This is a genomic window from Mesorhizobium sp. CO1-1-7, from assembly GCF_020164885.1.
GTDB lineage: Bacteria > Pseudomonadota > Alphaproteobacteria > Rhizobiales > Rhizobiaceae > Mesorhizobium > Mesorhizobium australicum.
This window is the reverse complement of sequence record NZ_JAIUHA010000009.1, coordinates 57,672-114,317: the sequence shown is the minus strand read 5'-3', so window position 1 is coordinate 114,317 and position 56,646 is coordinate 57,672. Positions and strand designations below refer to the sequence as shown.

Annotated in this window: 51 protein-coding genes and 3 pseudogenes (1 of these 54 cut by a window edge); 25 read left to right on the top strand and 29 right to left on the bottom strand. The window is 60.8% G+C overall.

Going from position 1 to position 56,646, the window contains the following annotated elements:
- Positions 1 to 863: 863 nt before the first annotated feature.
- From LB516_RS20550 to LB516_RS20520, 7 genes are read right to left on the bottom strand one after another with little or no spacing between them, the layout of a single operon-like run.
- Complete coding sequence (locus LB516_RS20550) at positions 864 to 1,655, bottom strand: sugar isomerase domain-containing protein (RefSeq protein WP_224720282.1); 792 nt, start codon at positions 1,653 to 1,655, stop codon at positions 864 to 866.
- Positions 1,656 to 1,691: 36 nt separating this feature from the next.
- The gene (locus LB516_RS20545; protein ID WP_224720281.1) at positions 1,692 to 2,462 is read right to left on the bottom strand and encodes a GntR family transcriptional regulator; all 771 of its coding nucleotides are present in this window, start codon (positions 2,460 to 2,462) and stop codon (positions 1,692 to 1,694) included.
- On the bottom strand, positions 2,459 to 3,334 hold the full coding sequence (locus LB516_RS20540) for an ROK family protein (protein ID WP_224720280.1): 876 nt from the start codon (positions 3,332 to 3,334) through the stop codon (positions 2,459 to 2,461). The genes LB516_RS20545 and LB516_RS20540 overlap by 4 nt, the downstream gene beginning before the upstream one ends.
- Positions 3,331 to 4,071, bottom strand: coding sequence for a PIG-L deacetylase family protein (locus LB516_RS20535; RefSeq protein ID WP_224720279.1), 741 nt, complete (start codon positions 4,069 to 4,071; stop codon positions 3,331 to 3,333). Before LB516_RS20535 ends, LB516_RS20540 begins: the two co-directional genes overlap by 4 nt.
- Entirely contained in the window at positions 4,068 to 4,925 is an 858-nt protein-coding gene (locus LB516_RS20530; RefSeq protein ID WP_224720278.1) for a carbohydrate ABC transporter permease, read from the bottom strand. The genes LB516_RS20535 and LB516_RS20530 overlap by 4 nt, the downstream gene beginning before the upstream one ends.
- Complete coding sequence (locus LB516_RS20525) at positions 4,922 to 5,854, bottom strand: carbohydrate ABC transporter permease (RefSeq protein WP_224720277.1); 933 nt, start codon at positions 5,852 to 5,854, stop codon at positions 4,922 to 4,924. The genes LB516_RS20530 and LB516_RS20525 overlap by 4 nt, the downstream gene beginning before the upstream one ends.
- Before the next feature lie 50 nt (positions 5,855 to 5,904).
- On the bottom strand, positions 5,905 to 7,176 hold the full coding sequence (locus tag LB516_RS20520; protein WP_224720276.1) for an extracellular solute-binding protein: 1,272 nt from the start codon (positions 7,174 to 7,176) through the stop codon (positions 5,905 to 5,907).
- Positions 7,177 to 7,310: 134 nt separating this feature from the next.
- Between LB516_RS20520 and LB516_RS20515 the strand changes: the two genes are divergently transcribed.
- Genes LB516_RS20515 through LB516_RS20500 form a run of 4 tightly spaced genes read left to right on the top strand, consistent with a single transcriptional unit; the run spans position 7,311 to position 10,556 of the window.
- Entirely contained in the window at positions 7,311 to 7,454 is a 144-nt protein-coding gene (locus tag LB516_RS20515; protein WP_224720275.1) for a hypothetical protein, read from the top strand.
- A 47-nt stretch (positions 7,455 to 7,501) separates the two neighbouring features.
- A complete protein-coding gene (locus LB516_RS20510; RefSeq protein WP_224720274.1) occupies positions 7,502 to 8,794 on the top strand; it encodes an ABC transporter substrate-binding protein in 1,293 nt (430 codons plus the stop codon).
- Positions 8,794 to 9,684 carry a carbohydrate ABC transporter permease gene (locus tag LB516_RS20505; protein WP_224720273.1) on the top strand — a complete coding sequence of 297 codons (891 nt, stop codon included), beginning with the start codon at positions 8,794 to 8,796 and terminating at the stop codon, positions 9,682 to 9,684. The genes LB516_RS20510 and LB516_RS20505 overlap by 1 nt, the downstream gene beginning before the upstream one ends.
- Positions 9,681 to 10,556, top strand: a complete 876-nt coding sequence (locus tag LB516_RS20500) for a carbohydrate ABC transporter permease (protein WP_224720272.1) — start codon at positions 9,681 to 9,683, stop codon at positions 10,554 to 10,556. The genes LB516_RS20505 and LB516_RS20500 overlap by 4 nt, the downstream gene beginning before the upstream one ends.
- A 368-nt stretch (positions 10,557 to 10,924) precedes the next feature.
- On the opposite strand, the pseudogene LB516_RS20495 reads toward LB516_RS20500, so the two are convergent.
- A pseudogene (locus LB516_RS20495) lies at positions 10,925 to 11,848 on the bottom strand (nucleotidyltransferase and HEPN domain-containing protein).
- Between the two features lie 324 nt (positions 11,849 to 12,172).
- Between LB516_RS20495 and LB516_RS20490 the strand changes: the two are divergent.
- The 5 genes from LB516_RS20490 (at position 12,173) to LB516_RS20470 (ending at position 17,282) form a co-directional block, all read left to right on the top strand.
- Positions 12,173 to 12,874: a response regulator transcription factor gene (locus LB516_RS20490; RefSeq protein ID WP_224720271.1), complete on the top strand. Its 702-nt coding sequence runs from the start codon at positions 12,173 to 12,175 to the stop codon at positions 12,872 to 12,874.
- Positions 12,875 to 13,138: 264 nt separating this feature from the next.
- Entirely contained in the window at positions 13,139 to 13,996 is an 858-nt protein-coding gene (locus LB516_RS20485) for a GHMP kinase (RefSeq protein WP_224720270.1), read from the top strand.
- 26 nt (positions 13,997 to 14,022) lie between these two features.
- Positions 14,023 to 15,093, top strand: coding sequence for a pyridoxal-phosphate dependent enzyme (locus LB516_RS20480; RefSeq protein WP_140824519.1), 1,071 nt, complete (start codon positions 14,023 to 14,025; stop codon positions 15,091 to 15,093).
- Positions 15,094 to 15,300: 207 nt separating this feature from the next.
- Positions 15,301 to 15,867 (top strand): GNAT family N-acetyltransferase, encoded by a 567-nt coding sequence (locus tag LB516_RS20475; RefSeq protein WP_140661251.1) that lies wholly within the window; start codon positions 15,301 to 15,303, stop codon positions 15,865 to 15,867.
- Positions 15,868 to 15,944: 77 nt separating this feature from the next.
- Positions 15,945 to 17,282, top strand: a complete 1,338-nt coding sequence (locus LB516_RS20470; protein ID WP_224720269.1) for an MmgE/PrpD family protein — start codon at positions 15,945 to 15,947, stop codon at positions 17,280 to 17,282.
- 12 nt (positions 17,283 to 17,294) lie between these two features.
- On the opposite strand, the gene LB516_RS20465 is transcribed toward LB516_RS20470, so the two are convergent.
- From LB516_RS20465 to LB516_RS20455, 3 genes are all read right to left on the bottom strand, one after another.
- On the bottom strand, positions 17,295 to 17,891 hold the full coding sequence (locus LB516_RS20465) for a MucR family transcriptional regulator (RefSeq protein ID WP_140619977.1): 597 nt from the start codon (positions 17,889 to 17,891) through the stop codon (positions 17,295 to 17,297).
- Between the two features lie 429 nt (positions 17,892 to 18,320).
- The gene (locus tag LB516_RS20460) at positions 18,321 to 18,671 is read right to left on the bottom strand and encodes a hypothetical protein (protein ID WP_224720268.1); all 351 of its coding nucleotides are present in this window, start codon (positions 18,669 to 18,671) and stop codon (positions 18,321 to 18,323) included.
- A 116-nt stretch (positions 18,672 to 18,787) separates the two neighbouring features.
- Positions 18,788 to 19,090 carry a hypothetical protein gene (locus LB516_RS20455; RefSeq protein ID WP_140619981.1) on the bottom strand — a complete coding sequence of 101 codons (303 nt, stop codon included), beginning with the start codon at positions 19,088 to 19,090 and terminating at the stop codon, positions 18,788 to 18,790.
- An 892-nt stretch (positions 19,091 to 19,982) separates the two neighbouring features.
- On the opposite strand from LB516_RS20455, the gene LB516_RS20450 reads away from it, so the two are divergent.
- Positions 19,983 to 20,792 carry an SDR family NAD(P)-dependent oxidoreductase gene (locus LB516_RS20450; RefSeq protein ID WP_224720267.1) on the top strand — a complete coding sequence of 270 codons (810 nt, stop codon included), beginning with the start codon at positions 19,983 to 19,985 and terminating at the stop codon, positions 20,790 to 20,792.
- Positions 20,793 to 21,233: 441 nt separating this feature from the next.
- On the opposite strand, the gene LB516_RS20445 is transcribed toward LB516_RS20450, so the two are convergent.
- The 6 genes from LB516_RS20445 to ehuB form a co-directional block, all read right to left on the bottom strand.
- Positions 21,234 to 22,358, bottom strand: coding sequence for a pyridoxal-phosphate dependent enzyme (locus LB516_RS20445; protein WP_224720266.1), 1,125 nt, complete (start codon positions 22,356 to 22,358; stop codon positions 21,234 to 21,236).
- A 34-nt stretch (positions 22,359 to 22,392) separates the two neighbouring features.
- Entirely contained in the window at positions 22,393 to 23,427 is a 1,035-nt protein-coding gene (locus LB516_RS20440) for a succinylglutamate desuccinylase/aspartoacylase family protein (RefSeq protein ID WP_224720265.1), read from the bottom strand.
- A gap of 15 nt (positions 23,428 to 23,442) precedes the next feature.
- Positions 23,443 to 24,240 (bottom strand): amino acid ABC transporter ATP-binding protein, encoded by a 798-nt coding sequence (locus tag LB516_RS20435; RefSeq protein ID WP_224720264.1) that lies wholly within the window; start codon positions 24,238 to 24,240, stop codon positions 23,443 to 23,445.
- Between the two features lie 8 nt (positions 24,241 to 24,248).
- Positions 24,249 to 24,908, bottom strand: coding sequence for an amino acid ABC transporter permease (locus LB516_RS20430; RefSeq protein WP_140619990.1), 660 nt, complete (start codon positions 24,906 to 24,908; stop codon positions 24,249 to 24,251).
- Positions 24,898 to 25,557, bottom strand: coding sequence for an amino acid ABC transporter permease (locus LB516_RS20425; RefSeq protein ID WP_140619992.1), 660 nt, complete (start codon positions 25,555 to 25,557; stop codon positions 24,898 to 24,900). Before LB516_RS20425 ends, LB516_RS20430 begins: the two co-directional genes overlap by 11 nt.
- Positions 25,558 to 25,655: 98 nt before the next feature.
- Positions 25,656 to 26,669: an ectoine/hydroxyectoine ABC transporter substrate-binding protein EhuB gene (ehuB, locus tag LB516_RS20420; RefSeq protein WP_224720263.1), complete on the bottom strand. Its 1,014-nt coding sequence runs from the start codon at positions 26,667 to 26,669 to the stop codon at positions 25,656 to 25,658.
- A gap of 49 nt (positions 26,670 to 26,718) precedes the next feature.
- Between ehuB and LB516_RS20415 the strand changes: the two genes are divergently transcribed.
- The 4 genes from LB516_RS20415 to LB516_RS20400 all read left to right on the top strand — a co-directional run bounded on the left by LB516_RS20415 (position 26,719) and on the right by LB516_RS20400 (position 30,457).
- The gene (locus LB516_RS20415; protein ID WP_140619994.1) at positions 26,719 to 27,483 is read left to right on the top strand and encodes a GntR family transcriptional regulator; all 765 of its coding nucleotides are present in this window, start codon (positions 26,719 to 26,721) and stop codon (positions 27,481 to 27,483) included.
- A gap of 32 nt (positions 27,484 to 27,515) precedes the next feature.
- Positions 27,516 to 28,679 (top strand): M24 family metallopeptidase, encoded by a 1,164-nt coding sequence (locus tag LB516_RS20410; protein WP_140620123.1) that lies wholly within the window; start codon positions 27,516 to 27,518, stop codon positions 28,677 to 28,679.
- A 192-nt stretch (positions 28,680 to 28,871) separates the two neighbouring features.
- Positions 28,872 to 29,573 carry a response regulator transcription factor gene (locus tag LB516_RS20405; protein WP_224720262.1) on the top strand — a complete coding sequence of 234 codons (702 nt, stop codon included), beginning with the start codon at positions 28,872 to 28,874 and terminating at the stop codon, positions 29,571 to 29,573.
- Positions 29,574 to 30,034: 461 nt separating this feature from the next.
- On the top strand, positions 30,035 to 30,457 hold the full coding sequence (locus LB516_RS20400; RefSeq protein ID WP_140620125.1) for a hypothetical protein: 423 nt from the start codon (positions 30,035 to 30,037) through the stop codon (positions 30,455 to 30,457).
- A gap of 165 nt (positions 30,458 to 30,622) precedes the next feature.
- Here the strand turns inward: LB516_RS20400 and LB516_RS20395 are convergent.
- A pseudogene (locus LB516_RS20395) lies at positions 30,623 to 30,801 on the bottom strand (SOS response-associated peptidase); the annotation flags it as partial.
- 442 nt (positions 30,802 to 31,243) lie between these two features.
- Between LB516_RS20395 and LB516_RS20390 the strand changes: the two are divergent.
- Genes LB516_RS20390 through LB516_RS20380 form a run of 3 tightly spaced genes read left to right on the top strand, consistent with a single transcriptional unit; the run spans position 31,244 to position 33,037 of the window.
- Positions 31,244 to 31,579, top strand: a complete 336-nt coding sequence (locus LB516_RS20390; RefSeq protein WP_010185539.1) for a helix-turn-helix domain-containing protein — start codon at positions 31,244 to 31,246, stop codon at positions 31,577 to 31,579.
- Complete coding sequence (locus tag LB516_RS20385; protein ID WP_140824501.1) at positions 31,572 to 32,819, top strand: type II toxin-antitoxin system HipA family toxin; 1,248 nt, start codon at positions 31,572 to 31,574, stop codon at positions 32,817 to 32,819. Before LB516_RS20390 ends, LB516_RS20385 begins: the two co-directional genes overlap by 8 nt.
- Complete coding sequence (locus LB516_RS20380; RefSeq protein WP_140824500.1) at positions 32,816 to 33,037, top strand: hypothetical protein; 222 nt, start codon at positions 32,816 to 32,818, stop codon at positions 33,035 to 33,037. The genes LB516_RS20385 and LB516_RS20380 overlap by 4 nt, the downstream gene beginning before the upstream one ends.
- A gap of 119 nt (positions 33,038 to 33,156) precedes the next feature.
- Here LB516_RS20380 and LB516_RS20375 read toward each other — a convergent pair whose 3' ends face one another.
- The 3 genes from LB516_RS20375 to LB516_RS20365 form a co-directional block, all read right to left on the bottom strand.
- Positions 33,157 to 33,333, bottom strand: a complete 177-nt coding sequence (locus LB516_RS20375; protein WP_181166508.1) for a hypothetical protein — start codon at positions 33,331 to 33,333, stop codon at positions 33,157 to 33,159.
- A 788-nt stretch (positions 33,334 to 34,121) separates the two neighbouring features.
- The gene (locus tag LB516_RS20370) at positions 34,122 to 34,430 is read right to left on the bottom strand and encodes a hypothetical protein (protein ID WP_224720261.1); all 309 of its coding nucleotides are present in this window, start codon (positions 34,428 to 34,430) and stop codon (positions 34,122 to 34,124) included.
- Positions 34,431 to 34,544: 114 nt separating this feature from the next.
- Positions 34,545 to 34,913, bottom strand: coding sequence for a hypothetical protein (locus LB516_RS20365; RefSeq protein WP_224720260.1), 369 nt, complete (start codon positions 34,911 to 34,913; stop codon positions 34,545 to 34,547).
- Between the two features lie 882 nt (positions 34,914 to 35,795).
- Here LB516_RS20365 and LB516_RS20360 point away from each other — a divergent pair.
- From LB516_RS20360 to LB516_RS20350, 3 genes are all read left to right on the top strand, one after another.
- Positions 35,796 to 36,272 (top strand): Hsp20 family protein, encoded by a 477-nt coding sequence (locus LB516_RS20360; RefSeq protein ID WP_140661240.1) that lies wholly within the window; start codon positions 35,796 to 35,798, stop codon positions 36,270 to 36,272.
- A gap of 90 nt (positions 36,273 to 36,362) precedes the next feature.
- Complete coding sequence (locus LB516_RS20355; RefSeq protein WP_140620004.1) at positions 36,363 to 36,872, top strand: Hsp20/alpha crystallin family protein; 510 nt, start codon at positions 36,363 to 36,365, stop codon at positions 36,870 to 36,872.
- A gap of 678 nt (positions 36,873 to 37,550) precedes the next feature.
- Entirely contained in the window at positions 37,551 to 37,871 is a 321-nt protein-coding gene (locus LB516_RS20350; protein ID WP_181166507.1) for a hypothetical protein, read from the top strand.
- A gap of 228 nt (positions 37,872 to 38,099) precedes the next feature.
- Here the strand turns inward: LB516_RS20350 and LB516_RS20345 are convergent, their stop codons facing one another.
- The 6 genes and pseudogenes from LB516_RS20345 to LB516_RS20320 form a co-directional block, all read right to left on the bottom strand.
- Positions 38,100 to 39,143 (bottom strand): sensor histidine kinase, encoded by a 1,044-nt coding sequence (locus tag LB516_RS20345; RefSeq protein ID WP_140824496.1) that lies wholly within the window; start codon positions 39,141 to 39,143, stop codon positions 38,100 to 38,102.
- Positions 39,140 to 40,630, bottom strand: a complete 1,491-nt coding sequence (locus LB516_RS20340; RefSeq protein WP_224643171.1) for an ATPase domain-containing protein — start codon at positions 40,628 to 40,630, stop codon at positions 39,140 to 39,142. The genes LB516_RS20345 and LB516_RS20340 overlap by 4 nt, the downstream gene beginning before the upstream one ends.
- 864 nt (positions 40,631 to 41,494) lie before the next feature.
- Positions 41,495 to 42,148, bottom strand: coding sequence for an outer membrane protein (locus LB516_RS20335; protein WP_224720259.1), 654 nt, complete (start codon positions 42,146 to 42,148; stop codon positions 41,495 to 41,497).
- A gap of 582 nt (positions 42,149 to 42,730) precedes the next feature.
- Positions 42,731 to 42,928 carry a hypothetical protein gene (locus LB516_RS20330; protein WP_140824493.1) on the bottom strand — a complete coding sequence of 66 codons (198 nt, stop codon included), beginning with the start codon at positions 42,926 to 42,928 and terminating at the stop codon, positions 42,731 to 42,733.
- Positions 42,929 to 42,933: 5 nt separating this feature from the next.
- Positions 42,934 to 43,760, bottom strand: a pseudogene (locus LB516_RS29165) (RNA ligase family protein).
- Positions 43,761 to 44,426: 666 nt separating this feature from the next.
- On the bottom strand, positions 44,427 to 44,645 hold the full coding sequence (locus LB516_RS20320; RefSeq protein WP_140824492.1) for a DUF768 domain-containing protein: 219 nt from the start codon (positions 44,643 to 44,645) through the stop codon (positions 44,427 to 44,429).
- A gap of 329 nt (positions 44,646 to 44,974) precedes the next feature.
- Between LB516_RS20320 and LB516_RS20315 the strand changes: the two genes are divergently transcribed.
- Positions 44,975 to 45,361, top strand: a complete 387-nt coding sequence (locus LB516_RS20315) for a response regulator (RefSeq protein ID WP_224720258.1) — start codon at positions 44,975 to 44,977, stop codon at positions 45,359 to 45,361.
- A gap of 958 nt (positions 45,362 to 46,319) precedes the next feature.
- A complete protein-coding gene (locus LB516_RS20310) occupies positions 46,320 to 46,487 on the top strand; it encodes a hypothetical protein (protein ID WP_224720257.1) in 168 nt (55 codons plus the stop codon).
- Positions 46,488 to 47,314: 827 nt separating this feature from the next.
- On the opposite strand, the gene LB516_RS20305 is transcribed toward LB516_RS20310, so the two are convergent.
- Complete coding sequence (locus LB516_RS20305; protein ID WP_224720256.1) at positions 47,315 to 48,775, bottom strand: caspase domain-containing protein; 1,461 nt, start codon at positions 48,773 to 48,775, stop codon at positions 47,315 to 47,317.
- Positions 48,776 to 48,972: 197 nt separating this feature from the next.
- Here LB516_RS20305 and LB516_RS20300 point away from each other — a divergent pair, with 197 nt between their 5' ends.
- Together LB516_RS20300 and LB516_RS20295 are read left to right on the top strand one after the other, a co-directional pair.
- Positions 48,973 to 49,698: a hypothetical protein gene (locus LB516_RS20300; protein ID WP_140620019.1), complete on the top strand. Its 726-nt coding sequence runs from the start codon at positions 48,973 to 48,975 to the stop codon at positions 49,696 to 49,698.
- 312 nt (positions 49,699 to 50,010) lie between these two features.
- Positions 50,011 to 52,659 carry an autotransporter gene (locus tag LB516_RS20295; RefSeq protein WP_224643175.1) on the top strand — a complete coding sequence of 883 codons (2,649 nt, stop codon included), beginning with the start codon at positions 50,011 to 50,013 and terminating at the stop codon, positions 52,657 to 52,659.
- A gap of 630 nt (positions 52,660 to 53,289) precedes the next feature.
- Here the strand turns inward: LB516_RS20295 and tssH are convergent.
- Positions 53,290 to 56,028, bottom strand: coding sequence for a type VI secretion system ATPase TssH (gene tssH / locus LB516_RS20285; protein ID WP_224720255.1), 2,739 nt, complete (start codon positions 56,026 to 56,028; stop codon positions 53,290 to 53,292).
- 324 nt (positions 56,029 to 56,352) lie between these two features.
- On the opposite strand from tssH, the gene tssA reads away from it, so the two are divergent.
- Positions 56,353 to 56,646: the 5' end (the start) of a type VI secretion system protein TssA gene (tssA, locus tag LB516_RS20280; RefSeq protein WP_140715984.1), read on the top strand. The gene runs 882 nt beyond the window's last position; 294 of the gene's 1,176 nt are visible here — the first part of the coding sequence; the start codon lies at positions 56,353 to 56,355; its stop codon lies beyond the right edge, outside the window.

Genomic DNA, 56,646 nt, shown 5'->3' with positions numbered 1-56,646 from the left:
AGCATGTCGTGCTGCATGCGCTGGCGAAGCGGGCTAATAGGTGCATCGGTCGATGGGGTAGCCATGGCGAGTTCCTGTCGTTCGAAGGGAACTCCATGGTCAGATCGACGCCTCTACCCGCTCAAGGTCTATGACATGCACGCCATCTCAGAAGGAGGCGGCCCTCCCGCGCAGCGGGTTCGTGCGATGAGGCGCGAAGCAGACGTTCAAGACGTCAGTAGGAGGTCACTTCGGTCAACTGCGCCATGCGCTTGACGAACTCGGACGGCCTTAATGGCGACCGGCGGCAGTCAAGCTGCGCCGAGCCGGGCCCGCGAGTATTTCCTTGGCTTGGATTCCGCCTCTGGCACCATCACCTTCCTAGACTAAGGTGCTGCTAAGCTGAAAACTAGCAATTTAAGTGCTTAGGCTGCCCGAGTTGGGCGCGTTGGGCGTAAGCTGTTGCGGAATCATCCGTTTCAATCGGCGGCGGCTTGATCTTGATCTGACGCCTGCCATCAAGCAACTCCTCAATGGCACCTATTTGCAAGCGCGGGAGGCTGCCGTGGGCAGAACGTGTCACATAGCCAGCTGCCGCCGCTTCGGCCAACATTGGTTCATGGCAAATGCCGAGGCCTCGCAAGCCACGGCATAGTCGACCCGCATCCGACGATTTTCGCTCCCCCAATTTCAGCAATCAATACCGGATTTCCGGTATTGATCTTTATTCCTGTCCGACCGCTGCTGCACCCGACACGGCACCACATGTAGACCCCGATGCCAGTCGCTCCATACCGGCGCCATCCCGAACGCGCGAGCCAGGCCATGCTGGCGCATTGAGAACCGTCGAGCGCAATCTGCTCGGACGGTAGCCATCCCAAACATCACTCGCCGCGCATCGTCGCCTGGAAGGTTGGCAGGTGCTTCTTCTGCGCTTCCAGCATGCGCTCCCGGTAGACGCCGTAAATGACGTCGGTGTCGTGCAGCGTCACGCCAGCGATGGTCGGCGAGGCGAAGACCGGGAGTTCGATGCCGCGCTTGGCGAGCTGCTCGGCCGTGCGGGCGATCAGCTCATGCGCCAGGATCATGGCAAGCACCGTCGACGAGCCCGACACCGGACGGCTCCAGCCCTCGACCGGCACGATCGCATCCTCGATCGGGGAGCAGGTGTCGATGACGAGGTCAGCCACATCGGCCAGCCGCTTGCCCGACGAATGCGTCGCCGGCTTGTCGAGATTGTTTTTGCTGGTCACCGCGACGACGAAGATGCCGCGCTTCCTCGCGTAGAGCGCGGTATCGATGCCCGACGAGTTACGGCCGCTGTGGCCGAAGATGATGATCGAGTCACCCTTGTTCAGCGGCTGGTGGTCGAGGAATTTCTCGGCGTATTTCTCGGTCCGCTCCAGCCACAACAGCTCGCGCACGCCGCCGGCGCCGAGCACATTGTGCCACATTACCCTTGGGTCGGTCAGCGGGTTGAAGCCGACATAGCTGCCGTAGCGCGGAAACACTTCTTGCACCGGCAGCACCGAATGGCCAGAACCATAGAGATGCACCAGCCCGCCGCCTTGGAGCGAATCGGCGAAGCGGCTGGCGGCCTCGCCGAAGGCCTCCTCATTGGCTTTTGCCGCCTCGTCGATGAGCGCGGTGAGACGATGAATGTAGAGATCGGACACGTGGGTACTCCTGTTTAAGTGTCGGCTTGTGATGGATCAGCTTCTTGAGGTTGACGGGACACGCCCGGCGCGCAGCGTCGAGCGGATTTCGTAGCGGTCGCCCCGCATGATCGAGACAGTGAATTCGAACGAGCCGCGCTCATCCGTGGTGATGCGCTCGACGACGAAAGCGGGACTGCCTGCGGGCAGGTCAAGCAACTCGGCATCGCCCGCGCCTACCGCGCCTACGCGATAGATTTCGCGTGCTGCCACCGGCACGATGCCGTAATGGCGCTCCAGCGCCTCATAGAGCGATCCCTGCAGCAGGCCGGCATCGAGGAAGCCCGGCACGCGCGCGGCCGTCAGCTGCGCTGTCTGGATGCCGATCGGTTCGCTGTTGCCGAGTCTAAGCCTGCGAATGCGCACCACGGGGTCACCCTCCTCGATCTCCAATGCGCCGGCAGCGGCGGCATTGGCCGTCGTCAGGCTGCAGTCGAGCAGGCGCGAGCCGGCGACCACGCCCACATTGCGCATTTCCTGGGTGAAGCTGGTCAACGCTCGCGTGCCGGCAACGAGCGTGGTGGATCGAACGAAGGTGCCACGGCCGTGTTCGCGTCGCAGCAGCCCACCTTCCTCCAGATTGCGCAGAGCGTGACGCAGTGTGATACGGCTGACGCCAAACAGCGCGCAGAGCCTGTCCTCGGCCGGGATCTGGTCGCCCGTCGCCCATTCGCCGCTCGTGACAATGGCGCGGATCGCTTCCTCGACCTGGTACCAGAGCGGCTCCGGCTTTCTGCGATCCGGTTGCTGAAAGCTCGCTTCGCTCATCGCACCTGCCTCCACCTTTCCCCCAAACCGCCGGCGAGCGCCGCGCCGACAAGGCCTGCATCCGAGCCGAACTGGCCAGGCTCGATCGCGATGCCGCGCAGATGCGATGGCAACTGGCGACGCAGGGACGCGAGCAGCGGCGGCCGCATCACGTTGAGCGCTTCCGCCAGTCCGCCCGATATCAGCACCGCCTGCGGATCAAGCAGCGCCACGGCACCGGCAAGCGCGGTGCCGAGCTGGCGCGCCGGCACTTCAAGCAGGGTCCGCGCCGCCAGTTCGCCTGCCTGGGCAGCGGCAATCAGCTGGCGCCCGTTGGCCAGCCCGATCTGGCCGGCAAGCGCGTCGAGCGCGCGGCCGGAGGCGACGCGCTCCAGCCAGCCACTGCGCTCGCCGCCATGGTCTTTGATGTCAGCGCAGGCCCAACCGAACGAGCAGGCGCCGGCATGCGCGCCGGCAACGATACGGCCATTGGCAAGCACCGCCGAACCGATGCCGGTACCAATAGCCAGCAGGATCGCGTCCGACATGGCCTTGGCGCTGCCTTCGACGGCTTCCGCCAGCAGCGCGATCTGCGCATCATTGCCAAGCCCAATGCGCAGCTTCGGGAACAAGCTCTGGAGGTCGACGCCGTCGAGAAAGGGCAGGTTCGGAATCCAGCGGCAAACCGAACCCTCGGCGAGGCCCGGCACGGCAATGCCGAGCGCCTCGACCGATCCGGTGTCGGCGCACAACGCGTGGATGCGAGCAACGAAGGCATCCAGACTTGGCGGCGCCGGCTCACGGCTAAGCACCCTCAATGCGCTGATGTCGCCGGTATGGATGGCGGCCCGCAGATTGGTGCCGCCGAGGTCGATGGCCAGCACGCGCCTCATCGGCCGCGCCCTCCGCTGGCCGGCGGCGCGAACAGGCCGATGCCGGCATTCCACGAATGCGATGCCGCCGCGAACGCCTGCGCATGGCGTGTCCCACGCAGACAACCGCGCAGCCGATAGAGCGCGCTGTAATAGTCGACATAGGGAAAGCTGCTCAGGCCGCGTGCCAGCTCGTACTCCTTGACCGCCTCGCTCCAGGCCTCGAAGCCGTCGCTGACATCGACCAGATGCTCGGGCCGGAAGCCGTCATCGTCCTCCCAGTTCTCGCCGAACAAGAGCAATTGCGGCGTATGCGCCGCATGATCACTCGCGACAGTCGGCAGCGCTGCGAAAAAGATGCCGGTCTGCGTCAGATGCGCGGCGGCGCGATGATCCTTGTGCCAGCTGCCGTGCCAATGGGTGATGACGATCTCAGGTTTCAGCTCGCGAATGACGTTGCACACCTCAAGCGCTGTTTGGTCGTCTGAAGGCAGGAAGGCGTCGCGCAGGCCAAGGCTGCGCACCTTGACCCCAAGGCGTGCCGCCGCCCTGCCCGCCTCCTCTTCCTTCTGAGCGCAATAGTGCTCGGGGATGAGGCAAGGATGACCCTGTTCGCCCATGGTCAGATGCAGGAAGGTCACCGAAGCACCGCGCTTGACGGCGGCCCCCGCCAGCGGACCGGCGATCACCTCGGCATCGAAGGCGTGCGCGCCGACGACCAGCATGGAGCTAGCGGCGTAGATCCTTTCCTCGATCATTTCATGCCTCCCCCGGCGCCGACGCCTTCGCGAATCTGGCGGGCGAGCAGACAATACATGATCAAAATCGGGGCCATGGAGATCGCCAGCGAGGCGAAGACCAGGCCCCAATCGGTGCGGAACTGGCCGACGAATACGCTTATCGCCAGCGGCACGGTTTTGTAGCGGTCGTCGAAGATGAAGATTAGCGGGAAGAAGAAGTCGTTCCACACGGCAATCGCGGTGAAGATGGCGACGATCGAAACGGCGGGCTTTACCATAGGCAGGATGACCTGGAACAGGATGCGGACTTCGCCGGCGCCATCCATGCGGGCCGCCTCGTCGAGTTCGGAGGGCAGTACGCGCATGAAATTGGCGAAGATGAAGACGGCGAAGGGAATGCGGATCGCCGAATAGACGAGGATCAGCCCGGTCAGCGAATCGAGCAGACCGAGATTGCGCATCAGCGTGAATAGCTCGACTGAGGCGAGCCGGATCGGCAGCATGATGCCCGACAGGAACAGGCCGAGCATGATGGCGTTCCAGCCAAGCTTGTAGCGGCTGAGCGGATAGGCGGCCATCGCCGAGATCACGATAGTGAGGATGACCGCGCCGCCGGTGACGATCAGGCTGTTGACGAAATTCTGGCCGAGATTGGCGCGCGTCCAGGCGTTGACGAAATTGTCGAAGGCCCAGCTCTTCGGCAGTCCGAGGCGATTGTCGTAGATCTCGGCCGTGGTCTTGAAGCAGGAGACGACGAGGATGTAGAGCGGCAGCAACACGGCCGCCGTCCACACGACCAGCACCGTCCAGCCCGGCAACCGCGCAACGTGCCGCGAGAGGACTGGCCGACGTGAAATGGCCAGCGCGCTCATAGCTGCACCGTGCGGCCGTCAAAGAAGCGCAGCATCATCAGCGTGCCGGTGCTGAGGATCAGGAACAGCATGGTGCCCAGCGCCAGTGCCAAGCCAATATCGGTGATGCCGACGGCGCCTTCCGCGCCGAAGGCCAGCCGGTAGAAATAGGTCACCAGCGTGTCGGTCGAATAGCTCGGATTGCCCTGCACGCCCTGCATCACATAGACGATGTCGAACTGGTTAAAGGTGTTGATGAACGACAAGGTCGTCAGCGTGCCGAGCGCTGGCATCAGCAGCGGCAGCGCGATCGAGAACAGCATGCGCGTATTGCCAGCGCCGTCGAGCTTCGCCGCCTCGAAGATCTGGCTAGAAATCTGCCTGAGACCGGCCGCGTAGATGAGCACCGGCAGGCCCATCCAGTTCCAGGTATCGACGGCGATCAGCATCCCGAGCGCCGTGTGGCTGTTGCCGAGTACCGTGAGGCTGCCCTGGTGCAGACCAAGCCCATTCACCGCCCATTCGACGACGCCGCCCGGCGCGAGGAGCAGACGCCACAGTGCGCCGACGATGACCGGGCTCAGCACCGCCGGGAAGAAGAAGACCGACTGGAAGAAGGCGGCGCCCTTGTCGCGCAGGAACAGCAGCCAGGCGAACAAGAGCCCGATGCCGTTCTGGAAGACCATGATGCCGAAGAACCAGGCGGTGTTGTGCCACAGCGCCCCGTAGACCCGCGCGCCGCTTGGAAAAACGAACAGCCGCGAAAAATTGGCCAGGCCGGCGAACTCGACCACGCGCAGCCCCTTCCAGAGGAAGAAGCTGCCCCACAGCGACATTGCCAGGGGGTAGAGGACGAACAGCGCATAGACCGCCAGAGCCGGCAGGATGAAAAGCACGGCCATGCGCTCTTGCGTGCGGCGAAGGCTGCTTTTGCGGCGGAGGGTGGTCATACGTTGTTCTGTCCGGTAGGGGCCGGCCGCTGTGCGACCGGCCCGGCTCCTTACTGCTTCGGCTTGAACCACGTGGCAACGGCGGCCTGCATGTCGGCCGCCAGCTTCTGCGGCGTGATGTTGCCTTCGACCATGTCGATGATCTCGGACTGCAAGACGGAAGAGGCCGTCGGCGACTGCCAGCGGAAACCGACCAGCGTCAGGTAGGGCGTTGAGTTCTTCGACATCGCCATCATCTCGGCCAACACTGGGTCCTTCACGGTCACATCCGTGCGGGCCGGCGGCCAGCCGAGTTCGTCGGCGAACATCTGCGCGAATTCGGCCGAGGCCATGAAGTCCAGGACCTTGATAGCAGCTTCCTTGTTGGCGCTTTCGGAGACAAGGCCATAGGAGCCGTCGGAGAAGGCCGAGGTGTAGAGTTTTGCCCCGGCATCGTCGGCAGGGAACGGGAAGATTGAGAATTTCAGCTTGGGATTCTGCGCCTTGAAGCTGCCGTTCTCGAAGGAACCACCGAGGAACATCGCCGCCTTGCCGCCGATGAACAGCTGCGTGGCAGTGGTGTAGTCGATGCCGGCGAAACCATCGGGAAAATAGGGCTTCAGCTCAGCGAAGCGCTTCAACGCCGCGACATAGCGCGGGTCCTCGAAGGTGGCCTTGCCGGTCATTATCTCGTCGTAGAAGCCCGGGCCGTAGACGGTCGGGCCGACCACACCGACGCCGATCTCCAGCTCCCAGGCCGAGCCGTTGGCGCCGCCGGTGGCGATCGGGGTGATGCCGGCCGCCTTTAGCTTCTCGCAGGCGGCGGCGAAATCCTTGTAGGTCTTGGGGATTTCGATCCCTTGGGCGGCAAAGATGTCTTGGTTGTAGAAGACGCCCATCATCGGCACCGAATAGGGTACGCCGTAGAGCTTGCCGTCGGTACGGCCACGGGCGCCGCCAAGGGCCGCGTCCGGCATGTTCTTCAATTCGGGCACGCTGTCGTCAAGGACGTCGAGATAGCCGGCATCGACGAAGGGCTGCAATTCGCCATAGGCCTTGAGCTGGGCGATGTCAGGCCCGCGGCCGCCGCGCAGCGCCGTGCTCAGCCGGTTCTGGTAGTCGGCATCAGGCGTGAACTGGATGTTGACCTTGATGCCGGGGTTCTTGGCCTCGAAGGCATCGAAGATGCGGCGCATCGCGGCCTCGTCCTCGGTGCGCCAGCTCCACAGCGTCACCGTGCTGTCCGCCTTTGCCGGGAAGGTCGTGAAGATGCCGGCGCAGGCGGCGGCAAGGCCGCCGATCAGTCCAAGCGCGGCGCGTCGGTGAATTGAAAGCATGCCCATTGCCAGTCTCCCATTGTTCTCGTTCCTTGGCGTCTCGCGGGGTTTCGATGCCACGAGAGAGTCATTGGCTCGGGAAAGTCATTATAATGACATAGCGGCATTCGCAAGAGGTCTGGTGCACCCTGGAAACGAGGATGGCGCAGCTGATTCATCCGCGATACCGATTTAATCCGTTGTTTACAGAGGAAAATATCGTGATGAAAGGCAGCCCAAATAAAAATGCGGCGATCCGGCTTGCCGCTTTTTTTCACCAGCAAGCCCTTGCGCCGTCACCTTAACTTGTCATAACGTCATCGCGATCGGTAGGCCCTGAGGGAGGATTAGGATGTCGTTTGCCTGGACTTTGAAACTGGCACTTGTCGCGAGCCTGACCATGCTGTCCGCGACTGCCTGGGCGCAGTCGGTCAACATCTCCTACCTGACGCATTGGTCGCCAGAGACGGTGACCTTGCTGGAGGCAGCCACGAAGGATTATGCGAAGGCAAATCCTGACGTCAGCGTCACCGTGCGCGCCGTTCCGTTCGGCGATTTGTTGACCACGCTGCGCTCGCAGGGCGGCGGCGCGGATGGTCCAACGATCGGCGGCATTTACGATCTGTGGCTGCCCGAACTCGCGCGCGACAAGCTCGTCGCGCCCGCTCCCAATGCGGTGGCCAGCGAGGTTAAGGCCTCATGGCCGGCGGGCATTGCCAGTGCGGCATCGGTCGGCGGCAAGCTCTATGGCATCCCCAACGAGATCGACGTCTACGCGCTGAATTACAACAAGGCGCTGTTCAAGCAGGCCGGCATCACGGCAGCACCCAAGACATGGGACGAGCTCAAGGATGCGGCGAAGAAGCTGACCAACAAGGATGCCGGCCAGCAAGGGTTCGGCATGATCAATTCCTGGGCGGCCGGCGTCGTCCATCCCTTCGCCTCGCTGTTGGTCTCTAATGGCGGCGAACTGGTCAAGGATGGGAAACCGGTGCTGGACAGCCCGCAAGCCGCCGAGACCTTTCAGCTCTACGAGGACTTGATCAAGTCCGGCGTCAGCGTGCCGGCGATGGCCACGGCCGACGCCAACACCACCGGCCCCTTCCTCGATAATTTCGTCTCCGGCAAGACGGGCATGATCATCATGGCCAATTGGTGGGAGAGCGCGCTGAAGACCGGCATGGGCGACAAGTTCGCTGACATCGCCACGGCGCCGATCCCCGTGGGCCCGAGCGGCGACAAGCCGCATTCGATCTCCTATTCCTGGATGACCGTTGTCAACGCTAATGCAGATGCTGTCGAGCAGAAGGCGGCGTGGGACTTTCTCGCCTGGTTGAACAATCCGAAGTCTGGCAAGAACGGCGCCTCGGCGATGTCCGGCATCTTGATGTCCATGGGCATTCTGCCATCGCGCACCTCGGACATCGAGGCGCACAAGGACAAGCTCGGCTCGGAGTTCCTCTCCGGTTACGTCAACGTGCTCGCCGACGCAAAACCCTTCCCGGTAGTGCCGGGCGGCCAGGAATTCTCAGAATCCCTGCAGCAGACACTCGAGGCGTTGCAGTATGGCCAGGTCTCGGCCAAGGATGCGCAGACTACGGCGCAGGCCGACGCCACCTCGATCCTGGAGCGCGCCGCCAAATAATGATTCAGAGGTACCGTGCCTCGGCGGGCATCATGCTGGCGCCCGCCGTGACGCTGATCGGCATCTTCATCCTGTTGCCGATGCTGCTCACCGCTTGGCTGTCGTGCCAGGACTGGTCGACGCAGACGCCGTTTTCCAGCGCCAGCTTCATCGGCCTCGACAATTTCCGTGAGATCTTCGGGTCGACCTCGGTCGGACGCGATTTCAAGGGCGCGCTGGTCAACACCTCGATCTACACGGTTCTCTCCGTCGTGCTTATCCTACCGCTGTCGGCGGCCTTCGGCCTGATGGTCTACCAGCATGACGTGCCCGGCGGCACGGCGCTGCGGACGGTGCTGTTTTCCACCTACATGGTCCCGATGATCGCGGTGGCACTGGTCTGGTCGAAGCTCTATTCGCCGAGCGAAGGGCCGCTCAACCAGATGCTCGGCCTAATCGGCATCGGCCCGCAGCCGTGGCTTTCGTCGCCACGCTCGGCGCTGGTCTCGATCGTCTTCCTCAACGTCTGGCAACAGGTCGGCTATTTCACCGTGCTGGCGATTGCCGGGCTGACGCAGATTCCCGGCAGCCTTTACGAAGCGGCAAAGCTCGACGGCGCCAACCGGTACGAACAGTTTCGCTTCATCACACTGCCCCTGATGCGACGCACACTTCTGTTCAGCGCAGTCATCGCCATCATCAATGCGGTGCAAGTGTTCGAGCCTGTGGCGCTGATCACGCAAGGAGGGCCGGTGGGCTCGACCAATGTTTTGACCTACCACATCCGCCGCGTCGGGATCGAGCGCGCGCAGGGCGGGCTGGGCTCGGCCATGGCCGTCATGCTGATGCTGTCGCTGATTGTCGTGGTCTGCGCGCTGTTTGCTCTTGCCAACCGGAAGGACATCGAATGAGCCGGATTGGGCTTTCGGGATCGTCGAGCCGATTGTCGCGAAAGCGCCCGGCCGGCGGCAACGCACTGCTGGCGACGCTGATGCTGCTGGTCGCCGTGGCGTCGGCCTTCCCGCTGGTGTGGATGGTGTTGTCGAGCCTAAAGACGTCGGCCGAGAGCATGCAGGTGCCGCCGGTGTGGATACCCCATACGCCGAGCCTGGACGCTTATGAGAAGGTCTCTGGCGTGGTCAATGTCGGCCGGTCGATGTGGAACTCTCTGGTTATCGCCTCGATCACCACCGTCGGCATCCTCGTCACCAGCATGATGGCCGGCTATGCCTTCGCCAAATACCACTTCCCTGCCCGCTCGCTTTTGTTTTCGGTGCTGATCGCCACCATGTTCCTGCCGCCTGTCGTGACGTTGATCCCGCTCTACCGCCTAGTCGGCTCGATGGGCCTCAATGCCAGCCTGGCCGGCATCATCGTGCCCAACCTCGCCAATGCGTTCGGCATCTTCCTGATGCGCCAGTTCATATCGGGCGTGCCCGACGAGTTGATCGACGCCGCACGGATGGACGGCGCCTCGGAACTGCTGATCCTCTACAAGATCGTCGCGCCCAGTGTCGCACCGGCGATCGCGGCGCTCGCTTTGTTCGCCTTCGTCTATCACTGGAACAGTTATCTGTGGCCACTGACCGTGCTGCAGGGCAATGCCGACGCCTACCCGATCGTCATCAGCCTCAGCCGACTACTCAGCTACAACAGAGGCGCGGTGAACACTGGGCTGGTGATGGCCGGCGCGACCCTCGCCGTGCTGCCGCCGCTCATTCTGTTCGTCCTGCTGCAGCGCTTCTTCGTCGATTCCATCGTCGGCTCGGCGATCAAGGGGTAGGTGCGCTCAACAGGCCGCCGAAAGGCCGTGTCATTTGGCAATGCTGGTGCTTCATTCATTCTCGAATGCCGGCTTTCCCTTTGCGGCCCTTAGGAGGGCCTGCTCACCCTGGTGGCTTTTGAGCTTGTCAGCCATCCGGAGCAATGCGCCGATGGCCCAGCCGGGCTGGCAAGTCATCGACGCCCTTCGGCGGGAGACAAGTTGATCGTAACTTGGTCGGACCGGCTCGGCCGCGACACCGGGCCTTTCTGAACTGAATGGTAGCAACGAGGGGCGTTCGCCACCGTCTTAGATCCGCATTGCGCCATCAAATCAATCGGGCTCACGCGAGCATGCTGCAGGGCTCCCGTTCGTGGTCTCAAAGGCCTTTAAACGCCTGCTGCGTCCTTCATTCGCGCTAGATACTCAACGCAGATTTCCTCCGTGCGCCTGTGCAGCTCCGCTGTGCGCTCACCTAACCAGACGAGCGCCTCGTCGCTGATGACGTAATGTTTCGAGTAGCGAGCTTTCACATACGCTTCGTTCAGCGTGTTGAACCAAGCGCGATGTCGCTGTTGATCCCGAGGCCAAGCTTCAGACAGCCGTCGATCTTGGTCTTCAGCCAAAGCGCGCAGAAATGTAAGTTTGTGGGACGGCGGACTATAGTTTGTGAGTACAGCAGCAGCGTTGCATAGGTATGTTCAATGGCTTGATGAAGTGTGAATGCGGCCGCTTTTCTCCATGCGCCGTCTGTGCGCGACCTATCAAGCTGAAAAGCGAAAGTCTCGAGCCACTGCTTGGCGTCTGGAGCCCTGTCTCGGAAATTTTCTTCTGTGGTCAGGTACGCTGCCTTCGGCGTAAGCGGTTTCGGTTGTGCCAGAGGCTCTTCGTCGAGTTCATAGAGGACGATGCCCTGGCGGTGGATGTCCGTGAAAAAATACTGCCCCTGACGCAACGCCGTGTTCACGAAGCGGCGGCTGTGGACGATGAAGCTGGTCGGCGTCTTGATGGCGCGGTCGCGCTCCAGCCGGTCCTTGGCCTTGTACCAGTTAGGCGAAGTCGGACAGCTTGTTGTTGTTGACGATCAGCAACAGATCGAAGTCGCTGCGATACCCCTTCATCGTCAGCGGCTCATCGACCCAGTCGCCGCGGGCATAGGAGCCGAACAGGATGATCTTCAGGATGCGGCCGCTCTTCTTCCATTCGGAGCTGCTCTCCGCCAGCGCGTCTTCGAACTCGGCATGCAGGATCTCGACCACGCGGGCGAGTTCCTCCTGCTTGTGCTCCGGCAAGTGGTCGATGCTGGTTTTCATCCTGGTCTGTTCATGGTTTGGTGAATGCTGGCGCGCGGCGACGCGCTGGTTATAGCAGGCTTCGTCATATCGAAAAGACTATGGCGCGCGCATCGGACCACCAGAATCTAGCATGAGCAAATGCCATTCGCCAAGTTATGTGGTACGATTGAATTAGAGTTTGAAGCTGGTTCGCAAGCTTCTGACCTCAAAGCGGCGAATACGGCATGAGCTTTGATCTGGAGTTATTGCCATCGCTGACCCAATCTGCCATTCTTACCCCCGGCGCATCGGAATCGATCTGCGAAGCTGCTCTGAGTGGCGGGCGAAAGACTGGGCGGCCTCATGAAGCCATTGATCGCCATCTGCTCGCAGGATGCCGACTTCTATCTTCTGCTGAGCCACATTCTTGAGGTCGACGGTTTTACTCCCATGCTGGCCGCCTCCATCGAGGACGTGTTGGCGCTCGTCTGCGCCAAACCCATCGAGGCGGTGTTGCTGGACTGCAGGGCAGACAACCAGTTGGCGGCACAAAGCGGCCGGCTCAAGCAGGATACCGCGGTGGGCGCCATCCCCTGTGTGGCCCTGGTCCATGCGGGCGCGGAAGCGCAGCTCATCCAGCTCTTGCAGTCAGGGATCGACGAGTGTTTTGTCAGGCCTTTCGCGCCAGCCAAGCTGCTCCAGGACCTGCGCTCCAGGCTCGCCATCGCCCTGACACCAGAGCCAGCGACGCAGGATGGCCGACCACTTGCTTACGCCGATGTCGAAATGCGGCTCGATACCCATCGCGTTTCTTGCGCCGGCAAGGAGATCGCGCTCGGGCCGATCGAGTTCAAGTTGCTGCGTCACATGCTGGAGAACCCGGAGAGAGTGCTCAGTCGTGCCGAATTGATTGGCGCTGCCTGGGCGCGCAACCGCGGCGTCGGCGCGCGCACGGTCGATGTCCACATCTCCCAGCTGCGAAAGCAGCTTAGCCGATGTTCTGGGGACGCCGCCATCCGAACCGTCAGGCTTGCCGGATACGCGCTGGCACGCAGTCCGTCCTGATCATCCCCGCAGCTTCCACTTCCCGGCTGATGCGCCGCCTGTAACCCCGATATTTTGGAGTGGTCGCCGTGTTCCTTTATTGATTGGGTTTAATGCCTAACATTCTAGAACAAACAAGATGTAACGTATATAGCACAAAAGATTAGTTTGTTTGTTGTTGCGCGCCGGTGTCTGAAATGAAAGTCTCGGTAAGAATTTACATCAGTATAATCTAATACGTTGTTCTTAGGAGGTCGTCTCATGCTGGACGGAGCTGGATTTGGCGTGGCCGTCGGCCACCACGGCGAATTGGTTCAGGGTCTGTTCGAGGACGACGGCGCTCGGCTGCGGCGCGCGCTGGTCTCGCTCCCCTGCCGTCAGCTGCAATCCAGGGCCAGGTTCAGCCCAGGCGACGGCGATCTCGTGGCTGTGACGCCGGTATCGTGCGACAAAGCCAGGCGCGCCGCGGAATTGACCATCGCAAGGTTCGGCCAAAGGGGGACCGGCGGGAATCTCGTCATAGACAGCAACGTCCCGGTCGGCCGCGGCATGGGATCGTCCACGGCCGACGTGCTGGCGAGTATCCAGGCCGTGCTGGGGTGGCTGGAGATCGAGGCGGCGTCGGACGAGGTGATGCGCATCGCGGTCAGCGCCGAGACGGCCTGTGACTCCACCCTCTTCAAACAACAGGCGGTGCTGTTCGCCCATCGTGACGGGATCGTCTTGGAAGCTTTCCGCAGACCGCTGCCTCCGGTCGATCTGATCAGCGTCGACACCACGCCGGATGTGACCGTCGACACACTCGAATACCAGCCGGCGCGCTACGATGCCTCGGAAATCGAGACCTTCCGGCCGCTGCGCAGCCTGCTGCGCACGGCCATCAAGCATGCGGATGTCCGCATGCTTGGCCGAGTTGCGACGGCAAGCGCGCGCATCAACGAGCGCTTCCTGCCAAAGCCCGGTCTGGACGAGATCGAAACCATTGGCTGCCGTTTCGATGCCGTAGGTGTCCAGGTCGCCCATAGTGGCACGGTCGTCGGACTGATGTTCGATGCGCTCGATCCAAAGGCCTCGGCAAACATCGATGGCGCGGCGGACGCTTTGAGAGGGTCTGGTTTCGACCCGGCAGTCTACCGTCACTGACCACTCTGGGCCAGGGGAGAAGCATGATGTCTGTCCACACGTTGATGCGCAGGCTGGAAGAATTCGAGGGTCCTCGCCTCGTTCCGCTCAGCGCCACTCTGTTCAGCGCCTCTTTCTTCCTAATGAAGCTTCTACCGGCTCGCTTCATGCTCGAACGCGCCGTCGAACAGGGACGGTTGAGACCGGGAGGGATAATCTGCGAATCCTCGTCCGGTACCTTTGGCCTTGCCCTCGCCATGCTGGCGGTTCAGCACGGCTACAGGTTGATCCTGGTCAGCGACTGGGCGCTCGATCGCCATCTTCATCGGCGCCTCATCGAACTTGGCGCCGAGGTGGCGATCGTCGACACCCCGGCGCCTGCGGGCGGGCTGCAGCAAGCGCGCCTCGATCGTCTGCACGAGTATCTGCGCGATATTCCCGGCAGCTACTGGCCCTCGCAGTACGACAATCGAGACAACGCGCGCTCCTACGGCAAGGTCGCCGAAAAGTTGATCGACAGGGTCGGCAAGGTGGACTGCCTGGTCGGTCCGGTCGGATCGGGGGGCTCGATGAGCGGCACATCGCATTACCTGCGCACGCTGTTTCCCGATCTGCATGCGATAGGCGTCGATACGCCGGGCAGCGTGCTGTTTGGCCAGCCGAGCGGCAGGCTCAACCTGAGCGGTCTGGGCGGCAACATCCTTCCGGCCAATGTCGATCACAGCCAGTTCGACGAGGTCCACTGGCTGACGCCAGTGGAGGTCTTCCAAGCCACCCATCAGCTTCATCGCCAGCACGGGCTTTTCATGGGCCCGACCAGTGGCGCCGCTTACAGGGTTGCCGAATGGTGGTCTCACAACAATCCCGACAAGAAGGTGGTCGTGCTCTTTCCAGACGAGGGCCACCGCTATGTCGAGACTGTCTACGACCAGCAATGGCTTGCAACGATTGCTGGCTGGCCGAGTCCACTGCCTGCCTGCCCGATCACTGTGGGCGCGCCGAGCGAGCCGATGTCAGCATGGTCCCGCTTCTCCTGGAGGCGCAGGACGCTGCAACAAGTCCTGGAGCGGGCCGGTGATGGGCTTAACCCGGGCGGCGGACAAAGCAATGGGTTCTGAGGCTTTCGTGCGCCGGTGATGCAATGGCCGGGGTGTGGTCGGCGCCCCACATGCCATGCCGGTCCGCCACCTCTTCCGGGTCTCGCCGGCCTGTATACCGCCGCAAGCTGCGCAATCCTGTGATGCAACGGCGCCGTACTAGCCCCCATCGATATCCAGCGACAATGATCGCCGGCTGACCGGGCCATGTGAAGCGAGGACGAACCCATGAGATCGCCATCGACATCGGGCGCGACGGCAATTGGGAATGCGCGAGCCTCGTCGATCGTGTCGCGCCTGGACCGGATCAGCCTGCAGCGCGTGGCGCTCTGCGATCGGGCTGCCATCAAGACGCTGCTGCTCGATCCTGAGCAGGAGCAGTTCGCCGGCGACGTGGATGTGGTCTTTGACGGACTGCAAAACAGCCGCTATCCGCAGTTTGAGCACCCCCTGGCCATTGTCGCCGCCGACAAGACGGTCGGCTTCTTCATTCTTCGCGAGAGACTTGCATTGCCCCTCTGGGCGCCAAAGGACGCGGTCACATTGCACAGTTTCCGCGTTTGTCGCACCTTGCAAGGTAGGGGATACGGCCGCGCCGGAATGGATCTGGCGATCTCGTGGGTCCGGCGGAAACGCCCCCGCGTCAAGCAGCTGATGCTTGCCGTCAACATCCGCAATGCCGCGGCGAAATCGGCTTATCTCAAAGCGGGTTTCAGCGACACTGGTCAAATCCTCCACGGCCCAATCGGCGATCAAAACATTCTGACGGTGAGGATTCCACCCGGCTACGGCTGAGCGGCGCCTCGAGTCCCGGCTTTTCATCTCGACACTCCAGGTATACCAGGTATATGCTTATCGAAAGGGAGGAAGCAATGCGGTTCGCTACGCAGCGGTTCGCCGATTTTGTCTGTGATGCCGGGCGCCGGGACCAGCCTGATATGGTCATCGAGAAGACCCAACGCGCCATTCTCGATACGATCGCGGCTCTCCTCGGCGGTGTGCCGACCGACAATGCGCGGCTGTCGCGCATTGCCGCCAGAGCCTGTTTTGGAGCAGGTGCGGCACATGCCTGGTTCGCCGAGGCCGGCCTGCATCCGCTCGGCGCCCTGTTTGCCAATTGCGCGGCCGCGAGTTCGCTCGACGTCGATGACGGCCATTGCCTTGCGGCGGGTCACCCGGGTGCTGCCATCGTCCCGGCCGTGCTGATGGAAGCGGCAAGGCTGGGCAGCGATGGCCGTGATGTGCTCACCGCGACCGCGCTAGGCTATGATGTTGCTTTGCGCATCGCCGCCGCCCGCCGCTTCACCGATACGATGAGCTTTGCCAGCGGCCAGTGGGCTGGCTTCGGCGTCGCGGCCGCCATCGGATGGCTGCGCGGCATGCAAGTCGACCAGCTCGCCCATGCACTCGCGATAGCCGGCGCCGAAGCGCCGCAAAACCTGCCGCAAGGCGATTGCCAGGCAAGCTCCGTCAAGGGCAGCAGCCCGTGGTCGACGGTCTCGGCGATCTTCGCCGCCGACCGGGCCGGGGCCGGCATGACCGGCTCGATCGATTTGCTGGACCGGGCCCACGCCTATGATGTCGGCGCCCTCACCGCCGACCTTGGCAGCCGCTGGCTAATCGCCGAGACCTACCTCAAACCTTACGCCGCCTGCCGCTATACGCACCCGGTCATCGATGCCGTGCTCGCGCTCGTTGCGGATCGTGATCCAGGGATGCCGATCGACCGCCTCGTCGTGGATATCTTTCCAGAAGCGCGGAAACTGCCCAACGAAATCGCACCGAAGTCGCTCGAAGGCGGACAGTTTTCGGTGCCTTTCGCCGCGGCATTGGCCGCACTGCGCGGCGCGGCCGCCTTCCGCCCCTTGCGTCCGTGCTCGCTCATAGATCCGGAGGTGGTGGCGCTCGCGGCGAAAGTCGAAATCCGCTACCCCCACGACCTGGCCGGGATTTTTCCGCGGCGCACGCCAGCGCGAGTGACCATGGTTGCTGGAGCGCGCGAGCGCGTCATTGACGTGCCCCTACCGCTGGGCGACGCCAACAACCCGATGGATGACTTGGCCTTAGACGAAAAGCTGCACGACCTCGGCCGCGACATCCTTTCGCGTGCCGAGCTCGATCAACTCATCCGGTCCGTGGGTTTGCTCAAGCACGGAGAGATCGCTCCGTTGCTCATTTGCCTGGCGCCTCAACCAGGCGCCGAACAGTGAACGCCCTGCCGCTTATGCATTCGCTTTCCGCTTCGCCCGCGCCGGTTTGGGCGGCGGGGCGGCTTTGCGGCCGAGCCCGATCGATTTCGCCAAGGCGGACCGTTGGGCGGCATAGCTTGGCGCGACCATCGGATAGTCCTTGGCCAAGCCCCATTTGGCCCTGTATTCATCGGGCGTCATGCCAAGCAGACCCAAATGACGCTTCATCGACCTGAATTTTCGGCCGTCCTCCAAACTGACGATGTAGTCGGGAAAGACCGACTTCTTTGGGTTTACAGCAGCGGCCGGCGCTGGTTTGGCGGCGATCTCCGGCTGCTCCAGCTTCAATAGCGCGGCATGCACGCTGGCAATCAGATCAGGCAAGCCTGAGGTCGGCACCGGATTGTTCTGGACATAGGCGGCCACGATCTCGGCCGTCAGACCTATCGGGTCGAAGCTCTCGGTATTGGTCAATTGTAACTCCTGTATTGTCCCCTCGACTTCCCTATTGCGGAATTCGAAGATGCGCAACGACCGGACTTCTGATGGGTTTGGATCAGCAATGAAATGCGCTGCACGCGGATTCGAGACTTCCGCCTGGCAATCAGACGAACAAACCTGCCGGCGCATATCGCCCGATTCCAGGTGCCAAAGGCACCGCGCCGGGGTCGACTTGTGATCTGGGCGTTGACTAAGCGGCGTGCCGGCGGCATGCCCGCTCGATGCATAGCCCCGCGAGGCAGCGGAGACCCAGCCTAGCTAAGCCCGGCTTAGCTCGCAGGCGCCTGCGAAGTTGGGAGCAGCTTTGATTTCAGCGAGCCGCTGTCTCAGGTAGGTACTCAAGTCCACCTCGCCGCGCTAAACATACCAAAGCCCGCCACTGAGGGGACAGTGGCGGGCTTGTTTGAAAGCTGTTCGACCAACTCTCCGCCGCTCCTGTCCGGGGGGTGTCGAGGGGCGCCACCGAATGGACTTGGGCCGATACAATCGGTTCCCGCCCAAGCAAAAAAGCCCGCCGGCGTGATCCAGCGGGCGGGTGGTGAAAGGCAGATGCTCCGGTTAGTCGATCGCGCCTGAGACGGTGATCGGCGAAGAAGTCGCGGCCGTAGCATCGGACCAACGTTCACGCTTGGTCGGGATGGGTCTCTGGTAGGTTTTCATCGTCGCGCAGCTCACGCGCCGCCCTTGGTTGGGCCGGATACGATGACCAACTGGGCTGCGATGCTGCCCAAGCGCTCGCGCTTCTCCAGTTCTGGCCATTTGTATGTCTTCTTCCATAGCGGTGCTCATCGCGCCTGCGGCGTTGCTGGTAGCAACGACGTTGAAGCCGGCGTTGGTCAGCGCGAAATCGAGGTCAAGCAATATGACAGGCTCGTCTTCGACCACTAGGACTTTGCCGTCATGCATCATGGACCATCCATTATACGTTGGCCGCCCTAACGATGAGAGGATGGCTTAGCTCCGGCCCTGTTTGGGAGATCCCACCAGCGGCAAGTGCGGGCAGGATGATGCACAACGGGCCGGCGTCATGTCGGCTTGTCCAGCGGCGCCCTTCTGGTTGGCGGCTTGTAAGCGCTCACCAGCCTGACGACAGCGGCGTCGACTGTGACTGGAGCGCCCAGGTTCACCGTCACGCTGTTTTCGTCGATGTGGATGACGTTGCCAATCAACTCGATATGCTGCCCCTTCTGTACCTTCGTTGTGTGGTCGATCACCGAGTGGGGTTGGCCATAGGAGGGGATGGAAACGCTCACCCGGTCCTCAGTGACCCGCTTGCGCACGGTGGCGGTGATTACGACCTCGTCGCCGATTTTGATGCCCTTTGCCATAACTATGACTCTGGAGCGGCCAACCATTTCGTCAAGCTACTGCTAATGTATTGCGTTTCGCAGCACCAGGGGTCTAGGCTGATCTATGCGCGACAACAAACGCGTCGGCCGCCGGGGCGGCATGAGCTTTCTCTACCCCCACCAGGTGAGTATCCGCTCTGTCTCGGTTTACCGGAAGCTACAAGTGCGCTCCTGGCCTCGCCCCGGAACGTTGTGGCCGAGAGCCATCTGCACCTCGGCCAGGAAGTTGCCCAGCTCCTCGTCCCGCGCCTTGGCGTGCACCGCAGCACCACCGCGGCGGCCTTCTGAATGGCCCACAGTGGGAAGACTGAGCAGATGTGCACCCAGGGGTTGAGCGCTACCTAGCTCGCGGTCGACCGGGAACCGGAGCTCTGAATGCTGGAGCGGCTGCTTTAGCCGTCCGGCCGGCTCCTTTCAGCGTCCAGCAGTTCCTCTTCGGTTATCAGACCGTTGATAAAACAGCTTGAGCAGGTGTGACGCGATGCGCTAGGCCTGCTGCGAGTCAAGGGGCGTGCGGTTCTCGTGAATACAATACGGCACACGTGAGAGAGCATATCGATCTCGCAAGGCCCCAGCACTGACCAGGGTACAATATAACCTTCCTCCTCGAAAGCTACGAAACCCGGACAGTGCGACGGCCGTGTGAATGCCACACTTGATTTGGCTTCATCAAGGGCGGTGTCAGGCGCGGTCCGTGTGTACTCGGGACGTGTGGCTGTCGGCATGGCCGCGCTAGAAAGCCCTATCCTGTCTTCAAGGAGCAGCATCGCTCTGAGCTCAGGACGAGATTGGCCAGTACAAAACCGACCGCAAGCGGTAGTGTTGGACAATCAGGGTCAATTCATCGGCACGGGACATTAGGAGGACGGACGTGACCAATTCCACAGGGAGTTCTTCGGGCGTCGCTGTCATTACCGGCGCATCCTCAGGAATCGGCAAAGCTTTTGCCGAGCGCCTGGCCAGCGACGGCTACGACATCGTGCTCGTCGCCCGCCGACGGGACCGGCTCGAGTCGGTAGCCCGCGAGATCAAGGCCGCTGGCGCCTCCGCGGAAATCATCGTCGCCGATCTGGCGCAGTCGCATGGCCTCGACATGGTGGAGCAGCGAATCCAGGCCGGGGACGTGTCGCTACTCGTCAACAATGCCGGGTTCCAGACTTACATGCCCTTCGTCGACCTCTCGATCGACCGCGCCCAGGAAGAGGTTGCGGTGCAGGTAACTGCGGTCATGCGTCTGTCGCATGCGGCACTTCCTGCGATGATTGCGCGCGGCGAAGGCGCCATCATCAATGTCTCTTCCCTGCTCTGCTTCAGTGGAAGCTTGAAATCCCCGTTCATGCCGAAGCGCTCGGTTTATGCCGCCACCAAAGCCTTCATCACGATGTTCAGCGAGCTTCTCGCGGCTGAACTGCAGGGCAAAGGTATTCTCGTCCAGGCGCTTTGTCCCGCCGTCGTCAGGACAGAATTCCATGATATCGACGGCAAGCCGGTCCTCAGGCCCAATGTGCCGGTGATGGAGCCGGGTGACGTCGTCAACGCATCCTTGGCTGGCCTGCGGCAGGGTGACACGATCTGTATCCCGGCACTGGAGCAAGTGGGTAAGCTCTCCGCTGTCGGGGACGCAAATCGCGCCCTGTTCGATGCCGGTCGCGGGGCTGAACTAGCGCCTCGATATCGCTAATGCCAGGCGACAGGTTGGCTGACGTGTCAGCCCCTTCCTTGGGCTCATGGTCGGTTCCCAGGTCCGAGCGTCCCCAACGCGGACGGGCACCGGTTTGCCGCGCCAAGCGCGGCGAAACTCCGGCGCCAACCTCTAGCGTATATTGGTACTGACCGCCAATCTTCTGGGCCCGTTCTGTCCCACATGAGCACCAGAGCCCGGTGGAAGTGCCGCCAGCCGCCGACGCGGCCGTTCACCCACAGGGTGCTCAGCTTGCGCTGTGAACGGGCGGGATAGGCGCAAGCCGCCGTTCGGCGCGGAACACCAAATGCGGCCCAGACGAGACAGCCTGATCGGCTGCGGGCAGGCTGAAGATGATCATCGCCGTTGCTGGTCTAGCGCGTTCTGCATAAGGCGGAAATGCCCTGATGTGACCGCAAGCCGCAACGAAGCTCTGCTAGACTAGTCTGTAGAGGCAATGGCGTTGGGAAAAGCGCGATATTCTGAAGCGCCGCTCGAAGTGCCGACCAGCACGACCGCGGCTTCCCGCCCGACCGTGCGCTGCGCGACCAACTTTCGCAAGCCGGTCAAGGCTGCCGCGCTCGACAGTTCGAGATAAAGACCGTAGCGCGCCAGCCGCGCTTGGTCGTCGTAGGTCGGTTCCTCCTCAACGGCAACTGCCGATCCCCCGCACGCGGCAATTGCCTCAACGGCCTGGTAGGTGACCGTCGATCCGCCGATCGACGTCAAAGCCGAATGACCTTCGAAGTGGCCGCGGTAATCGGCGCCCGCAAGTACCCTTGATATGCGTGCGAAGGGCTCGACGGCATGGATGCGGGGCGGCTCGCCGCTGAGACCGGACCTTTGCAGATCGCGGTAGCCGCGCGCGATGCCCCAAAGCAGATCCGCCCGCGATGTCGGAACGACAACGTCGCTGCATGCCTGGGCGCCAAGCTGAAGAAACAGCTCGAAAGCAAGCGATCTGTAGCCATCCACCCCGAACGGATTGCTGCCTACTGCCGGAACAATGAAGTTGGTGGCCGGATACCAGTCGCCGGCGCGGACGCGATCGGCGAGCACCTGCCAGCGGCGTTGCGGTGTTTGCGCGACCAGCAAGGTCGCGCCGTGCATTTCGATCGCTCGCCGCCAGTTCGGGTTCATCTCAGGCGTGGTGACGATCACGCAGTCGAGCCCCGCCTGAGCCGCGTAGGCGGCAAGTGACACGCCGGCATTGCCGCTGGAGGCGGCGGCAACCGTCGAGGCGCCGCTCTGCAACGCGCGCTGGACGACAAACCGGCTCATGCGGTCTTTGTGCGACCCGGTTGGATTGGTGCCCTCGTTCTTGACATGGAGCGCGCGGACGCCGACCTCATGTGCAAGCTCGTCCATCCCCACCAGAGGTGTGTTGCCCTCACCCAAGGTCGGACAGGACGGGTAGACCTGCCATTCAGAAGGCCTCTCGAGGCAGCAGGGGAATTCCTCATACTCTATCGCCAGGCTTGCCGGCATGTTCTGTTCAAGACAGGCCGGGCAACCTTCGAAGTAATCCGCCACGGCAAACACGGCATGGCAGCGAATACAGCGCATCCCACTCACGCGCGGATTGAGCCGAGGCTCCGAGCTAAGCATGTGCCAGCCGATTTGGTCGGGCCTCCAGGTCGGCCATCACCTTGAACAGGCAGTCGCCGGGCTCGGTAAGCGATGGCGCCCTGCGGCACGCGACGAGTCCGGAGCTTTCGAAGAGCAGCGTTTCGGGTTCGCGCGTCGGCAGGTCGGGAAAGTGAATGTGGCCGGCAAGCTGGCCGCCGACCACCTCATCGCAGATATCGGCGGCCGGCTCGAAGATACCGCGCTCGCGGGCGTAGACGAAGGCGCTATGGCCTTTGACGGTCATGACCCGCGTCGGCGGAGCCGGTTGGACGACGACCTCGCGCAAGATTCCGTGGCCTTTCAGCAGGCGCTTCAATCCAGATTCGGCGAGCGCCAGACCTTCTTTGGACAAGGTCGCACCGCCGCCAAGCTCGGTGGTTAGAACCAGCGCGCCCCTGTCCTGCGCCGCCGCCGCCAGGGTGGTCAGTCCGCCACCCCCTGTGCCATCGCTGACAAAGCTTATGGGGGCGCCAAACAGCCGCAATAGACGCAGCAGTTGTTCATGTTCCTCGGCGGTCCGCCCCGGCCGCACGAGCGCGCTCGGCACATAATCGAGTGAGCGCCCTCCAGAGTGAAGATCAACGACGATGTCGGCCATCGGGATCAACACCTCGCACACGTAATGGGCGATCATCTGGGTGGGCGAACCGGCGGCATCGCCGGGAAACGTACGATTGAGATTGCCTTGGTCGAGCGGCGATACCCGGCGGCCGGCGGCGACGGCGGGAAAGTTAAGCGCCGGAAGGATGATCAGCCGCCCCGAAACCTGGTCACGGCGGATCTCGCGGGCGAGCTTGCAAAGGGCGATCTGGCCCTCATACTCGTCGCCATGATTGCCAGCGATGAGCAGCGCCGTTGGACCGCCGCTATTTTTAATGCAGACCAGCGGTATGGGTACGAAACCGTAAGCGGACAGGTCGGTCGAATGCGGCAGCCTCAGACAGTCCGACTGCTTGCCGTCGGCCTCGTAGTCAACCGGGGTCCAGATCCGTGTCTCAGCGGCCATGTCTACCTTCTCCATTCAGCGAAGCATCTTGTCCAGGAAAAGCCGCGTCCGCTCCTGGCTTGGCGCGGTGAAGAAGGTTGTCGGGGACGCAAGCTCGACAATGCGTCCCTGGTCCATGAAAACGATCTGGTCGGCGACCTCGCGGGCAAAGCCCATTTCATGGGTGACGCAAAGCATGGTGGTGCCGTCCCTGGCGAGGTCGGTCATGACGTCGAGCACCTCCTTGACCATCTCCGGATCAAGCGAAGAGGTCGGCTCATCGAACAGCATGATCTTGGGATTCAGGCACAGCGCGCGAGCGATCGCGACGCGCTGCTGCTGGCCGCCGGACAGCTGGCTGGGATATTTGTGTGCCTGGTCGGCAACCCTCACCCGTTCGAGATGGTGAAGCGCCATGCCTGCGGCGCCGGTCTTCGATTGGCCGAGCACGCGCTTCAGAGCAAGGGTGCAATTGGCCATCACCGTTAAATGCGGAAACAGGTTGAACTGCTGAAACACCATGCCAATCCCGCGCCGCAGTCTCCGCAATTGCCTGTGGTCTCGACTGAGATCCACGCCACCGACCCGAACCGCGCCTTGCTGAAAGGTCTCCAGGCCATTCAGGCATCTGACGAGCGTCGATTTTCCCGATCCGGAGGGACCGCAAATCACAATCCGCGCGCCCTGCGCCGCAACGAGATCGACGTCCTTCAGAGCGTGAAAGCTGCCGAACCATTTGTTGAGCGCTACCGTCTCCAGCGCTGGCGGCTGGGCGGATTTTGGCGCGCCAGCTGCCTGCCCGATATCGGTGGTTTGGGAGCTGCCCTGTCGCATGAGCTCATTCATCTTCTAGTCGGCCCAAGCAGCTGGCGTTCAATCCGGCCGACCAGCCATGCGACCGCGAGCGCGAGGAGAAGGAAGGCAATGCCGGCCACAGTCAGCGGTTCGGCATAGCGGTAGGTGTCCGAGGCGATATCCAACGCCTTGCCCAGCATCTCCGGTACGGCGATGACGGCGAGGTAGGGCGTAGCCTTCAGGATCGAGACAAAGTAGCTGCCGACCGGGGCCGCGACGTTGCGCAACATCTGGGGAGCCAGGATGAATACCACGATGTCAGTCTGGCTCAGTCCCAGCGCCTTGGCGGCTTCAGCCTGGCCTGCAGGAATAGCGTCGATGCCCGCCTTGAATACCTCGGCGAGATAGCCGCTGAAATAGACGCTCAGTGCCAGTGTGCCGACCAACAGCGCCGGCAGCGTGATCCCGTAGTGCGGCAGCACGAAATAGAGAAAATAGAGCCATGCCAGCACCGGCGTGGACCGGATGAAGTCGATCATGAAGCGCACCACATAGCCGGCAATGGACGCCGCCCGCCTGGTGATCTCGAGGCAGAAGCCCAGCGCCGACGCTCCCGCGCAACTCGCCAGCGCCACACCGATCGTGGTTCCTATGACGCTGAGGATGGTGGGGACGGTCGAGAGGGCGAATTCGAGATCAAAGGTCACTGGATAACCTCGTTGCCACGCCGATGCGCTGCTCGACCCATCGGCCAAATAGCGCGACTGGGTAACAGACTACGAAATAGGCGAGCAGAAGCGATGTGTAGACGCCGACGGGATTGTATTGGAGCTCGGCGATCTCCTTTGCCCGAAACGTCATGTCCGTCAGCGTAACGAGGGAAACGAGCGCCGTTCCTTTAACCAGCTGGATGAACTGGTTGATGAAGGTCGGTGCCATCCTGGTCAACGCTTGAGGGAGTTCGATCAATACAAGGATGTGGCGTCGCGGCAGGCCGAGGGCCGCGGCAGCTTCCATCTGCCCCCGGTCTAGCGACTGAAGTCCGCCTCTGACGGCCTGGCTGGCGTATCCTCCCGCATTGAGCCCCAGCACCATGGCGCTGACAATAGTCGCTGGCATTTGGATACCAATGATAGGGAGCGCATAATAAAAGACGAACAGCAGTATGATGACTGCGGAACTGCGCCAGAATTCGATGATGGCGCTGACGGCGATGCGGGCGATGCCGCGTGTCAGATACTGCGCCACGCCGAAGATCAAGGCGAAGGGCACGGCAAACAGCAGGCCCAGTAGGGTTACCGTTGCCGTGGTCCGGAAGCCGGCGAAAATTCCGACCAATATCTCAACGATAGTCACGCCTGCACATCCCTGATCCTGCCGCTCCGTGCTCCGAGAGCCTGACCGTCCGCGCTGATGCCGCGACGTGTCTTGCCGCCGATCCCCGGGGCGTCCGGTCAGCCCTGCCCCGCGCAAACCTGCTCACTGGTCAGATCCGGTGCTGCCTCCTCATGGCTGAAGCCGTTCTTGGCCATGATGTGGGCCAGGGTTCCGTCGCTCTTCAAGAGTTTGAGACGGGAATTATACATGTCACGAAGGTCGCCATCCTCCTTGCGGAAGGCAATAGCTGAATAGCCGAAGCGTTCCTTGCCGTTCTCCTGCAGGCCTTGGAACGGCAATGCGCGTTCGATGCCGTTGACATTTGGGTCGGACAAGATGCGAGCCACCGTCGGCGCTGAAAATGCGGCGACGTCGATCCTGCCTGTGAGCAGAGCCGAGACATTCGACTGTATGTCGGGAAACAGCAGCATCGTGCTTTCGGGGACACCGGCGGCCGCAGCATTCTTGGCCGTCACGCTGCCTCGCCCAATCCCAAATCTTATCTGAGGATTTGCTGCGATCTGAGCATAGCTGTGGACGTTCTTCGGATTGCCCTTGGCGACCAGGGCGGCGTCGGCGATCTTCAGATCGGGGTCGCTGAAGGCGACGAGCTCACATCGTTGCGGCGTGATGGCGAGTCCGGCCGCGATGGCATCGAACCGCTGCGCCGTCAGGCCGGGAATAAGGGCGCCGAACTCGGTGACCACGATTTCCACCCGATCGACGCCGAGGCCTTTGAACGCAGCTTTGATCAGGTCGGGGTGAAAGCCTTCCGGCTCGCCGTCGGCACCGCGGTATCCCCACGGCGCGCCATTCGAAATGCCGATCACGATCTTGCCCTCGCGCAAGACCCGCTCACCTGTCGTTTCAGCCCTGAGGCTGTTCGCGCCTGCAACGAGAATGGCGCAGGCCGCCGTAGCAGCAGTTGCCATTTTCCTGAGCAGTCCGACCGTGTTGGGCATGCGGTGTTCTCCACGTCTACATTGAGTCAGGTAGACCAGGTATATCAGGTATGTCAAGCTCGGGTGAAGGATAAGTTTTATTTTTGTTAAATCCGCGTTCGGCGCTCCGGCCTGCGTGGGGATGGACATCGCCTTATCGTTGCGCTAGGTATTCCTAGTATACCTTGCGAGGGCGAGAATGGCCGGACAGATCGGGACTGCTCTTCATGAAACCGTACGGCAGGAGATCACGCGCCGGGTGCGGGATGCGCAATACGGTGCCGGTCAGCCGCTGCCTTCCGCCGCAGCGCTGGCCGAGGACTTTGGCGTCAGCGCAATCACCATCAAGCGGGCGCTGCGGGATCTTCAGTCGGCCGGAATCCTGCGGTCGGTACCCGGGTTGGGGACCTTTGTCCGGGAGCAGCGACGGTTCATTCGCGATCTCGATTTTTCTCTTACCTCCTATGACAACGCCCTGCGGCTCGGCCTGAAGCCGTCCATTCAGCTCATCTCGTTGACGCGCGAAAAAATACAAGACCCAGCCTTCGACGTGCTTGAACCGCCCACTGGATTGATGCTGTGCGTGCGCAAGGTGATCTTAGCCGACGACACACCAATCATGTACGACACATCCTACCTGCCTCACCCGGTGAGCGATCAGATGCTTGAGGAGTTCAGGGACAAATTCATCGGCGATGTCCTGCGCGAGCACGGCACGCGCTTCACCAAGACCAAGCTGCTGATCGATGCCGCGCCGGCCTCGAATGAAGCACAGCAGACGTTCGCGCTTCCGAACGGATATCCGACCCTTCGTCGCCTCTACAGGCTGAGCACCACCGAAAGGTCTGTTTCGGTGTTCGGCATAACCGAATCTCCGTTCGACCGGCTGGCTTGCGTGGTCGAAATCGACGCCGATCACGCAACCCCCAAGCGGCGGACGAGAACCGACCCGGCGTCCGGCTGACGCGACGAGCTTTAGATCAGGAGCAGGCAATCATGCTTCCAGTTTCACCCTCACCCGATGTTGCGGTGGCCGAGCTGACCAGGCGGCTTGCCGCGGTGCGACGCGAGATGGCAGACGAAGATATTGACGCGCTGGTCCTCACCGACCAGAAGAATGTCGAATACTTCACCGACTACAGGACCTTGTCCTGGGGCTATCACTCGCGCCCCTTATTCCTGGTGATAGACCATCAGGATGTCCGCGTCATCGCCAACAGGATCGAGACCAGAAATCTCGAAGCGCGACACCGACCTTTCGCGATCGTGTACTACGCGGGGTATCTGGCCGAAGGCGCGCAAACCATCGTCGAAGCGGTCCGAACCGGCGACCTGGCCGCCACTGCACGGGTCGCGGTTGACTATGGACAGGACATGGCCGGTCGCGGTTCGCTGGAGATCGTCGACGGCTTGAGGGCGCGCGGGCACAGGCTGGAGAGCGCGGTCGATATGCTGTGGCGAACGCGCATGATCAAATCGCCGTTCGAAGCGGATCTAAAGCGCGTTTCCTTCGAGATCGTCAATGCAGCTTTCGACGATGCTGTTTCGCAGGCGCGTCTCGGCATTACCGAGGTCGAGCTTTCCCGGCAGATCCAGGCCCGCATCATCATGAACGGCGCCGACCGTGCCGATCCGATCGCCATGACATTCTGCAGGGGCGAGTTCAATTACGGCCGCCCGCCAGGCCTGCATCCCCTGCAGGCTGGCCAGTATGTGTGGACGGATTTTCGCTCGACCTATGGGGGCTACCCTGCCGACAGAAACCGCATCGCTCGCGGCGGGGCGCCGGAAAACTGGGAGATAGAGGCCTACGAACGAACGCGTGCGCTGACCGTGGCCCTTGCAACAAGCGTCAGGGCCGGGATGACGTGCGGGGATGTTTTCGGCGCCTTCGAGCAGCTTTGGTCTGACGCCGGCCTTCCGCCCGCCTATGGGCTTGTTTCACGTATCGGGCACGGTGGAGGTCTCGATGTCACAGAACCTCCGTCCATCTCCAAGGCCAATCCAGAAACGATAAGACCTGGCATGATCTTGCACCTGGAGCCCAAGCTGGAGATCAATGGCGCTGTCTTCCAGTTCGAAGAGGTCATCTATATCCGCGAGGCCGGGGTCCAGTTTTTGAGTGAGCTCTCTCCAGAGCAGTTGCCAATCATCAACTGAACTGAGCTGGCTGGCCCACAGATGTGCGGGACCAGCAAAGCACCCGCGTGCTGAGGAACTGACTGTCGTCAGGCCAGCGACAGGAAAAAGGTCGAAGCCGGATGTTTGCAATCCCGGTAGATGGTTGGGTAAACGGGTGCGCACGAGGGACCAGCAACCTACCGAGCGACCCGCCGAAACGCGAGCGACGCCATGAAGCCACTGATCATCATATGCTCGGATCACGCGGAGTTCTATCTGATCCTGAGCCACATTCTTGCGGTGGACGGCTTTGAAAGCGCGTTAGCAACCAATGTCGACGAGATGCTCGACTTGGCCGCCGAACTGTCCGTTCAGGCCTTGCTGTTGGACTGCCGGCCGGACAATCAGATGGCGGATAGCTGCGCCCGGCTTAGACAGGATGACAGGACCAGTACCCTTCCAGTCATCGCCTTGATTGCGCCCGGTGCGGAACCCCAACACATTGTGCTGCTGAAATCGGGAATCGATGAGAGTTTCATCAGACCGCTGGCGCCAGCCAAGCTGCTGGACTACCTGCGATCCAGGCTCGGAGCCGACCGGCGCTCGCGATTGCAACTGCAGAGCGCGCTATCGCTGAGCCATGGCGACATAGAAATGCAGATCGACACGCATCATGTACGCTGCAGCGGTCGGGAAATCGAGCTGGGGCCGATCGAGTTCAAGCTGCTGCGGCATATGCTTGAGCACCCGGGGAAGGTGCTCAGCCGTGAAGAACTGATCGGGGCTGCTTGGCCCAGCAATGTCTATGTCGGCCCGCGCACGGTCGACGTTCACATCAGTCGGCTAAGAAGATCGATCAAGCAGTCTCCTCACCACGACGTCATTCGCACCGTCAGACTGGGTGGATATGCGCTTGAAAGCCCAACAGGCTAGAGCGCTTCTTCCGTGCCTCAACGGCCGGGCGGCCGAACGGAACCCGAAGTAATGAGGCCGCGCGGTTGATGGCCAACCATAGAACCGTGTGTCGGCCGAAATCGAGAGTCCACCTTGTTGGGCGAGCGCGACTGCTCCGTTTGCCTTCGGTATATTTTTGTCCCGCCAATCGGATTCGCTCCGCGCGCCCGCGGTCCCTCAGATATTTTGCGTCTCCCAATGGGTTCGGCAGGCCCAGGGCAGATTTTCCCAGCCTGGTGGCTCGCGCCTTCTGAGCCTGCGGCTCGAGAGCCTGGTGATGGCAACTTCCGGGTTGACGGCGAGGCTCCGCCAGCGGCACCCAAATTTTCGACGCCATGGAACTTTGCCGAGAAAGCAAGGTTCACGCCTTGGCGATGGCGACCGGGGCTGTCGCGATCTTGGAAAGCAAGGAAAACCTGGCCCAATGGGAGCAGCTTGCTATGAAACACCAGACACTTGAACAACTGAACGTTATCGCGGAGGTGAACGCGGAATATCCAGCAATGACTCGTAGGCAACGCCTTGAGCGCTGGGCAAACCTCCTTGAACACCAACCAGATCGATGCCTTGGAGCGCTCCCGGGCACGGAATATATGAGCCCCCATGACCGCAACGAAGCGCGTTGCCTTTCGTCGCCGATCAGCGTTGCGTTCGAAGACCCAATTCTGAGGGCGCAGGGCCTGGAGGACGATACTTATGGTGCGGCCCGGAAGTTTTTCGAACTGTCCAACTGGCAATTGCACGACATTGTTTGCCATTGTCATGTCGGCGCAACGATGAAGGCCGGATGGGTAGCACTTCGTGTTCGCGCCGCTATGAATGGCGGCATCTTTGCAAGGCTGGGTGCGTTGCTTAGGCCTTGATGAAGGGATTCGACGGGGCTCATTCCTCAAGTCGAGATGCTCGACCACCGCCGAAGCGTCAGCGGCGGCCGCGGAGGTCGTGAGCGACCAGGCGCCGCTCACCTGTCACCTGGGCGGAGATGAAGAGAATCGGTGCGCCCTCACCGCCGCCGACAGGGTTCGTGCGCCCACTTGGTCCGCGCCCAGCGTCCCCGCCTGAAGCGGCTGGATCAGGGATTTGACGGATACTGAGGGATCAAGCCAGCCCCCCAATCGTTCCGCCCTAGCACGATCCGCCGATCGTGATACGCGGCTGTGTCCGGACCGGGCCTCCCCAACGTCGTCGGTCTGGGCCAGATCCCCGCCGCGATCTGGTCCCAATCAGGCAAGGCTGTATCCGCGCTTGGCCGCGCGAAAGGACTACCATGCTCACTCGATTATCAGTCGTAACGTTAAGCAAATGGATGTATTGACTAAAATATTTTCTCGATTTCCGCATACTACTGTTACATAGGCCGTCAAAAGTACCGGCCTCCGAACCATTGGCTTTTTCTGCCAGATCGCGAAAATTGTGGTTCCACCATCTATCGGCAGGCACGGCGGCGACAACACCCCGAAAGTCACTTCGGCCGCACCGCCGTCTCTACGCTAGACAACGCCGGCCACGATTCAGCCTCTCGGAATTATAGCGTCACGTGCTTGGTTCGCCACCCCCCTCCCTCAATGGGATGGCTATCGCGCGAGGGCTAGGAGAATTGTAAGCTTCATGCTACATATCTCGCTACTCTGTAGTGTGAAGGTTTCAAAATGCCTACACCACATAACCCTCCCGCCGCTGTGCGGCGCGTCCTGCGCAAGCTTGGTGCAGACATCCACGATGCCCGTCGGCGTCGGCGGCTGCCAATGGCTGTCGTCGCAGAGCGCGCCTTCACGTCCCGCTCGACCCTGCAAAAGGTCGAGGCTGGGGACACCAATGTCAGCATCGGCATTTATGCAGGTGTCCTTCAGGCGCTCGGCCTGCTCGACGGTCTTGGCCAGATAGCCGACATAGGCAACGACCCGGTTGGACAAGCGCTGGCCAGCGCGGAACTGCCCAAGCACGTCCATCTCAAGCGAACAGTCGGATCATCTCGCGATGGCTGACTTCGAGGTACATATCGCCCTGGACGGACGCACGCGCCCTATCGGCCTGGCGAGGAGTAATCGCGTTCGAGGCACGGAGACTATCCTTTTTGAATACGACGGCGCGTGGCTCGCCAATCCAGACCGGTTCTCGCTTGAGCCCGCCCTTGCCCTGACCCGCGGTGCCTTCGCCCCTCCTGCCGGACTGGTGACTTTCGGCTCCATAGGAGACTCAGCGCCCGACACATGGGGGCGCCGTCTTATGCAGCGCGCCGAGCGCCGTCTTGCAGAACGCGAAGGTCGCGCCGTTCGCACCCTTGCGGAAAGCGATTACCTGCTGGGCGTCGCCGACGAGACCCGCCTGGGTGCCCTCAGATTCCGCTGGGCAGGCGAAGAGGCGTTCCAGGCGCCTATCCGCGCCGGCGTCCCCGCCCTGATCGAACTCGGGCGGCTGCTGCAGATCACCGAACGGATCCTCCGGTACGAGGAGACGGACGAGGACCTTCAACTCATCTTCGCCCCCGGCTCTTCCCTCGGCGGCGCCAGGCCGAAAGCATCGGTCATCGACCAGCACGGACACCTCTCCATCGCCAAATTTCCGAAGGAGACAGACGACTATAGCATGGAGACATGGGAGGAGATCGCGCTGCGGCTGGCCGAGCAGTCCGGCATTACCACGCCGCACCATGAGCTAATCGAGGTTGCCGGCAAGGCGGTGATGCTGTCCCGACGCTTCGATCGTTCCGACTCGATCCGCATTCCTTTCCTGTCAGCGATGGCCATGATGGGCGCCAAGGACGGTGAGCGCGGCAGCTACCCGGAGATCGTTGACGCTCTTACGCAACATGGCGCGCAGGGGAAGACCGACGCTCATGTCCTCTATCGGCGGGTCGTCTTCAACGTGCTGATTTCCAATGTCGACGACCACCTGCGCAACCATGGCTTCCTTTGGCTCGGCAAGGCGGGATGGTCTCTCTCTCCCGCCTACGACCTCAATCCTGTGCCCACCGATCTCAAGGCGCGTGTGCTGACGACGAACATCGACCTGGACGAGGGCACCTGCTCGCTCGACCTGCTTGAGGCGGCTTCGGAGTTCTTCGGCCTCACACTGCAGCAGGCCCGCGCAATCATCAAAGAGGTCGCGACCGTGACCGCGACGTGGCGTGAAACCGCCAAGGCGGCGGGCGCCCGCTCTGCAGAAATTACACGGATGGCCAGCGCCTTCGAACACGACGATCTCAAGCGGGCGCTGGCGCTATGACCCGAACCTTCACCTACAACTTCACGCCTCCGTCATTTGACCCGTCCCCCGGCGCGACCATCGCGCTGGACCTCTCCGAGATCGAAGACGCCGGCATTCGCGAAGTGCTTCAGACGATCTCTGACCCGGCACGCGCGCTATATCTCGGCACGAGCACTTCACAACTTCACAACGCGTATCAGACGTTCAGAGCAATGCTGCATCAGCGACGGCTTTGAGGTCCCGACCCACGTGTGGGAACGCAGCGCCTTTGCGACTGGAGCTGGACGCGTTCCTGTTGCCGGTGCGCACTATTGACGGTGATCTTACGTAGCGTTAACCTATTATTAGCTTTCGCTTAAAAAGGGTCTCCGATGAAAATCGCTATCGTTTGCGCGGCAATTCTGCTCGCCGCATCGAGCGCCGCCATGGCGCACGAAAGAAAGCCAAAAGTCGTTGCCAACACATGTGCTGGCCTTTCGATCAAGGCTGCAGTTGCAGCGAAATTGGACTGTACGGCGACCGGTACGGCCATTTCACCTCAGGCCGATTCCAGCAGTCTGAAGCCGCGCCTTGGCTACGAGACCAGCCCTTGGACTCCGTCATTCGGACTCTAGGCGCTCCATAAAAAGAGGCAGGCCCGCCCCATGAGGCCACGGGCTGAGTTTCACTTTTTAATAGAATCCCGCGAGGCTGGGCGGACTATTCGCCATTGTTCCGGCACGTCGATTTATGGCGAAAGACAAGGGGCGCTCATTGTCGGCCTGGCGACAATTCCGTTCCAGGCCTAAGTGTTCCTTAAGGACGGTGTTGGCAGTTGTTCTCGATCGTCAACACCGGGAAACTCTTCACAATCCAAGTGTGGTTTTGCCGTTTTGCCAGCTGACCAATGGCTGGCCTGCCCGAGATCTTAAACTGGATACCTGTTTCGCTGATCTTAAGGGCATCAGGCTATGCCGTGATGGTCAGCGCCGCCTGAAAAGCCCGTCACCGTCAGGGAGCGGGCCGAAGAGTGGACGAGTTGTTCTCTGTTGTCATTCTGCACCAGTTCCAGGTGGTGCATTCCTCCCGCTCGTGGTCGCCGCGCGCGTCTGCACAATGCGCTTGCGAGAAACGGAGCCTAGCGTCGCCGCCGTTCCATCTTCAGTCGCTGGTCGAAACCCTGTCCACATTGGCCGTGGGTGCATTCGATCCGGGTCGAGAAATTGCGAGGCCCCGCATAAGCCGGCCGCGTCCGGGCCAGTAACGGTCGCGGACGCGCTGCTGCAATGTCGGCAGCCCGGTCACGCCGAGCATTACGACGTGCCGACCTTCACCATTCATTTACGATATTCGCTCAGACTCATAAGTGGCCATGCTTGGTTTATTGTACATGCCTAAAGCCCCCGGTGCACTCACCCAGCGCCGGGGGTTTTTGTTACGCCCTACGGCTGGCCTGGAGGCAGGACCCTCATCCAGCCCCAAGCGTAGCCGCTGGCTTTGCGCATAGGACAGCGCCAATGATTCCAGTCTAAATGAGCGGGTGAGTTGCCGGTCCTTCTCAAGCACGCGTACGAACCATTCTCCGCCGCCCTCGAACACTTCAATGCAAGGCAGAACCTTGCCGTTCAGCATCACGACCACGCTATCCACCACAGCCTCCCTGGAAAGCGACGGGCAACGTCGATTTCAAATAAGTCCGCCGCAATCGGTATTTCAATAAAAAAGACATCCCGAGTACTTTCTGGAGGTTCAAGGCCCCAGCGATCATCTTCTGACGATCCAGTCTATCAAGCCGGATTGAAGCCGCTTACAGCCGGTAAACTCGTAAACAAGGGTCTGGGCGAGGTCGCGCCATTGACACTCCGGTGCCTTCGCTTCCAAAACCAAATTCTGAAAGACGTTGCGGAGAATGTCGGCATCGAACGCGGACACCGGGTGTTGCTCAACGTTTCTGTTCGCCTCGTCTATATTGCGCTGGCGCAACCGCTTAAGAAGGGCGCGTGATGCAGCAACTGCCCGCCTGGACTGGTCCAGATCACGACGAATTGACGCGATGTCATTTATTGAGCGGTGGCGCGAGGTCAAGGTGGCGTCGATCATCGCCCGCGCGATGTCTGTACGGCTTTCGATCATAGCTACCTCCCAATAGCTAAGATTGTAAGTACCTCTTTCTAAAGCCGATCCGCGATGCATTCAATGTCGGCTTGATACGAAGGGGCGTGTCGATTTCAAATTTATGTGTAGCTGCCTTGAATTTGGATTGGGTAGAATTGCCAATCGTGAAGCGTCTGGTGATTGTTGTCGCCGCGACCCTGCCGACGGCTCCGAACGCCCCGGCAACCGCTATCCCTAGTCCGTCGCCGAGGCCCACATTGTATCCATAAGCGTCTGGCCTGAAGCCAATCGCCCTCCGAGCAGTTGCACGATTTTCGGAGCTTTCCGCAAACTTGCTATGCCTGAGCCGATCGTTGATCTTGACGTTCGTCAGGTGGAGAACCGTTGCATCCGCGGCGCTGAGCTTGGATTTAGGGCGCTTGGAGCTGCCCTGCGCATGCGGTGAGCGCAATCGAGAAGACAGCCCACAAGCACCATCGAACCGATCTCCATCCGATCACCTGCCCCTTTTTCCATCCGCGCGTTCAGGCGAGCGGGTTGTGGTATTCGACTGGAACCGACCCTTCGCGACGCAGGGAGGTGCCTTGGACCGAGGGCGTGCGCATCAGACGCAGCGCGACTCGCTTGTCAGCCGCTTCGAAAAGCACCTCATAGAATCTCGTCGTCGCCCGCATCACCTCGGCCGGCGTGCCGGTCGCGCAGGAGTCGCTAGGGGCAGGGTCCGCATCATCACGCAGTCGGGTTCAGGTTAAAGGCCTCGTAGTAAGACGCCGGCCTCTTGAACAGCCAATCCAGTGAACTAAATCATGACCGCCGGCGCCATCGGGGCCGGTATGCCGGCCGGAGAGCATCCGGCGGCCGAAGACCTTGTATCCATATTGCTCAAAGGAGGATGTGGCTATGAGAACCACTCTCGACTTTTCTCCCCTGTTCCGGTCGAGCATCGGCTTCGACCGAATGCTGAACGCGCTGGAGGCTGCGAGCCGCGTCGAAACTATCGACAACTGGCCTCCCTATGACACCGCCAAGACTGGCGAGGACGACTACCGCATCACCATGGCGGTGGCCGGTTTCTCGCAGGACGATCTGACCATCACCCAGGAGCAGAACATGCTCATGGTGTCGGGTCAAAAGGCTGGTGAGGACACCGGCCATTATCTGCATCGCGGTATGGCCGAGCGTTCTTTCCAGCGCCGCTTCGAGTTGGCCGACCATGTGAAGGTCATAGGCGCAAGCCTAGTCAATGGCCTTCTGTCGATCGATCTCAAGCGCGAGATTCCCGAGGAAATGAAGCCCCGCAAGATCAAGATTGCGGCCGGCGAGGCGCTGCCCAAGGTCGAGACGAAGCAGATCGAGACCGAGAAGCAGGCCGCCTAAAGCCGCCCCCAAAGCGCACATTGGGCACGGCGTTGGGCACTCCCCGGCGCCGGCCGGGAAAACAAACGAACAAACAGAAGGAGAAGAACAATGAATGTCCGTGATCTGATCCCCTGGAACCGAGGCAACGGCAACCAGGCTCCAACTGTGTTCCGCGATAGCGAGCGCGACCCGTTCCTGTCGCTGCATCGCGAGGTGAACCGGCTGTTCGACGACGTCTTTCGCGGCTTCGGCTCGAACCTTCCCTCTTTCAACACTCCTTCCGCCTTCAGCGGCGGTTGGCCGAGCGTCGAGATTTCCGACAGTGAGAAGGAGATCAAGGTGACAGCCGAGATACCTGGCCTCGAAGAGAAGGACATCGAAGTCCTGCTCGACGACGGAGTGCTGACCTTGAAGGGCGAAAAACACTCCGAGACGGAGGACAAGGACCGGCAGTTCTCCGAGCGTTTCTATGGCCACTTCGAGCGGCGCATCCCACTCGGCTACGAGGTCAAGGACGACAAGGTCGACGCGCGCTTCAGCAATGGTGTGCTGACCGTGACCTTGCCCAAGAGCGAGAGAGCGCAGTCGCAGGTCAAGCGCATCGCCATCAAGAGCTAACCCGTGGCAGGCGCCGGCGGCGGGCAGCTGGCCGCCGCCGGCAGCGTCCTTCAGGCAGGCAGGGATGAACACCAGACAGGTCGACAGACCGAACCAGGTTATAACCCACAGGGGTGGCCGTCGAACGACAACCTGCACAAGCCTTTCGATGAAGCGCTCGCTCTTCCCGGACGATGCGGTCGCGCGCATTGACCACGTCCGGCAAGGCACGCTTGGGGGGCTGGCGCCTCGTTTCGAGCGAAGCACTGCGCCGTTCGCCGAGCCCTGGTGGGCTAGACGAGCGGCGATGACACGCTGGCCCAGGTCGAGCTTGGCTTTCCGACGTTGGAATCGGCCATCCGCTACGCCGAGCAGCAGGGGCTGACCTGCGTCTCCCCGATCGGGCTGGTCGGCAAAGGCCGTTGCCTGCAGCTCGATGAGATGCCTGCACAGGCCGGGAGTTCGACGCGAGCTTTCTCGGATGCTGTGCTTGATCGGCTCGGACTTGCCGTCCTTCAGGAGTGGTGCGGGCGCGCCCTCGACAGTGCGGCCACTCCCGACGATCCTCCGGTTCGGATGGCTGGACATCGCCTATGGACCTGGTCCGCGATCTGACGCTGGCGCTGGAGGCGAAGCGCTCGATCCTGATGAACTAGGCCTAGACCCTAGTACCTGATCGACCAGGCGACCAATAAGGGCATGCCTGAGAACAGTCGGCCGTCGCGTCTCGATGAAGACGAGCAGGCGCTGCTCGCGCTCGAATGCGAGGTTGCCGCCGACGGGGATGGTTCAGGCACGAGAGCCTCGGTCTCAGTGCGACGGCCAATGGCTGATCGGCGTGGCGACTGCCTACTGTCCCGTCTCCGCTTTCCCACGACAATGCGCCTCCGCGTCTCAGCCGACGGCAGCGCTCTCATCGAGGCAGCGAGTGTCGAAATGGGCATGGGCACGGCGACAGTGCAGATCCAGCATGCCGCCAAGCGCCCAAGCCTATGGATCGACAAGGTCTCGTTCGAATAGGTGACATCCTCCTGCCAGGTTCTCTTATCGCTGCCGGCGGATTCGAGCCAAACCGGCAGTATCATTGCCGCGGTACAGCCCGCCCTCGAAAAGCTGCATCGCCGATTGCCCGCCAGCGCGATCTTTACGGAGTTGGCGAGAGCGAAGCTGGCGAGACCTACGCATCGGTTGTCCGAGCTCGATCGCTATCTCGAGCCTGACGAGAGGATTTAGGCATTCGTGTCGTTCCTATCCGTAGGCGGGAACGAGCCGGGTATCTCGCACCGGAAGCTCCATGTCGAACTGCAACCCATCGGGGTCGTAGACTAAATTGATCTTCGCCTGGCACTGCACAGCGACAACTTTTTCCAGCAGTACCGTGCCAAAGCCCTTTCGCTTTGGTTCTTGCACTGTAGGTCCATCCCTTTCTCGCCAATGCAACGCAACGACCCGGTGATCGCTGGCCCGTTCGATCGACCAACTTACCTCAACCCGCCCGTTCGGCCGGGACAAAGCTCCGTACTTGGAGGAATTGGAGGCGAGCTCGTGAAATGCCATGCCTACAGGAATGGCAATGTCGGCGACCAGCGCTACATCGGGCCCCTCAAGCACGACCCGTGAAGAGCCGCTCGTGTCGTAATGGCGAAGTTCTCCCTCAAGAAGCTGGCGCAAAGACGCGGTCTGCCAGTAGTCGTCAGTCAGAATGGAATGTGTGTCCGCGAGGGAGACAATTCGTGCCGAAAAGTCGCGGACAAAGTCTTCCACCCGCCCGCTCGTTCGCGCTGTGGCGCTCATCATGGCGCGAACGTTGGCAAGAGTGTTCTTTACCCTATGATGGAGTTCCCGGATCAACAATTTCTGGCGATCAGCCACTTCTTGCTTCTGTTCGATGTACGACTTGACTTCTAATTGGCGGCTGCGGGCACGCAGTGCCGAGCGGACCGAGTTGACCAAGCTCGAGGCCAGGAACGGCCGTTCAAGGACGATCAAATGCCGGTCGAGAAAATTTAGCCGCTTGTCGAACTCCGTCTCCCGCATCACCAGCAATACGATCGGATAGTCCGACCAAGCCGGCTGCATGTCGAGCCAGGCTGCCAACGCAGTACGATCAGCGTGAAGCAAAGCTTCCTCGGTGACGACGAGACATCTGGCAGTCTCGAGTGCTGCCACCACCTCATCAAGGGTTTTGCAGATCTGTGTAGAGATCCCGCTTTCGGCGAGAATGGAGGCCGCTAGCTTGGCATCTCGCCCGAGCGGAGCAAGGATTAGCACGTCTCCCTCACGGGCATTCATGCCCGGTCCTTGTCTTCCAGAAGTTCCGAGGATTTTCCCTCGAAAAGTGGCACGCCCGTCAAAATTCCCCGGAACTCTGCCAGTGGCTCTCCCACAGCAAGACCTTGGCTACCGATCCTGAATTCCCGGATGGTGTCCTCATGCGGCCCGACCCGTTTCTTGACAACAGAGATCGCGCGTCGGAGCCGACCGCCGCTCTCAAAGAACCTAAGCAGCATAACCGCATCGCAGAGGTAAGTGATGTCAATCGGGACGGACATGTTGCCAATGAGCCCGTGATTGGCAAGCAGCAGAATGGTCACAACGCCTTTGTGATTGAGGTAAGTCAAAATTTCATGCATTTGCAGGACAAGATACTGTTGTTCCGCTAGGGCGTTTAAGTATCCGGTGAGGCTATCGATGACAACAATGCGCACGTCGGACAATTCGACGGCCTTTTGAATCAGGGTTGATAGTTCGCCCGGCGACAAATCGGCTGGATCAATCTGTTCGAGGAGAAGCGCCCCTTGGTCAACAAACTTCTGCAGATCCAATCCAACACCGGCAGCACGCGTCAGAAAGATCCGTTTGGTTTCGTCGAATAGGAGCACCAGCACGCGCTCACCCCGCAACAACGCAGCATGGCCATAGGATGAGGCGATAGTGGATTTCCCAACACCAGAGGGGCCAATCAACAGGGTGCTGGTACCCCTAGCGAGCCCGCCTCCCATGAGTGCGTCCACAGAACTGTCGCTGAGGGCTGGGGGACCGTGCAATCCTTCTTCGTGTTCGGCCGCGACAAGCCGCGGAAACACAATCACTCCGCCGGGGCGGATGACAAAATCATGGAACCCACCTCGGATCTCGACACCGCGCATCTTGATGACCCGCAGACGGCGGCGCTCACTGCCATAGATTGGCGATAGCTGCTCCATGCGGATCACGCCGTGGCTAATGGAATGTAGATTGAAGTCGTCATGCTCAGCGGTGAGATCATCTAGAAGCAGGACCGTCGCGTCGTTGAGCAAGAAAAAGCTTTTCAAGGCCAGAACCTGCCGCCTGTACCGCAAAGAACCTTGCGAAAGAAGGCGAATCTCCGAAAGAGAGTCGAAAACAACTCTATCAGGCTCCAGCGTTTCTATCTCCGCCAGCGCGGATCGAACGGTTTCGCCGAGTTCCAGGTCGGAAGAGTGCACCAGCGTCTGCAACTGTGATGGATCGAGGCTCAATTCCGGAGGCACAAGTTCAAGGATTACGATGCCGTCGAGGGTCCAGCCGTGACGAGTTGCGACCGCAAGCAACTCACGTTTGCTCTCAGAAAGGGTGATGTAGAGGCAGGTTTCGCCTGCCGCGACGCCTTCGATCAAGAACTGCAGGCCGAGCGTCGTCTTGCCTGAGCCTGGACGTCCTTCGATTAGATGCGATCTGTATCTGGCATATCCCCCGCGCAGGACATAGTCCAATCCTGGTACGCCAGTCGGTGTCGGTGCCGCATCATCCTGGTCCAAGTGGCCCCCTTTGTGGTCTGGTGGACCGCCAACAACGGCCGGTTTTCTTAAAGGTTCCTATGAGGCAATCCTGCGCCCGACGGGCGCTGCGAGTTGTCGTAAAGCCGCTCATCGGTAGACCATCTCGGACGTCACTTAACGAGGTCGCCTGGTGTTCTGCCCGGTCAACAGGGCCGACATTATTCAACTAAACGCAAAGCGTCGCGGTCGCATTAGCTCCCGGGGTTCAATCGGTTGCTATTGAACGAGCAACCAGCCGCCGCCAAATCATCCTGGCATTGCCTAGACCGGCAGGTTTCCGATCCTGCCCTACCCGAACGAGCCTGCGAGTGGTAAAGAGGCAGACGCGCCCCAGGATGCAGAATGCAGAGGCAGTCGTGCGCCTCCCAAAAAAGCGACCGCGACGGCGCGTCCTCGCTATTGCCAGGATCGCTCTACTTGCGACGACGACATCGAAGGAGGCGCCGCCCTAAACCAGCGCGCCTTGCCTGCCCCGGAGTACCCTTCCCCCGAACGGGCCAAATACCCAGTGAAGGCTTTTTTGGGGACTTGCGTTGCGCCTAGGTCCCTCGTGCGCTTGGTCGTTGCACATATCTTCCCAAAAACAGCTCGGCGTGATTCCCCCACTGAGCTTTAAGTAGGGTTGGTGTCTTTGACCGATTGCCTGAAGGCTGGGCGAACGAACCTAACGCGAAGGCCGATACGTGACTGTCAACTTTACCTTTGCCTATGAAGGTAAATCTCGAAGATGGGCGGAAAGCTATGCGAGCTCTAAATCGCCGAAGCTCACAACAGCCAGTCAGCGGCTAATCCTTGCGCAAAAGGCTATCGTGGTAAGCGACAGGCTCTATTGGGCTCAGGGGACTAGAACTTGTAGGCGAAGCCTAAGCGAACCTCGCTGGTAGTCAGATCAACAACCCCCGCCGGCAATGCTTCCTTGCCGAAGTCAGTATAGCGATACTCGGCGCGCAGCAGCAGATTGGCCGTCATGGCATAATCCAAGCCCGCGCCTATCGTCCATCCCGTGAATGTATCTCCGAAAGAACTTACGCCGGTGTTACTGCTGATGCCGATGTCTCCAAATGCAACGCCACCCGCGATGTAGGGAAGAAAGCGATCGGCGGCATATCCCAGGCGAAGTCTTGCCGCTCCACTCCAGTTGAGCTCCTCAGTCCCGACGCCGCCCGGAAATGGCAGACCAGGAGCGGCAAATATTTGGCCGCTGCCATCGACATTGGCGGACACGAAGTCCAGTTCCGCACCAATCACGACGTCGCTTGACATCTGATAGTTATAACCAGCGAAGACACCCCCAAGGAACCCGTCAGGGTCTGGCTCAATAAACCCCGGTCCATTATTTTGGTGTATATTGCCATCACTCCAAGCATATCCTGCTTGGACGCCGACATACCCGCCTGTCCAAATAAAAACGGGCGCGGCTTCTCCGACGATGGCGTCGGCAGCAAACGCCGAGGACGCCAGCAGAGACAGCGACAGACCAAGAAGCAGCTTTTTCATAGTGGCCCCCATAACCTGTCCGTTGGTAGCAGAGCTTCCCGGCGCGTGCAGTTGTATTTCCGCCACATTTGACCTGATTCGGGTGCTAGCGCGGTGCGGCTCAGAAAGGGGAGTGGGTTAGCCCAATGGAATACCATCGGTCCGGATGAGAGGGCGTCAAAGGACGGTTGTTCAAACATCACGGAGATCCGTCGGCCTCGGCCGACAAGCGAAGGATCGCACCAACTCGCCCGTGGTGCTGTCGGCGTACTTTTCCTAAATGGCCTCCATTACTGGCGCCGGTCTCGCCGCGGGAGATGACCGGTAGTGGGCGGCCGCCACCATCCCCAACCAGGCACGAGTCCTAGGAAACCCCGCCATGTTGGCCGAGAGCTCCTCGCGGATGATGATCGGATAAGTCCAGGCTTGGCGCGCCGTTTTAAAGTGAGAAGCTGTTTGCCCATCTGTTCGACCTCGGCGGATGAGCGAACTTGAATCCGCATCATTGATCGGGGCGGCCATGGCACGGCGCACCGCGCGTGCTCATTCGGCGATAAGGTCGATCGGCGCTTTGCTTTCCCGGCTTGCCGATTGGCGGCCTCGTCAAGCTCCGCCTCTGCTAAGGGGCGCTGCACCCGGCCCTTCTAAAGGCTGTCCGTCAAAGCCCTGTAGCCAGGCCTCGGCATGCTCGTGCCAATACTCAGGCACGGCGCGTTCCTTGCCATCCTTGCGCGCCTGCTGGCCATACATCCAGGCGTAGGCACAGGTGATGCGCTCCTGATCATTCTTTGCGACGACCATCTTACTCATTCCTCGCGAAAGTTCTGCAATGTAGCGTGCCGCAAATCCTCCTCGCCTCGCAAATGCTTCACACGGCCGATGATGCCGGGCTTGACCCATTGCGTTGCCGGCCGCTTCATGCCCTTGGGCGCCGGTCGGACATGCTCCTGGACGCGTTTCCACAGCCGTTCTCGGATTGCTCGGCTGGAATTGGTGAAGGTAGAACCGACACACTGGCCGGTCTTCCGATCGGCCATCAAAGCGAAGGCTGGCTTGCCCGGCTCACGTTCGACGCCAAGTAACTCGTATTCAGCCACCGTATGGCATTTTGCTTTCACCCAGTTCATCGATGGGCCGCTCCGGTATATACGGTCATTGCGCTTCGACACCATGCCCTCCAGCCCGGGCTGCTCGACAAGGTGGAAAATGCAGCATCGCCGGGCAAAGGCTGATAGAAGTGGATCCTGGTGTGCGGCGGGATCAAGTCGGCCAGGATGTCGCGACAGTCTTCCAGCGCCACATCCCAAAGGTCATGGCCGTTGAGGTGCAGCAGATCAAAGGCTACGAAATAGAGGTCATGCTGCCGGCTGGTGATGGCATTGCGCAGCGGGCCGAAGTCCGAGATCCGAGCCTCGTTCAGCACGATGATCTCGCCGTTTAAGGTGGCGTTTTCGACATTGAGGTCGCCGGCTGCCTTGGCGAGGTCTCGGTATCTGGCCGTGCAGTCGAGTCCGCGCCGCGTGAAAATCCGCACGCCGCCCTCATCCTTGGTGAACTGAGATCGATAGCCGTCACACTTGACTTCGCGAATCCATTCTTCGCCCTCGGGAGGCTTCTCAACCAGGATCGGCATCAGCCGCTTACTGAACCTTCAAACCCATACACAGCACTCACGAACCGCAGTTCAATCAGTTTTGGCTAAAATGGTTTCGGAACCTTTACCAGGGCGTTGCAGCCCGCATGACAAAGCTGTCCGAGCTTGGTCCGCCTATTCCCGACAAGTTGCACAGCGCCCAGCAATATTGAAGAGCATCTGCACTTCTACAACTGCACGTCCCTGTGGCCAAAGGGTTGATCAGCGCGATCTGCGCCAAGTCTTCTGGCATGAGCGGCCCGTTCATGAGCCGCTGGAGCCGGAGCCTGGAGGCGAAGGTGATCGCATTTCCAAAGCGGAAATAACAAAGCCCCACCAGCGGGTGGCCAGGCGACGAAGGCTTGTCGCACTGTTTGATGGAGACGTGAGGCAAACCCCGACATTGGCCAGTGCAGGCCCCCGACCGTGCTATTAAGAATGGTGGAATGCGTGCCTGTGGATGGCAGCGGCTCATTCACCATATGCCGGCAACCCCATTGTAGGCGCCGCTGATGGGCATAGCGTGGAGAAGCGCCGTTCCAAGCGCATCCCTCCGCGCCGGCGTGCCTCCAAGCTCAGCTGACGTTGCCTATAGACGACCGGGGCTTTACGCCGCCGCCCGCTTGCCCGGTCGTCTGCCCCTCTTTTGCGCATCTTCGTTCGCGGCTACAGCCCGCCCGCTCCATGATGAACGGTGGCGTCGAGCACTGTTTCGTAAACGCTGCCGGTCTCCTCCTCAATTTCGGTGCTACTGATCCCGATCGCCTTCGCGTCGGCGAAAGGCTTTTCAATCGCCTCCGCAACCGTAATCACGTCTGAACTGGCGACGCCTGACAGATTGCTGCTTAGCCACCTGTCGAGGAAGTTGACGCCGCGAGTGCTCATCGGGGCATAAGCCGCCGAGAGATGTTACGTTCCGCTCATTGATGCAGCCGCCAAAGAGCGGCCTTTGCGGAATTTCGGCTCCAGTAACTTTCGAGCCGCCGCTATCACGGCGAACGATGTTGCGAAGGTGGTCCTTGATGGAATCCATGCTTCGGCTGCCTGTTAGCGGCGAAAGCATGATGTTCACTTCCATACGTCCGCTACCGGTAATTCTCGCCGGCGACGGACACCCACGCCTTTAACGTCAATAGCGGAGGCTATTAGCATGGACTAATCTTCTGATAGGTCGCAAGATGCCCTCCATTGAGGGGAACCGGTGAGTTGGCGTTGTGATTTTGGTCGTAGAGGATGAGCCGCTGATCCTAATGGATATCGAATCCGGGTTAGAGGACGCTGGGTTCGAGGTCGTTCGTGCGAAAAACGCGGAAATTGCGATCGAGGTGTTTGACACAGACCCGTCGAATATCCGCGCCCTGGTCACTGACGTTCGTCTCGGGAACGGAAAATCTGGATGGGAACTCGCCAGATATTTCCGCCACGCCTCACCAGCAATGCCAGTTGTCTACGTCAGCGGTGACAGTGCCCCCCATTGGGCTGAACAGGGCGTCCCAAACAGCGTCATGATTTCAAAGCCATTTGCCGTCGTGCAGATTGTAACGGCACTAGCCACACTCCTTAACCAGCAGATGCCGCGCGACCCAGGCACGCCCACCTAAGTGCAATGTCACTGGTGCAGTAAAAGAGCCCGCTGGCGAGAGCTTGCGGGCTTTGAACACATTCCACTTATATCAAGGGACCGGTGGCGGCGGCGGGACTATCGACGCCCCCGACCGGGCAGTCACGGACGACAGTCGCTCGCGTTTGATCAGCCCTGGGGGCTCCTCGCCTTATCCGCGGCGGCGAAACTGCGCCGAGCTAGCGAGCCTTGTCAGCCGCCTGCGATCAAAGGGGAGAGCGCAAACCGGCCGCGTCTATTCACGGCAGCGGCGGCGTCTGTAGACAGAATCAAGGCAATTGCCGGACCTTGGTGACCAATGCGGAGAATAGAATGCCATTCGGCGCCATGGAAATTGTGCCGAGATGAAAACAGCATCAAGAAAGCCCGCCGCTCCCGCGACGGGCCTTCCATAGGGCGTGGCACATCCCGTCGGAATCGACCACTGTATGGTGAACCTCCTCCCTCGAGTAGTGTTTCGGGCACGAAAAAGCCCGCTGGCTGGAGCCAGCGGGCAGGGTCACTTGGGAAGGCCGCAGGAGTTGGTGCGGCCCGCTCCCGAACCTTGATTTGCTGCGAACCGATATTAACCTATCTGGATTTTGAGACATGCGACAGAACGCGAAGAAGTGGACATGTTCCCCCACTAACCTTCCCTTTCCAACGATCTGCCTGAACGGCGAGTGGATCGCCTTGCTTGCTGGATCGCTCAAGTCCGCATCTTTTTCGCTTTGAGCGACGAGTTCGTTTTGCTGAAGGGTCACGTACTCTCGACGCGCGAGTGCCCTCCTTAATCGGGAGCACGTGACATTATCGGAAGGCGAAATGCAAAAGATTGTAGCTGCTGTTGGATATCGCCTGCTGCCTCCGTGCCGCGTGACTTGGGCTAAGGAACAATTTCCCGCCCGCGCGAGTTGCTAACGCAGTAGGTCACACATCACGATAAGGCGGCCATTCTCATGCAAAAGATGGACCACACCAAAAAGCTGGTTAACCGCTTGGATGAAACGCAACGCCGCATTAAGGAAACTCAGGAGATTATCGAGCAAAACCAGCGGCTTATAAAGCGATCTCGTAAAATCCTTTCAAGTGCAGCCCAGAATTTCGGCGATGCTCGGCAGGGCTAATCATCTCACTTCGGAAAGCACACCTGGCGATTAGTCGGGTCATTTCTGTCGGAGTTTGATTGCGCTCCCGACCTCGACAACGCTACCTCACACCAGCATCTACCTATATTGCCGCCGGTTGGCTCGATGAGCAGCGCGTCCGCGGCACGGCCCCAGCGGAAGATGCAGCACTGTCGCCACGACGCAGAACCGAGGTCATTGCGACTTGAGACCCGTGCTGCCGTGCTTCAAGACCCAGGGGGCCTTCAAACGAGCAATGGCGCGGTGCTCGTCGTTGAACGATCATAGCTATGCAACGGAGCCGCCAAGATCGCGCTATCATCGCGACGCGGGGCGCGATCACGCTGCGGGGCGGGCAAACAGTCCACCCCCGTTTTTGTTGGCCTCAAAGGCCGTTGAAAACCTAGGATGATAGGCTGCTCGGCGATGATAGGAAATTAGCAACTTCAAACATTGTTACGCACATCCGCGATCACCACGAAGCGTCCGCAGGCGCTATCGGCCGTGTTCAGCAGGGCCCCACCAACCTTCCCAAAACGTACTTCAGTCGCTCCGTTTCAGTGGGCCAGATCATAGCTGTCTCCGACTGGAGTGATACGCCGTCTCGTTTTCGTTGCCTCACTGCATCCATCAGCTCTCGTGTCGCTTGAGCGACCTTGGCGACTGGGGCAATGGACGCTGTAGACCGGCCGGGTTGCCGGGCTTGCACAGATCTGGCGCAACACACTGCAAGGGAACGGCGGCTAGACGATGCGGTGAAGCACCCCCAAGGCCCCGTCATTCCCGTTCGCTCCGTGGGAAGTGAGGGCGTGAGCAAAGGCGGCCGCCTAGAATACACCGCCAATGCCGATGCCCCCGGAAATGTCGGGTGGGGGAGCCGCGGGACGTCTCGGCGCGGCTGGCGAGCGTTTTGCAGTCATCCCCCTGGGGGTGTTGCGCGACGGGGCGGCATCCGACGCCACTTTAGCCGGCTTGGCCTTGACGATGACCGGTTGCTTGCAGATTCTGCCTGAGCGCAGAAAGAGATCGCCGAGCAGTCCGACGCTCGGCTCAGTCGTTGCTGCGACCTGCTTGGTGTTTTTGTAGTAGTCAGTGAGAGCACGAATTGAGCCCGTGCCCCAATCCCCATCAACCTGCATCCGGTAGCAGCCCAGGCGACGAAGTTCCGTCTGAATGTTGCGTGCAAGATCGGCCGTCTTGTCCTTGTCCCCCACGCCCGCGGACGCGCCGATTATAAGGGTTTCGAGACCGGAGACGACACTTTGGCGAGCGTCTTCAGCCCCTTCAGCGGGCGACAAATTGGCAACCTGAGTGCCAACAGGCTGCGCCAAACTGGATGACGGTGCGGGAATCTCGACCGACCGCAACGTCTGTCCAACGATGACCACGGCTGTTTGCAGGTCATTTGAGGCAAGTTCGACCTGCAACCTCTTCTTTGCTGTGGGGTCTGCCAGGATGCGTGAAAGGCTTGCGCTCAACTGTCCCGGATCGAGCACCTGTTGCTCGGTGAAATAGAACTGCTCGCGCAGGTTGGATTGATCCCAAGGCACTTGACGGCCGACCGTCAGCGCCTCAGTTTCGTTGCGCACACGGATCATCATGTCCGAAATGCTGAGCCCGGGGATCTCGACATTCTTCAGCAGTGCGGTGGTGAACGGGCTGTTTTCGCCGCCGCCATCTGCCGTGACATTTCCAGGCTGAGTGGCAAAGGCAACGAATGTATTTTCACCGACTTCAACTTGCGCCAGACCATTGCTCGCGCCGCTGCCAGAACCGAGCGGATTGTTGCGGCAGGCGTCCAGGAATATGAATGTCTGGCGGTCGCGTCGCGCGAACCGCGCGATCACATCATTTAGCTTGATGGCGCTGCCCGTCAGTTTTTCCAGGCTTTCAGGATCGGGCGTATCAACCGAGAGCAGGTAGTTTTCGCCATTCAGTTGGACGCCGTGACCGGCATAGAAAATCAAAACGGCACTGGCGCTCGGTAACCGCGCTTCAGCGTCTTGCAGGAGTTTGGCAAAACCTTGGGTCGAAAGATCGGTCCCAGTCAGGACTTCAAAATTCAGCCGCTTCAAGCTCCCTGAAAGCCTTATGGCATCGTTTGTTGCATTGGGGAGATGCTCAAGCCGGGTGCTTTGATAGTTCGAATTGCCAATGACGATCGCCAGCCGGTTGCGTGGTTGCGGCGACGCGGTCTGTTCGACCGCCGCGCGAGCGCCGGCCGAGCCAAGGAGCATCAGAAGCAGAAGCAGCGGGATACGAAACAAGAGTCTGAGGCGATGGGTCATGTCAGCATGCTCGGTCCGGCCTGCGTCAATGTTGATCTCGCAGCCTTCCAAACAGCGCACCACGACGCAAAACGCAATCCTGCCCGAGCGTCTGGACCTGCGCCCCCAAAGGCCAGCAGATTTTTATACCAAGAATCGTATCAAAGATAGGTGAAAGGGATTTGTATGCGCTCAGTCGCTGGATTGTGGAGGACAAAATGCCAACCAAGATCAACCTTGCGCTGCCGGTTTATGGAGCCGCTTACAAAAGCGTGTTCGTCCGCAGCCTGTTCGCAGCCCTGACCCACAAGAGCCTGTCCAGCTACGCCTTCACGCTGTCCGAAATCGAGTACACGGATATCCCATTTTCCCGGAACTATTTGCTGACCAATTTCTACTACAACAAACCGGATTGCAGCCACATCCTGATGATCGACAGCGATATGGGCTTTTCGCCTGATCTTATCGCCGCGATGCTGGCGCTTGAGAAGCCGGTGGTCGGCACTTTGTATCCTCGGCGCCTGATCGATCTCCGCAGACTTCACTCGCTGTCGAAACTGCCCTTCGAAAAGGCCTTTGCACGGAGTCTGGAGTTCGTCGGAACCATCATCGAACCCCGCCAGGAGATGAGCGGCTTCGTCCGGGTGTCGCTATGCGGCACGGGCGTCTTTTTGGTGTCCCGCGACTGCGTCACCGAGATAATCGAGAAACTTCCGGAAACGGTGAACCGGTCTCGCTACAAAAACAACAAATACACCGCACAGTTCGACAGCTTTCTGACGCCGTTTTCAAAGATCGTGACGCCCGATGTGGATTTGCCGACCGATTTTTCTTTCTGCCACCGCTGGGCGCAGCAATGTGGCGGCGAAATATGGGCGAGCTTTGACCGCAAGGTCGCCCATGCAGGAGATATGACCGTTTCGGCAGCCTATTCTGAGCTGTAACAGTCTCCTCTGACGTTGATGTACTGCCATGTCAGCAGTTCGATCGGAGTTTTCGATAGTGACCTTGTCGCCACATATGGCGTTACAATGGTCTGAGGGCGAACGCCTTTCCATTGCTATAGGGCAGCGCGCCGCGTACACTTCCGGTCAGCAAGGCATCGAACCCACCAGATGGGTCGCCGAGCGATTTTAATAGCCTAATTTGTGACGGTATCGATTTCTCGTAAGTGAGGTCGAATGAGAGTGCCGCGCAGGGTTTATCAACTGGGGGGTGTCCCGTTGCTTGCGTTAGCGGCAGCGTCCACGTTCCAAATGTCTGGCGCGGCAGCCTGCACCGCCACCGCCGAGGGCGCCTCGACAACAGTCGGGTCTGGCGTCTCCGCCGTAACGACCTTCCAAACGACGTCGGTGACGGCCTCGTGCAACACAGCCGGAACTGTCCAGGACTTCGGCGGCGTATTCACGACGGGGTTCGAGGGTTACCAAGGGCAAGACAACAGTTCGTCGACTGTCATCGTCAACGACTATGACGGCAATGGCGACGACGTTGTGAACATCGTTGGCGGCATCCTGAACAACAGTACGGCGACACCCAGCGTAAGTGGCCTGCCGCCGATAAGCTCGGAGGTAACGACCTCCTTGCAGCCGGGCACGGGGACCATTCAACTCCTTGGCGGCAACGACCGGTTCGACATGTCCGATGGGGTTTTCAACAGTGAGCCGTTTGCGCCGCAAGTCGATGCCAATCTCGACACTGGTGCGGGCGATGACACGGTCACCATCCACAGCGGCACCATTCTGAGCGTCTCCCTTGGCGAAGGCAACAATTCGCTGGAGTTGACCGGCGGTGAAATTGGCGGCTCAGTCATCGGTGGCGATGGCGCCGACACCATCATCATAGGACACGATACAAGCTTGGCCGATGGCGACGGCGGCATTGTCGCGGGTTCTGTTTTGACAAATGGCGGCGCCGACAGCGTCACCATCAAGAAGGGCGCCATTATTCACGGCGATTCGGAAGGAGGAGGTGCCATCGGGCTTGGCGACGGCGACGACCACTTCACCATGACCGGGAGCGTCCTCGACGCTAGTCTGAGCGGTGACGATGGCAACGACACGCTGGCTATCAGCGGTGGCACGGTCCACAGCGCCGTGACCGGAGACGCAGGCAATGATACGATCACGGTATCTGGTGGCACCGTCGACGGCAATGTCAGCGGCGGAGCCGGGTTCGACCAAGTTTCGGTTTCCGGCGGCACCATCAAGGGTGGCATCGACGCAGACCACGTCCAGCTCTCCGGCGGAACTATCGGCGGTGACATCACTGGCCTTGGACCCGACACGCTGATCATCAACGGATCCGGCGCGGTCGATCCGCTCAATCTGAGCGATCACGTTCTTTTCAGTGGAACCAATGCCAATGGCACCGTCACCGATACCGACCTTGCTGCCGGCGGCAAAAGCCAGAATTTCGCAGGGTTCGATAGTTTCTCCGCCGACCATTCCACGCTCCGTTTCAGCGGTGGCACGCAAGGCATCAACCAACTCAATCTCGGCAATGGCTCGACGCTGTTCATCAACGGCAACGTCACTATGCCAGGTTCGATCATCGCGACGAATTCGCTGATCAACCTGACGGACGGTGCCGCCGATGACGTGTTGACGCTGGGCGGCCTCACCCTCAATGGAGCAAGCATCGGCCTCGACATCAATCAACAGACGCTGCAGTCGGATCAACTCGTCGCCAACGCATTTTCGGCCACCGGGGTCAACACCATCATCGTCAACCTGCTGGGCACGCCCCAATTCACGCAGGCGACTGATATTCCGATCATCGTCTCGACCGGCGGGCCGATCGCCGGGATTTTCAACATCCAAGGCACTCCAGGCACCCTGGGCTCACTTTTCACCTATGCGATCGTCACTGGCCCGAATGGGGGCTTGTTCCTGCGCGCAACGCCGGCCAATTTCGGTATTGCGGCGGCGCCGATCAGCGCCACCAACGCCGGGGCGGTCACGGTGGCAATCGATGCTCTCTACGGCATAAACCGCGACGCGATCGATGCTGACCTCCCCCTTTCGCCCGCATCGGGATCCGGAATGGTGCCGGTTTCGTCCAGCTTCGGCGTCTTTGCCTCCGGCCAATTCGCTCATAGCGAGCATGACGGCTACACTATCAGTGGCGGCGGTTTGAATGGCCCCGGTCCGAGCTTCGATGCCAATGACTTTTCGGCCGCGATCAGCCTGGATTTCAATGCCGCCAAGCATTTCCAGTTCGACAATGAGTATGGTCTCAACATCGGTATTTTCGCCGGCTATGCCTCGACAGACGTCAACCTTGGCGCGTTCCGTGGATTTGACGCCATAGGCGAGGGCACCAACAAGGCCGGCATGTTCGGCGGCTACGCGCTGTTGCGCAAGGACGCCAATTACGCCCTGGTCTCCGCCTCCGGTTTCTTCGGCGGAAGCGACGTGACCAACGGCGTGCTCGGCACCACAGGCAGCTATGACACCGAGGGCTATGCGGTTACGGGATCGGTCGGCCACATCTTCACCTTGGGCGAGCGCACCCGTTTCGACCTGCGTGGTGGCCTGCTTGGCGTGTCATTCCGCGGCGATTCCTTTACCGACAGCGGCGGCAACCAGTTCGGCAAGAGCCGGCTTTCCTTTGGCGCGTTTAAGATCGAGCCTGGGATCTATGGCGACTACAAGCTAAGCAACGGGATGGTGTTCAGCCCCTATGCACGGGCCGAATTGCAGCAGCGTTTCGGTTACAAGAACACGACCGAAATCGACACCAGGACGATCTCCTTTGACGATGCCGATTTTTCCGCGGCGCTGTCGGCCGGCTTCAACCTGAAGGTCTCGGAGTTGACGACCGTCAACGGCGAAGTCCGTGGTAAGGTGTCGTCCGACAGTTCCACTATGGGCGCCAAGCTCGGACTGAAGGTCGCCTTCTAGTCGCGTGACTCTGCGATCCGAATGAGTTGGCGCGGCGCGCGCATTCGCGCCAGCATTTCGCCACTGCTACCAGATCGCCACCTCCCACTGCTCATTGAGCCGCGCGAACCGATTGCTCGGCCTGCGGTGTCGCACCCGGGTGAAGGCGCAGGGATCAGCCGGGCGCTTACGCGTTGGAGGGAGAGGACGGCCCCCATGGTTCGAGCGCGTCCGTCGAGAGTGAACGCTGGTCCAGCACTGCTCAAGGGTGAGCGTATTTGTCTAGCGTCGATCCAGAGAACGAACATCATACGATACGAGTTACGGATGGCGCTCCTTTGTTCGTTGATTCTATGACAGTGCGGAGAGGAATTGGGCTGAGGCTCGCCTGACGAATGAGACGCCGTTTCGGCCGGGATGCGAGCCGACAGTCCAAGCCGCAAAGGTGGCGGGCACATTGAACTGGGATGATTTCAGATTTGTGCTCGCGGTCGCCAAGCACGGCACGCTCTCTGCGGCTGCGCGTCATTTGCGGACCACGCAGAGCTCCGATTGGCGGCGAAGGTGCGTTGATTAACGGCGTCCGTCCATGCATTGTGCTTCAAGATCTTAGATTGCGCGAATGCGTGACCGCGAATCCCATCTCGGGCTCTATTCGAACAAGTAGGTAAATCCTTGCGCCGAGGCGCCGACGATGACTTTTGTCATCTTCTTGCCCTCGAGCGTGCGATTGAGCACGCTGCGGCTGAGTTCCGGCAGCAGCGTGTTGGTGAGAATGGCGTCGATCATGCGCCCACCAGATTCGATCTCGGTGCAGCGCGCCTTGACCATGTCCATGACACCCTCGCCGATCACCAACTCTGCTTGGTTGCTGGCTTTGAGACGCCGCGCGATCTTGCCGAACTGGTGTGTGGTGATCGCCTCGATCATCGTGTCCGAAAGCGGGTAGTAAGGGATTGTCACCACGCGGCCGAGGAAAGCGGCCGGAAACACTTTCAGCAGCGGACCGCGCAAAGCAGTGTCCAGATCGTCGATGCCGGTGCGCAGGGTGCCGTTCCTCGTGCGGGCCATGATGACCTCGGAACCGACATTCGAGGTGAGCAGGATCAGCGTGTTCTTGAAGTCGATCCTGCGCCCTTCGCTATCGTCCATCATTCCCTTGTCAAAGACCTGGAAGAAGATCTCGTGCACGTCGGGATGCGCCTTCTCGACCTCATCGAGCAGAATCACCGAATAGGGCTTGCGCCGCACGGCCTCGGTCAGGATGCCGCCCTTGCCATAGCCGACATAACCGGGCGGCGCGCCCTTCAGCGTCGAGACCGTATGCGCCTCCTGGAACTCCGACATGTTGATTGAAATCAGGTTCTGCTCTCCGCCATAGAGCGTCTCGGCCAGCGCCAGGGCTGTCTCGGTCTTGCCGACGCCCGAGGGGCCGCAAAGCAGGAACACGCCGACCGGCTTTTCCGGTGCGCCGAGACCGGCGCGGCTGGTCTGCACGCGCCGCGCGATCATCTCCATCGCATGGTCCTGACCGACCACGCGCTCGGACAAGGTAGCCGCGAGCTTGAGCGCTTTCTCGGTCTGGCTGGACAGCATCCTTCCGGTCGGAATGCCGGTCCAGTCCTGGACAACCGCCGCCACCGCGTTACGGTCCACCGAGGGCAGGATCAACGGCGTCTCGCCCTGCGCTGCGGCGAGTTCCGCCATCAATTCGCGAAGCCGCGCCAGATCAGCGGCGGTATCGGGCGCAGGAGCAGGCTCGTGGGCAGCCTGTGTCCTAGGCGCCTCGCCCGCTGGCGCGTCGACAGCTTGCCCCGGAGCTTCCCCGCTTTCCTGCGCCTCAAGGGGCATGCCCTCGCCACGGAGTTTGGCGCGCAGATCGAGAATCGCGCTCACAAGCGCCTTCTCTCGGTCCCAGCGCTCTTGCGCTGCCGCAAGCGCGGTCTCGGCTTCCGCCAACCCGGCCTTTACGCGCGCCTGTCTGTCGGTCACGTCGATGCCGATCGCCGCCTCGCGGGAGATGATCCCTTCCTCGACCTCGAGCGCCTGGCGACGGCGCAGAATGTCCTCGACCTCGGCAGGCGTCGCGTGCTGCGAGATGGCAACGCGCGCGCAGGCGGTGTCAAGTAGGCTGACCGCCTTGTCGGGCAACTGCCTGGCCGCGATATAACGGTGCGAAAGCGAAACCGAGGCCTCGATCGCCTCGTCGAGGATCTGCACCTGGTGGTGCTGCTCGAGAACGCCGGCGACACCGCGCAACATCAATACGGCGACCGTTTCGGAAGGCTCGTCGATCTTGACGACCTGGAACCGACGGGTCAGCGCCGGGTCCTTCTCGATGTGCTGCTTGTATTCGGCCCAGGTCGTGGCGGCGATGGTGCGAAGCTCGCCGCGCGCCAGAGCGGGTTTGAGGAGATTGGCGGCGTCGCCGGTTCCCGCCGCGCCACCGGCGCCGATCAGCGTGTGGGCTTCGTCGATGAACAGGATGAGCGGGATCTCTGACTGCTGGACCTCGTCGATGACGGCCTTCAGCCGCTTTTCGAACTCGCCCTTGACGCTGGCGCCCGCCTGCATCAGCCCCACATCGAGCATGCGTACGCTGACGTTCTGAAGCGCCGGCGGCACGTCGCCTTGGGCAATGCGCAAGGCAAAGCCCTCGACGACCGCCGTTTTGCCGACACCCGCCTCGCCGGTCAAGATCGGGTTGTTTTGCCGGCGCCGCATCAGGATGTCGATGATCTGGCGGATCTCCGCATCGCGTCCGACGACCGGATCGATCTTGCCGTCGCGGGCGCGCTGGGTGAGGTCGGTGGCGTATTTGGCGAGTGCCGAGTCGCCCCCCCGGCCCCGATTCATCGACGTTTCGGCGGCAACTGCGGCAGGCGGTGAGCCGGCTTCGAGAGAGCCTTCGACCACATCCGAAAAGCGGGCGATAACCCCATCCGCGTCGATCTTGTCGAATTCAGCGCTGATCTTCGAAACTAGACCTTCCAGCACCGGTGTCTTCAGGCATGCCAGAAGAATATGCGCGCTGCGCACCTCCTCGACCCCAAATTCCAGTGTGGCCAGGTTCCAGCCTTCCTGGATGGCGTGGAAGATGTGATCGGAGAATTCCTCCAGCGAGGTCGCGCCATAGGGCAGCTTGTCGACGGCACGGGTCATATCTGCCGTCAGCCGGCTGACATCCAGCCCGGCATTAGCGACGATCATCTGCACGTCCGAGCGCTCAGATAGCACCAGTTGCTGGACGAAGTGGACCAGTTCGACATAAGGGTTGCCGCGCAACTTGGCCGTGTCGGCGGCGGCCTTGAAGGCGCGCACCCCCGTGGGATTGAGCTTCGCAACGAGTTCCTTGCGCTTGAAACTCTGCGACGACCGGCGCTGTTCCATTCGAACCTGCCCCCGAAATCTGCTGACCCTACCCTGCCACAGAAGCGGCTGCTTGACAAAGCCATGTGACGAGCGGGCCCTTTTGGCCCGTTCGGGCGGCACCTTGTCGTTACACAAGACTAGCAAACTCCCGCTAGGAACCAGCACTGCGATGCCAACGACGTTGCGCATACCGGGTCCTCCGATCGCCCATGGGTTTCGTTGAAAGATAACTGAGCATTCAGCTTCTGTTAGTTTTCGAGCATCTGCTCAATTGTCGTGGCAGGGGACCGATGATAACGTTACGTCATATGGGGGGCACGGGGCGGCTTGCGGGGGGTAAGTGTGGTTGATCTCGCACTCTGGCTGAATCCTCTGGACGGTGACAACCCGTCGGGAGTGGATTTGCGCAACGACCCGGCTTTTCACGAGCTGGAGCGGCTGACGGAAGCACAGATCAAGGTCGTTCACGAGGGCGGCAACAAGGCTTCGCAGTCAACCATTTCGGTCGACTGGGCGACCGTCCTGCAAAAAGCCGAAGAATTACAATCGCGCGGCCGGGATTTGCGCCTTCTCGTGATCGTCACGCGCGCGCTGGCCAACGAAGAGAGGCTCGCGGGCCTCGCCCAGGGGTTGAAC

What these genes read in the sequence shown, in the direction of transcription:
- LB516_RS20320 (WP_140824492.1), bottom strand. Translation starts at nt 44,645, where the DNA reads ATGAGCACTCGCGGCGTCAACTTCCTCGACAGGTGGCTAAGCAGCAAT.
- LB516_RS20410 (WP_140620123.1), top strand. Translation starts at nt 27,516, where the DNA reads ATGCTTCCAGTTTCACCCTCACCCGATGTTGCGGTGGCCGAGCTGACC.
- LB516_RS20520 (WP_224720276.1), bottom strand. Translation starts at nt 7,176, where the DNA reads ATGGGCATGCTTTCAATTCACCGACGCGCCGCGCTTGGACTGATCGGC.
- LB516_RS20530 (WP_224720278.1), bottom strand. Translation starts at nt 4,925, where the DNA reads ATGAGCGCGCTGGCCATTTCACGTCGGCCAGTCCTCTCGCGGCACGTT.
- LB516_RS20350 (WP_181166507.1), top strand. Translation starts at nt 37,551, where the DNA reads ATGCCTGAGAACAGTCGGCCGTCGCGTCTCGATGAAGACGAGCAGGCG.
- LB516_RS20540 (WP_224720280.1), bottom strand. Translation starts at nt 3,334, where the DNA reads ATGAGGCGCGTGCTGGCCATCGACCTCGGCGGCACCAATCTGCGGGCC.
- LB516_RS20300 (WP_140620019.1), top strand. Translation starts at nt 48,973, where the DNA reads ATGCCAACCAAGATCAACCTTGCGCTGCCGGTTTATGGAGCCGCTTAC.
- LB516_RS20470 (WP_224720269.1), top strand. Translation starts at nt 15,945, where the DNA reads ATGCGGTTCGCTACGCAGCGGTTCGCCGATTTTGTCTGTGATGCCGGG.
- LB516_RS20385 (WP_140824501.1), top strand. Translation starts at nt 31,572, where the DNA reads ATGGCTGACTTCGAGGTACATATCGCCCTGGACGGACGCACGCGCCCT.
- LB516_RS20515 (WP_224720275.1), top strand. Translation starts at nt 7,311, where the DNA reads ATGGCGCAGCTGATTCATCCGCGATACCGATTTAATCCGTTGTTTACA.
- LB516_RS20505 (WP_224720273.1), top strand. Translation starts at nt 8,794, where the DNA reads ATGATTCAGAGGTACCGTGCCTCGGCGGGCATCATGCTGGCGCCCGCC.
- LB516_RS20405 (WP_224720262.1), top strand. Translation starts at nt 28,872, where the DNA reads ATGAAGCCACTGATCATCATATGCTCGGATCACGCGGAGTTCTATCTG.
- tssH (WP_224720255.1), bottom strand. Translation starts at nt 56,028, where the DNA reads ATGGAACAGCGCCGGTCGTCGCAGAGTTTCAAGCGCAAGGAACTCGTT.
- LB516_RS20335 (WP_224720259.1), bottom strand. Translation starts at nt 42,148, where the DNA reads ATGAAAAAGCTGCTTCTTGGTCTGTCGCTGTCTCTGCTGGCGTCCTCG.
- LB516_RS20375 (WP_181166508.1), bottom strand. Translation starts at nt 33,333, where the DNA reads ATGGCCGTACCGGTCGCCGTACAGTCCAATTTCGCTGCAACTGCAGCC.
- LB516_RS20510 (WP_224720274.1), top strand. Translation starts at nt 7,502, where the DNA reads ATGTCGTTTGCCTGGACTTTGAAACTGGCACTTGTCGCGAGCCTGACC.
- LB516_RS20545 (WP_224720281.1), bottom strand. Translation starts at nt 2,462, where the DNA reads ATGAGCGAAGCGAGCTTTCAGCAACCGGATCGCAGAAAGCCGGAGCCG.
- LB516_RS20415 (WP_140619994.1), top strand. Translation starts at nt 26,719, where the DNA reads ATGGCCGGACAGATCGGGACTGCTCTTCATGAAACCGTACGGCAGGAG.
- LB516_RS20435 (WP_224720264.1), bottom strand. Translation starts at nt 24,240, where the DNA reads ATGCGACAGGGCAGCTCCCAAACCACCGATATCGGGCAGGCAGCTGGC.
- LB516_RS20345 (WP_140824496.1), bottom strand. Translation starts at nt 39,143, where the DNA reads ATGAATGCCCGTGAGGGAGACGTGCTAATCCTTGCTCCGCTCGGGCGA.
- LB516_RS20475 (WP_140661251.1), top strand. Translation starts at nt 15,301, where the DNA reads ATGAGATCGCCATCGACATCGGGCGCGACGGCAATTGGGAATGCGCGA.
- LB516_RS20445 (WP_224720266.1), bottom strand. Translation starts at nt 22,358, where the DNA reads ATGCGCTGTATTCGCTGCCATGCCGTGTTTGCCGTGGCGGATTACTTC.
- LB516_RS20465 (WP_140619977.1), bottom strand. Translation starts at nt 17,891, where the DNA reads ATGCGCCGGCAGGTTTGTTCGTCTGATTGCCAGGCGGAAGTCTCGAAT.
- LB516_RS20400 (WP_140620125.1), top strand. Translation starts at nt 30,035, where the DNA reads ATGAAACACCAGACACTTGAACAACTGAACGTTATCGCGGAGGTGAAC.
- LB516_RS20455 (WP_140619981.1), bottom strand. Translation starts at nt 19,090, where the DNA reads ATGGCAAAGGGCATCAAAATCGGCGACGAGGTCGTAATCACCGCCACC.
- LB516_RS20490 (WP_224720271.1), top strand. Translation starts at nt 12,173, where the DNA reads ATGAAGCCATTGATCGCCATCTGCTCGCAGGATGCCGACTTCTATCTT.
- LB516_RS20360 (WP_140661240.1), top strand. Translation starts at nt 35,796, where the DNA reads ATGAGAACCACTCTCGACTTTTCTCCCCTGTTCCGGTCGAGCATCGGC.
- LB516_RS20330 (WP_140824493.1), bottom strand. Translation starts at nt 42,928, where the DNA reads ATGGTCGTCGCAAAGAATGATCAGGAGCGCATCACCTGTGCCTACGCC.
- LB516_RS20460 (WP_224720268.1), bottom strand. Translation starts at nt 18,671, where the DNA reads ATGATGCATGACGGCAAAGTCCTAGTGGTCGAAGACGAGCCTGTCATA.
- LB516_RS20440 (WP_224720265.1), bottom strand. Translation starts at nt 23,427, where the DNA reads ATGGCCGCTGAGACACGGATCTGGACCCCGGTTGACTACGAGGCCGAC.
- LB516_RS20365 (WP_224720260.1), bottom strand. Translation starts at nt 34,913, where the DNA reads ATGATCGAAAGCCGTACAGACATCGCGCGGGCGATGATCGACGCCACC.
- LB516_RS20500 (WP_224720272.1), top strand. Translation starts at nt 9,681, where the DNA reads ATGAGCCGGATTGGGCTTTCGGGATCGTCGAGCCGATTGTCGCGAAAG.
- LB516_RS20305 (WP_224720256.1), bottom strand. Translation starts at nt 48,775, where the DNA reads ATGACCCATCGCCTCAGACTCTTGTTTCGTATCCCGCTGCTTCTGCTT.
- LB516_RS20390 (WP_010185539.1), top strand. Translation starts at nt 31,244, where the DNA reads ATGCCTACACCACATAACCCTCCCGCCGCTGTGCGGCGCGTCCTGCGC.
- LB516_RS20310 (WP_224720257.1), top strand. Translation starts at nt 46,320, where the DNA reads ATGCAAAAGATGGACCACACCAAAAAGCTGGTTAACCGCTTGGATGAA.
- ehuB (WP_224720263.1), bottom strand. Translation starts at nt 26,669, where the DNA reads ATGTCCATCCCCACGCAGGCCGGAGCGCCGAACGCGGATTTAACAAAA.
- LB516_RS20525 (WP_224720277.1), bottom strand. Translation starts at nt 5,854, where the DNA reads ATGACCACCCTCCGCCGCAAAAGCAGCCTTCGCCGCACGCAAGAGCGC.
- LB516_RS20535 (WP_224720279.1), bottom strand. Translation starts at nt 4,071, where the DNA reads ATGATCGAGGAAAGGATCTACGCCGCTAGCTCCATGCTGGTCGTCGGC.
- LB516_RS20480 (WP_140824519.1), top strand. Translation starts at nt 14,023, where the DNA reads ATGTCTGTCCACACGTTGATGCGCAGGCTGGAAGAATTCGAGGGTCCT.
- LB516_RS20380 (WP_140824500.1), top strand. Translation starts at nt 32,816, where the DNA reads ATGACCCGAACCTTCACCTACAACTTCACGCCTCCGTCATTTGACCCG.
- LB516_RS20295 (WP_224643175.1), top strand. Translation starts at nt 50,011, where the DNA reads ATGTCTGGCGCGGCAGCCTGCACCGCCACCGCCGAGGGCGCCTCGACA.
- LB516_RS20355 (WP_140620004.1), top strand. Translation starts at nt 36,363, where the DNA reads ATGAATGTCCGTGATCTGATCCCCTGGAACCGAGGCAACGGCAACCAG.